This is a genomic window from Cellulomonas humilata, from assembly GCF_030814415.1.
Lineage (GTDB): Bacteria > Actinomycetota > Actinomycetes > Actinomycetales > Cellulomonadaceae > Cellulomonas > Cellulomonas humilata_A.
Window position 1 is genome coordinate 112838 of record NZ_JAUSVB010000005.1, and the last position, 57671, is coordinate 170508.

General features: G+C 71.8%; 50 protein-coding genes and 1 tRNA gene (2 of these 51 running past the window's edge). 25 read left to right on the plus strand and 26 right to left on the minus strand.

Annotated features, from left to right (window positions below):
- Both yicI and J2X26_RS16855 read left to right on the plus strand, forming a co-directional pair.
- Positions 1-641, plus strand: partial view of an alpha-xylosidase gene (gene yicI / locus J2X26_RS16850; RefSeq protein WP_307493860.1) — the end only. It extends 1654 nt beyond the left edge of the window; only the last 641 of its 2295 coding nucleotides appear in the window; its start codon lies beyond the left edge, outside the window; its stop codon occupies positions 639-641.
- A 26-nt stretch (positions 642-667) separates the two neighbouring features.
- A complete protein-coding gene (locus J2X26_RS16855; RefSeq protein ID WP_307493861.1) occupies positions 668-1771 on the plus strand; it encodes a hypothetical protein in 1104 nt (367 codons plus the stop codon).
- Here the strand turns inward: J2X26_RS16855 and J2X26_RS16860 are convergent.
- From J2X26_RS16860 to J2X26_RS16890, 7 genes are all read right to left on the minus strand, one after another.
- The gene (locus J2X26_RS16860) at positions 1768-2619 is read right to left on the minus strand and encodes a hypothetical protein (RefSeq protein WP_307493862.1); all 852 of its coding nucleotides are present in this window, start codon (positions 2617-2619) and stop codon (positions 1768-1770) included. The two genes, J2X26_RS16855 and J2X26_RS16860, sit on opposite strands and share 4 nt — an antisense overlap.
- Positions 2616-3080, minus strand: a complete 465-nt coding sequence (locus tag J2X26_RS16865; protein ID WP_307493863.1) for a hypothetical protein — start codon at positions 3078-3080, stop codon at positions 2616-2618. Before J2X26_RS16865 ends, J2X26_RS16860 begins: the two co-directional genes overlap by 4 nt.
- A 52-nt stretch (positions 3081-3132) precedes the next feature.
- The gene (locus J2X26_RS16870; protein ID WP_307493864.1) at positions 3133-4830 is read right to left on the minus strand and encodes an ABC transporter ATP-binding protein; all 1698 of its coding nucleotides are present in this window, start codon (positions 4828-4830) and stop codon (positions 3133-3135) included.
- On the minus strand, positions 4830-5939 hold the full coding sequence (locus J2X26_RS16875; protein WP_307493865.1) for an ABC transporter permease: 1110 nt from the start codon (positions 5937-5939) through the stop codon (positions 4830-4832). Before J2X26_RS16875 ends, J2X26_RS16870 begins: the two co-directional genes overlap by 1 nt.
- A 1-nt stretch (position 5940) precedes the next feature.
- The gene (locus tag J2X26_RS16880) at positions 5941-7053 is read right to left on the minus strand and encodes an ABC transporter permease (protein WP_307493866.1); all 1113 of its coding nucleotides are present in this window, start codon (positions 7051-7053) and stop codon (positions 5941-5943) included.
- A gap of 96 nt (positions 7054-7149) precedes the next feature.
- Entirely contained in the window at positions 7150-8796 is a 1647-nt protein-coding gene (locus J2X26_RS16885; RefSeq protein WP_307493867.1) for an ABC transporter substrate-binding protein, read from the minus strand.
- Positions 8797-8936: 140 nt separating this feature from the next.
- Positions 8937-10160 (minus strand): cation:proton antiporter domain-containing protein, encoded by a 1224-nt coding sequence (locus tag J2X26_RS16890; RefSeq protein ID WP_307493868.1) that lies wholly within the window; start codon positions 10158-10160, stop codon positions 8937-8939.
- A gap of 75 nt (positions 10161-10235) precedes the next feature.
- Here J2X26_RS16890 and J2X26_RS16895 point away from each other — a divergent pair, with 75 nt between their 5' ends.
- Positions 10236-11156 carry an aldose 1-epimerase family protein gene (locus tag J2X26_RS16895; RefSeq protein WP_307493869.1) on the plus strand — a complete coding sequence of 307 codons (921 nt, stop codon included), beginning with the start codon at positions 10236-10238 and terminating at the stop codon, positions 11154-11156.
- Between the two features lie 45 nt (positions 11157-11201).
- On the opposite strand, the gene J2X26_RS16900 is transcribed toward J2X26_RS16895, so the two are convergent.
- From J2X26_RS16900 to J2X26_RS16950, 11 genes are all read right to left on the minus strand, one after another.
- A complete protein-coding gene (locus J2X26_RS16900) occupies positions 11202-15596 on the minus strand; it encodes an OmpL47-type beta-barrel domain-containing protein (protein ID WP_307493870.1) in 4395 nt (1464 codons plus the stop codon).
- Between the two features lie 153 nt (positions 15597-15749).
- On the minus strand, positions 15750-16697 hold the full coding sequence (locus J2X26_RS16905) for a DUF808 domain-containing protein (RefSeq protein ID WP_307493871.1): 948 nt from the start codon (positions 16695-16697) through the stop codon (positions 15750-15752).
- A gap of 57 nt (positions 16698-16754) precedes the next feature.
- Positions 16755-17318, minus strand: coding sequence for a YqgE/AlgH family protein (locus tag J2X26_RS16910; RefSeq protein WP_307493872.1), 564 nt, complete (start codon positions 17316-17318; stop codon positions 16755-16757).
- The gene (locus J2X26_RS16915) at positions 17315-17884 is read right to left on the minus strand and encodes a GNAT family N-acetyltransferase (RefSeq protein WP_307493873.1); all 570 of its coding nucleotides are present in this window, start codon (positions 17882-17884) and stop codon (positions 17315-17317) included. The genes J2X26_RS16910 and J2X26_RS16915 overlap by 4 nt, the downstream gene beginning before the upstream one ends.
- A gap of 21 nt (positions 17885-17905) precedes the next feature.
- Positions 17906-18136 (minus strand): DUF7455 domain-containing protein, encoded by a 231-nt coding sequence (locus J2X26_RS16920; protein WP_307493874.1) that lies wholly within the window; start codon positions 18134-18136, stop codon positions 17906-17908.
- A gap of 220 nt (positions 18137-18356) precedes the next feature.
- The gene (locus tag J2X26_RS16925) at positions 18357-21068 is read right to left on the minus strand and encodes a S8 family serine peptidase (RefSeq protein WP_307493875.1); all 2712 of its coding nucleotides are present in this window, start codon (positions 21066-21068) and stop codon (positions 18357-18359) included.
- Positions 21069-21222: 154 nt separating this feature from the next.
- Positions 21223-21822 (minus strand): YdeI/OmpD-associated family protein, encoded by a 600-nt coding sequence (locus J2X26_RS16930; RefSeq protein WP_307493876.1) that lies wholly within the window; start codon positions 21820-21822, stop codon positions 21223-21225.
- Between the two features lie 131 nt (positions 21823-21953).
- Positions 21954-22026 (minus strand) — tRNA-Lys (locus J2X26_RS16935).
- A 145-nt stretch (positions 22027-22171) separates the two neighbouring features.
- On the minus strand, positions 22172-23743 hold the full coding sequence (locus J2X26_RS16940) for an FG-GAP repeat domain-containing protein (RefSeq protein WP_307493877.1): 1572 nt from the start codon (positions 23741-23743) through the stop codon (positions 22172-22174).
- Between the two features lie 130 nt (positions 23744-23873).
- Positions 23874-24770: an ABC transporter substrate-binding protein gene (locus J2X26_RS16945; protein ID WP_307493878.1), complete on the minus strand. Its 897-nt coding sequence runs from the start codon at positions 24768-24770 to the stop codon at positions 23874-23876.
- 343 nt (positions 24771-25113) lie between these two features.
- A complete protein-coding gene (locus tag J2X26_RS16950) occupies positions 25114-25779 on the minus strand; it encodes a helix-turn-helix transcriptional regulator (protein ID WP_307493879.1) in 666 nt (221 codons plus the stop codon).
- A gap of 282 nt (positions 25780-26061) precedes the next feature.
- Between J2X26_RS16950 and J2X26_RS16955 the strand changes: the two genes are divergently transcribed.
- The 5 genes from J2X26_RS16955 to J2X26_RS16975 all read left to right on the plus strand — a co-directional run bounded on the left by J2X26_RS16955 (position 26062) and on the right by J2X26_RS16975 (position 31985).
- A complete protein-coding gene (locus J2X26_RS16955) occupies positions 26062-26283 on the plus strand; it encodes a hypothetical protein (protein WP_307493880.1) in 222 nt (73 codons plus the stop codon).
- Positions 26284-26872: 589 nt separating this feature from the next.
- Positions 26873-28405 (plus strand): vWA domain-containing protein, encoded by a 1533-nt coding sequence (locus J2X26_RS16960; protein ID WP_307493881.1) that lies wholly within the window; start codon positions 26873-26875, stop codon positions 28403-28405.
- A gap of 128 nt (positions 28406-28533) precedes the next feature.
- Entirely contained in the window at positions 28534-29688 is a 1155-nt protein-coding gene (locus J2X26_RS16965; protein ID WP_307493882.1) for an epoxide hydrolase family protein, read from the plus strand.
- A 130-nt stretch (positions 29689-29818) separates the two neighbouring features.
- On the plus strand, positions 29819-31585 hold the full coding sequence (locus tag J2X26_RS16970; protein WP_307493883.1) for a bifunctional metallophosphatase/5'-nucleotidase: 1767 nt from the start codon (positions 29819-29821) through the stop codon (positions 31583-31585).
- A 202-nt stretch (positions 31586-31787) separates the two neighbouring features.
- Complete coding sequence (locus J2X26_RS16975) at positions 31788-31985, plus strand: DUF2510 domain-containing protein (RefSeq protein WP_307493884.1); 198 nt, start codon at positions 31788-31790, stop codon at positions 31983-31985.
- Between the two features lie 16 nt (positions 31986-32001).
- Here the strand turns inward: J2X26_RS16975 and J2X26_RS16980 are convergent, their stop codons facing one another.
- From J2X26_RS16980 to J2X26_RS16990, 3 genes are read right to left on the minus strand one after another with little or no spacing between them, the layout of a single operon-like run.
- Positions 32002-32292 carry a hypothetical protein gene (locus tag J2X26_RS16980; RefSeq protein ID WP_307493885.1) on the minus strand — a complete coding sequence of 97 codons (291 nt, stop codon included), beginning with the start codon at positions 32290-32292 and terminating at the stop codon, positions 32002-32004.
- 38 nt (positions 32293-32330) lie between these two features.
- Entirely contained in the window at positions 32331-33422 is a 1092-nt protein-coding gene (locus J2X26_RS16985; RefSeq protein ID WP_439897873.1) for a sensor histidine kinase, read from the minus strand.
- Positions 33423-33432: 10 nt separating this feature from the next.
- Positions 33433-34101: a response regulator transcription factor gene (locus J2X26_RS16990; protein ID WP_307493887.1), complete on the minus strand. Its 669-nt coding sequence runs from the start codon at positions 34099-34101 to the stop codon at positions 33433-33435.
- A gap of 87 nt (positions 34102-34188) precedes the next feature.
- On the opposite strand from J2X26_RS16990, the gene J2X26_RS16995 reads away from it, so the two are divergent.
- The 3 genes from J2X26_RS16995 to J2X26_RS17005 all read left to right on the plus strand — a co-directional run bounded on the left by J2X26_RS16995 (position 34189) and on the right by J2X26_RS17005 (position 36583).
- The gene (locus tag J2X26_RS16995; protein ID WP_307493888.1) at positions 34189-34824 is read left to right on the plus strand and encodes a M15 family metallopeptidase; all 636 of its coding nucleotides are present in this window, start codon (positions 34189-34191) and stop codon (positions 34822-34824) included.
- Positions 34821-35438, plus strand: a complete 618-nt coding sequence (locus J2X26_RS17000; RefSeq protein WP_307493889.1) for a VanZ family protein — start codon at positions 34821-34823, stop codon at positions 35436-35438. Before J2X26_RS16995 ends, J2X26_RS17000 begins: the two co-directional genes overlap by 4 nt.
- Positions 35439-35539: 101 nt before the next feature.
- Positions 35540-36583, plus strand: a complete 1044-nt coding sequence (locus J2X26_RS17005; protein WP_307493890.1) for a NosD domain-containing protein — start codon at positions 35540-35542, stop codon at positions 36581-36583.
- 9 nt (positions 36584-36592) lie between these two features.
- Here J2X26_RS17005 and J2X26_RS17010 read toward each other — a convergent pair whose 3' ends face one another.
- Positions 36593-37678 carry a right-handed parallel beta-helix repeat-containing protein gene (locus J2X26_RS17010; RefSeq protein ID WP_307493891.1) on the minus strand — a complete coding sequence of 362 codons (1086 nt, stop codon included), beginning with the start codon at positions 37676-37678 and terminating at the stop codon, positions 36593-36595.
- A 155-nt stretch (positions 37679-37833) separates the two neighbouring features.
- Here J2X26_RS17010 and J2X26_RS17015 point away from each other — a divergent pair, with 155 nt between their 5' ends.
- Complete coding sequence (locus J2X26_RS17015) at positions 37834-38199, plus strand: HNH endonuclease (RefSeq protein ID WP_307493892.1); 366 nt, start codon at positions 37834-37836, stop codon at positions 38197-38199.
- On the opposite strand, the gene J2X26_RS17020 is transcribed toward J2X26_RS17015, so the two are convergent.
- Together J2X26_RS17020 and J2X26_RS17025 are read right to left on the minus strand one after the other, a co-directional pair.
- A complete protein-coding gene (locus tag J2X26_RS17020; RefSeq protein WP_307493893.1) occupies positions 38183-39004 on the minus strand; it encodes a VOC family protein in 822 nt (273 codons plus the stop codon). The two genes, J2X26_RS17015 and J2X26_RS17020, sit on opposite strands and share 17 nt — an antisense overlap.
- Before the next feature lie 4 nt (positions 39005-39008).
- The gene (locus J2X26_RS17025; RefSeq protein ID WP_307493894.1) at positions 39009-39503 is read right to left on the minus strand and encodes a GNAT family N-acetyltransferase; all 495 of its coding nucleotides are present in this window, start codon (positions 39501-39503) and stop codon (positions 39009-39011) included.
- 65 nt (positions 39504-39568) lie between these two features.
- Between J2X26_RS17025 and J2X26_RS17030 the strand changes: the two genes are divergently transcribed.
- The gene (locus J2X26_RS17030; protein WP_307493895.1) at positions 39569-41281 is read left to right on the plus strand and encodes a SulP family inorganic anion transporter; all 1713 of its coding nucleotides are present in this window, start codon (positions 39569-39571) and stop codon (positions 41279-41281) included.
- Here J2X26_RS17030 and J2X26_RS17035 read toward each other — a convergent pair.
- Positions 41278-41691 (minus strand): hypothetical protein, encoded by a 414-nt coding sequence (locus J2X26_RS17035; RefSeq protein WP_307493896.1) that lies wholly within the window; start codon positions 41689-41691, stop codon positions 41278-41280. The genes J2X26_RS17030 and J2X26_RS17035 overlap by 4 nt on opposite strands.
- Before the next feature lie 227 nt (positions 41692-41918).
- Between J2X26_RS17035 and J2X26_RS17040 the strand changes: the two genes are divergently transcribed.
- Genes J2X26_RS17040 through J2X26_RS17085 form a run of 10 tightly spaced genes read left to right on the plus strand, consistent with a single transcriptional unit; the run spans position 41919 to position 53809 of the window.
- On the plus strand, positions 41919-43136 hold the full coding sequence (locus J2X26_RS17040) for a toxic anion resistance protein (protein ID WP_307493897.1): 1218 nt from the start codon (positions 41919-41921) through the stop codon (positions 43134-43136).
- 38 nt (positions 43137-43174) lie between these two features.
- Positions 43175-43699 (plus strand): hypothetical protein, encoded by a 525-nt coding sequence (locus J2X26_RS17045; protein ID WP_307493898.1) that lies wholly within the window; start codon positions 43175-43177, stop codon positions 43697-43699.
- A complete protein-coding gene (locus J2X26_RS17050; RefSeq protein WP_307493899.1) occupies positions 43696-45126 on the plus strand; it encodes an AAA family ATPase in 1431 nt (476 codons plus the stop codon). Before J2X26_RS17045 ends, J2X26_RS17050 begins: the two co-directional genes overlap by 4 nt.
- Positions 45123-46415, plus strand: a complete 1293-nt coding sequence (locus J2X26_RS17055) for a hypothetical protein (protein ID WP_307493900.1) — start codon at positions 45123-45125, stop codon at positions 46413-46415. Before J2X26_RS17050 ends, J2X26_RS17055 begins: the two co-directional genes overlap by 4 nt.
- Positions 46412-47365 carry a glutamate ABC transporter substrate-binding protein gene (locus tag J2X26_RS17060; RefSeq protein ID WP_307493901.1) on the plus strand — a complete coding sequence of 318 codons (954 nt, stop codon included), beginning with the start codon at positions 46412-46414 and terminating at the stop codon, positions 47363-47365. Before J2X26_RS17055 ends, J2X26_RS17060 begins: the two co-directional genes overlap by 4 nt.
- Positions 47362-48471 (plus strand): hypothetical protein, encoded by a 1110-nt coding sequence (locus J2X26_RS17065; protein ID WP_307493902.1) that lies wholly within the window; start codon positions 47362-47364, stop codon positions 48469-48471. Before J2X26_RS17060 ends, J2X26_RS17065 begins: the two co-directional genes overlap by 4 nt.
- Positions 48468-50762 (plus strand): serine/threonine-protein kinase, encoded by a 2295-nt coding sequence (locus J2X26_RS17070; protein ID WP_307493903.1) that lies wholly within the window; start codon positions 48468-48470, stop codon positions 50760-50762. The genes J2X26_RS17065 and J2X26_RS17070 overlap by 4 nt, the downstream gene beginning before the upstream one ends.
- A complete protein-coding gene (locus J2X26_RS17075) occupies positions 50747-51811 on the plus strand; it encodes a protein phosphatase 2C domain-containing protein (RefSeq protein ID WP_307493904.1) in 1065 nt (354 codons plus the stop codon). Before J2X26_RS17070 ends, J2X26_RS17075 begins: the two co-directional genes overlap by 16 nt.
- Before the next feature lie 13 nt (positions 51812-51824).
- The gene (locus J2X26_RS17080; RefSeq protein ID WP_307493905.1) at positions 51825-53102 is read left to right on the plus strand and encodes a vWA domain-containing protein; all 1278 of its coding nucleotides are present in this window, start codon (positions 51825-51827) and stop codon (positions 53100-53102) included.
- Positions 53099-53809 (plus strand): FHA domain-containing protein, encoded by a 711-nt coding sequence (locus J2X26_RS17085; protein WP_307493906.1) that lies wholly within the window; start codon positions 53099-53101, stop codon positions 53807-53809. Before J2X26_RS17080 ends, J2X26_RS17085 begins: the two co-directional genes overlap by 4 nt.
- Here the strand turns inward: J2X26_RS17085 and J2X26_RS17090 are convergent.
- A complete protein-coding gene (locus J2X26_RS17090) occupies positions 53806-54516 on the minus strand; it encodes a rhomboid-like protein (protein WP_307493907.1) in 711 nt (236 codons plus the stop codon). The genes J2X26_RS17085 and J2X26_RS17090 overlap by 4 nt on opposite strands.
- A gap of 120 nt (positions 54517-54636) precedes the next feature.
- Between J2X26_RS17090 and J2X26_RS17095 the strand changes: the two genes are divergently transcribed.
- Both J2X26_RS17095 and J2X26_RS17100 read left to right on the plus strand, forming a co-directional pair.
- Positions 54637-55845: an MFS transporter gene (locus J2X26_RS17095; protein ID WP_307493908.1), complete on the plus strand. Its 1209-nt coding sequence runs from the start codon at positions 54637-54639 to the stop codon at positions 55843-55845.
- A 9-nt stretch (positions 55846-55854) separates the two neighbouring features.
- A protein-coding gene (locus J2X26_RS17100) for a nitrate reductase subunit alpha (RefSeq protein WP_307493909.1) crosses the window boundary here: on the plus strand, positions 55855-57671 show its start. Its footprint extends 1876 nt past the window's final position; only the first 1817 of its 3693 coding nucleotides appear in the window; it begins with the start codon at positions 55855-55857; the stop codon falls past the right edge of the window.

The window sequence follows — 57671 nt, forward strand, 5'->3', positions numbered from 1 at the left end:
AGGAGGCCGTCGAGGTCACGCGACGGTTCACCACCCTGAAGCACCGGCTCATGCCGTACCTCGCCGCGGCCGGTGTGGAGGCTCACCAGGAGGGGGTGCCGGTCATGCGGCCGATGGTCCTGGAGTTCCCTGACGACCCCGGCGCGGCGACCGTCGACACGCAGTACATGCTCGGGCCCGACCTGCTGGTCGCTCCCGTGTTCACCGCGGGGGGCGACGTGGACGTCTACGTGCCTGCAGGCACCTGGACGTCCCTGCTCAGCGGGGCGCAGGTGACCGGTCCGCGCTGGGTCAGCGAGCGGCACGGCTTCGACTCCGTGCCGCTGTACGTCCGGCCGGGGACGGTGCTGGCGCAGGGGGCCCGCACCGACCGGCCGGACTACGACTGGGCCGACGGCGTCACGCTGCGCCTCTTCGACCTGCCCGATGGCCACCGGTCGGTCACCACCGTGCCCGAGGTCGGCGACCGGGCGGCTGTGACGTTCGTGGTGACGCGGACCGGTCAGCAGGTCCGGGTGGAGGCGCGGGGCGCGAGCGCGCCGTGGTCGGTGGAGGTCGAGCCGTCGGGCGGCCGAGCGGCTCAGGTCGTGACCGTGCCGGCCGGGACCGGCGAGGTCACCCTCGAACTTCAGGACGACTGACCCCGCCCGCCCCTACAGTGCCCGATATGACGGATGCGAGCACGGTCGACTGGGCGGTGTTCGTGCTGGTCGTGGGGCTGCGGCTGGTGGTGCCGCTGTTCATCCCGCGGTTCCCGCTGCCCGCGATCCTCGCCGCGCTGGTGATCGACGGCGTCGACAAGTCGATCTTCGCCGCGTTCACCGGTCTGCCGCTCGACAACTACCAGTCGTACGACAAGGCGCTCGACATCTACTACCTCACGATCGCCTACCTGTCGGTGCTGCGGAACTGGCGCAACCCGTTCGCGGTCGGCGTCGCGGCGTTCCTCTGGTACTACCGGCTGGTCGGGGTGCTGCTGTTCGAGCTGACCGACCTGCGCTGGCTGCTCATGGTGTTCCCGAACACGTTCGAGTACTTCGTCATCGCGATCGAGGTGGTCCGGACGCGGTGGGACGCCGCCCGCCTCAGCCGGGCCGCGTTCCTCTGGACGGCAGGGCTCATCTGGGTGGTGATCAAGCTGCCGCAGGAGTGGTGGATCCACGTCGCGCAGCTGGACTTCACCGACGAGTTCGGCAAGCTGGTCGACAAGCACCCGTGGGTCTGGGGACTCCTCGCCGTCCTCGCCGTCGTGCTGGTCGTCGTCGGCAGACGCGTGGTCCGGCGCCTGCCGCCGGCCGACTGGCCCTTCACCGTGGACGCCGACGTCGTGGCCGCGCGGGTGGGCTGGGTGCCCAAGGGTCCCGTCGGTGTCGCGCCGAAGGGCATCGGTCACCTGGCTGAGAAGGTCGCGCTGGCGGGGCTGGTCACGGCTGTGCTGTTCGAGTCCTACCCGCTGACGGAGGGGCGGCTGTCCGTGGTGGTCCTCGTCGTCACCGGGACGGTGCTCGTCCACGCAGGGCTGGCGCTGTGGCGGGGGCGAGCGACGGCGTCGCTCGGCATCGGTGTCGCGGTCAACACCGTGATCAGCGTCGTCACGATGCTCGTCTTCGCGGCGTTCGCCACCGGGCAGCGGGGGCAGGTCGCGGTCGGCGACGTGCTGCTCTTCGCCTACGTGGTCGCGCTCGTCGTGACCCTCTACGACCGCTACTCGGCCCGCCGCGAGGCGTGCGAGACACCGGTCGGTGCCGACGCGCGGCTGACGCGGAGCTAGACGATCTCGGCAGGGGGAGGCCGGAAGCGGCCCAGCTCAGCCGTCCCGCCGACGGCCAACAACCACAGCAGCGCGACGAGAAGCACCGACGCCAACGGTGCCATCACGGCGGGCAGCAGGACGAGGTCCGGCAGAGCGACCGCCGAGTAGGACGTCGTCGGGGCGGGGCCGTAGGCCACCGCCAGGTGCGACTGCCAGCCGACCCAGGTCAGCGCCGCGGCGGGCAGGACGTAGGCGGCGGCCCAGACGGACGGCGGTCGGCGGTCGGCCAGCACGAGTGCTCCGACGACCAGCACGAGGACCAGCGAGGCGGTACGCACGGCACCGTGCGCCGCCGGCGACGTCCGCACCAGGACCAGCTGCGAGGCACCAAGGGATGAGGCCCAGATCGGGAGGGTGAGGACCATCGTCGCCACGGCGAGGATGCGCACCGGCACCTGGGCGCCGGCGGCGCGGACGGTGGCCAGCAGTCCGGTCCCGGTCAGCGCCCAGAGCAGCAGGAGGAGGACGGCGACGGTGATCCCGGTGGCTCCGAGCCCGGGCCGCGTCGCCGAGCTGCCCGTCGCGGAGTACGCGAACCACACCTCGGTCGACGCGGCCCACCACGACCCCGTGAGCGTCAGCGCGGGGATGCCGTAGAGCAGGCTGAGGCGCGCGGACGACGCGCGGCGCCACGCCACGACCGCCGACACGGCCACGACCAGCCACAGGCTCACGGTTCGACCGGTGTCCGGCTGGAGGATCCCCACGGCGGTCGCGACGCCCACGGCCACGGCCACCAGCCCGGCGGTGATGCCCAGGGCGCGGGCGATGCGGTCGAGGGTGGTGGGCGTGGGGGGTCCGGTCACGGGCGCCCAGCCCTCGGGCGGCGTCGCCGTCCGGCGATCCCGATCGCCGCGAGCGTCCACGTGAGGACCACCAGCGCGGACAGGGCGACCGAGACCGCGAACCAGGGGGACGTGAACGCGTGCGGCGGATCCTGCCCCGCCGAGCCGAACATCGCGACCGTGTAGCTGCCGCCGCCCTCCATCCGCCACCAGACCCAGGTCAGCCCCAGGGCCGGCAGCGCGTAGAGCGCGACGACGCGCCTGCCCCGCCACAGCGTCAGCCCGGCGAGCACCACGACGAGGACCAGGGACGCGACACGGACGACCGCGACCCCGGGTGGAGCCGTCGCCGCGACCATGAAGACACCGTCGGAGGTGGTCACATGGTCGGGCGGCGACCACAGCGGGATCGTCACGAGCGCGGCCAGCACCGCCAGCACGCGCACGAGGCGCGAGCGAACCTGCTGGTCAGCGGGGGGCATCCCGCCACGCTAGGAGCGGACCGGTCCACCCGGGGGTGAACCGGTCCGAGGTTCACCCGTGCGCGCGCAGGTTCCTCCACGTCTCGCGGCGGGCGGCCTGCTCGACCGGGTCCGGCACGGGCAGCGACGCCAGCAGGCGCTGCGTGTACGGGTGCTTCGGCGCACCGAGCACCTCGTCGCCCGTGCCCTCCTCCACCAGCACGCCGCGGTGCAGGACCGCGATGCGGTGGGCCAGCAGGTCCACGACGGCCAGGTCGTGGCTGATGAACAGGCACGCGAAGCCCAGCTCGGCCTGCAGGCGGGCGAACAGGTCCAGCACCCGGGCCTGCACCGAGACGTCCAGGGCGCTGGTCGGCTCGTCTGCGATGAGCAGCTCGGGGCCCAGGATGAGCGCCCGGGCCAGGCTCGCGCGCTGCCGCTGACCGCCCGAGAGCTCGTGCGGGAACCGGTCGCCGAACGCCTTGGGCAGCTGGACGGCCTCCATCAGCTCGTCGACCCGCGGCCGGGCCTCGACAGGGTTCGGCGCCAGTCCGTGCACGACCATCGGCTCGGCGACGCACTGGGCGATCGTGAGAAGCGGGTTGAAGCTGGTGGCCGGGTCCTGGAAGACGAACCCGATGCGCTTGCGGACCGGGCGGAAGACCCTCTCCTTCACGTCGAGCATCTCGACGCCGTGGACCTTCAGCGAGCCGCCGCTGATGGGCGTGAGCCCGGCGATGGCCCGGCCGATCGTGGTCTTGCCACTGCCCGACTCGCCCACCAGGCCGAGCACCTCGCCGGGCCGGATGACCAGGTTCACGCCGTCGACGGCCGTGAACGCGGGCTGCCGCAGCCGGCCGGGGTAGACGATCCGCAGGTCGGACGCCTCGACGACCGGTGTCGCCGACTCGTCGACGACCATGGCCTCGAGCTCGTCGGCCACCCGGACCCGGTCGCGCAGGCGTCGCCCGCCCACCCGCGGCACGGCGTCGAGCAGGCGCTGGGTGTACGGGTGCTGCGGCGACGCGAACAGCGTCCGGACGTCGGCCTGCTCGACGATCTCGCCGTTGTACATGACCGCGACGCGGTCGGCCAGGTCCGCGACGACGCCCATGTTGTGCGTGATCAGGACGATCGCCGAGCCGAACTCCTGGGGGAGGCGGCGCAGCAGCTCGAGGATCTCGGCCTGCACGGTGACGTCGAGGGCCGTGGTCGGCTCGTCCGCGATGATCAGGCCCGGGTCGAGGACGAGCGCCTGGGCGATGACGATGCGCTGCTTCTGACCGCCCGAGAACTGGTGCGGGTAGTGGTCGACGCGGTGCTCCGGGTCGGGGATGCCGACCAGCCGCAGGATCTCGATCGCGCGGGCGCGGGCGTCCTTGTCGGAGATGTTGCTGTGCGCCTTGAGCCCCTCGGCGATCTGCCAGCCGACCGGGAAGACCGGGTTGAGGGCCGTGGACGGCTCCTGGAACACCATCGCCGCGTCCCGGCCCCGCACGTCGCGCAGATCGTTGCCCCGCAGCGTGACGAGGTCGTGCGTCGCGGAGCCGTCCTTGCGTGTGAGCAGGACAGCCCCGCTGGTCAGGGCGGTCTCGGGCAGCAGGCCCAGGATCGAGCGGGCGGTGACGGTCTTGCCGGAGCCGGACTCCCCGACGATCGCGAGCACCTCCCCGGCGGCGACCTGGAGCGTGACGCCCTCGACGGCCCGGACGGTGCCGGCGTCGGTGGCGAACGAGACGTGCAGGTTCGTGATGTCGACGACGTTGGTCATCAGCGCTCGCCCCTTCCGTCGAACAGGTCTGTCGGCCCCTCGAGGTCGTCGATGCTCTCGACGCCCGGGACGCGGTCGGTGGCGACACCGCCGGGAACGGCGGTGACCGGGCTCAGCGGAGCGGCGGCCTTGGCAGCCCGGCGCCTGCGCAGGCGCGGGTCGGCGAGGTCGTTGAGCGACTCCCCGACGAGCGTCAGCCCGAGCACGGTGAGCACGATCGCGACGCCCGGGGGCACCGCGGTCCACCAGATGCCGCTGGTCACGTCGGACAGCGACTTCGACAGGTCGTAGCCCCAGTCCGCCGCGGCCGTCGGCTCGATGCCGAACCCGAGGAAGCCCAGGCCGGCCAGCGTGAGCACGGCCTCGGAACAGTTCAGGGTGAGGATCAGCGGGAGCGTCCGCGTGGAGTTGCGCAGGACGTGGCGGCCCATGATCCGCAGGTGCCCCGAGCCGATCACGCGGGCGGACTCGACGAACGCCTCCGCCTTGACGCGGACGACCTCGGCGCGGACCACGCGGAAGTACTGGGGGATCATCACGACGCTCAGCGAGATCGCCGCGGCCATCACCCCGCCCCACATCGACGACTGACCACCGCTGATCACGATGGCGACGACGATGGCGAGCAGCAGCGACGGGAACGCGAAGAGCGCGTCGGCGATGACGACGAGCACGCGGTCCACCCAGCCGCCGAAGTAGCCCGACACCAGGCCGAGCGCGACGCCCGCGAAGATCGAGAGCACGACCGCGACGACGATCACGAGGAATGCCGGCCGCGCACCCCAGATCGTGCGGGACAGCACGTCGTAGCCGCCGACGGTGGTGCCCAGCAGGTTCTCGGCCGAGGGCGGCTGCTGCGAGCCGAAGTTCACGTCGCCCGAGCTCAGCTGCGCGTACCCGTAGGGCGCGAGCAGCGGCGCGAACGCCGCGGTGATGACGAAGATCAGCATCAGGACGATGCCGACGACCAGCATGGTGCGCTGCAGGCCGACGCTCGTGCGGACGTGGCGCACCACGGGCAGGCGCTTCCAGAACGAGGTGTGCTCCGGCGTGGGCGGGGCGGCGTGCGCGACGGCGAGGCCGACCTCGGGCAGGGACGTGTCGGTCATGTCAGTACCTGATCCTCGGGTCGACGAGCGCGGCGATGACGTCGACGACGAAGTTCGTCAGCGCCACCACCACGGCGAGCAGGACGACGATGCCCTGCACGGCGACGAAGTCGCGGGCCAGCAGGTACTGGACCAGCTGGAAGCCGAGGCCCTTCCACTCGAAGGTCTTCTCGGTCAGGACGGCGCCGGACAGCAGCAGCGCGACCTGCAGGCCGATCACCGTGATGATCGGGACGAGCGCGGGGCGCCAGGCGTGCTGGCGCAGCAGCCGGCGCTCGTTGACGCCGCGCGAGCGGGCCGCCTCGACGTAGCCCGTGGACAGGGTGCCGATGACGTTGGTGCGGACCAGCCGCAGGAAGATGCCACCGGTCAGCAGCCCGAGCGCGAGGGCGGGCAGGATCGCGTGCTCGAGCACGTCGAGGACCACGGACACGTCGCCCGTGCTGATCGCGTCGATGAGGAAGATGCCCGTGCCCGCGCCGTTGCGCTGGAGCTCGATCTGCGCGTCGGTGGACGCGCGGCCGGCGACCGGGAGCCAGCCCAGCCACACGGAGAAGATGAGCTTGAGCAGGATGCCGGCGAAGAACACGGGCGTCGCGTAGGCCAGGATCCCGGAGATGCGCAGGGACGCGTCGACGCCCTTGTCGCGACGGGCGGCGGCGATGCGGCCCAGCGGGATGCCGACCAGGAGCGCGACGAGCATCGCGTAGAACGCGAGCTCCAGAGTCGCGGTCCCGTACGTCAGGACGACCTCGGTGACCGGGCGGTTGTCGGAGATCGTGGTGCCGAAGTCCCCGCGGAACACGTTGCCCAGGTACTCGAAGTACTGCACGAGGATCGGCCGGTCGTAGCCCGCCTCGTGGATCCGCTCCTGCAGCTGGTCGTGCGTCAGCCGCCCGCCCAGCGAGGCGGTGATCGGGTCGCCCGTCGCGCGCATGAGGACGAAGACGGTGGTGACCAGGATGAAGATCGTCGGGAAGATCAGCAGGAACCGCACCAGCAGGTAGCTGCCGAGGTGTCCCCCCGATCGCCTGCTCTTCGCGGCCGGGGTCGCCGGCGTGGTAGGCCCAGGGGGCGCGACGCCGATGGGCGCTCCGGTGGTGGTGGAGGTCATGGGTTCCTGCCTTGTTGATGACGTGCCGTACGGACGTGCCGGACGGCCCCGCCCCCCGAGTGTGGCGGGGGACGGGACCGTCGGCCTGCTGAAGGATCAGCCGTTCGCGAGCGCGCCGTAGCGGAACTTGAACGAGGCGTCGAGGGTGTCCTCGGTGCCGGTCACGTCCTTGCCGACGACGGCCACCTGGGCGCCCTGGAGGTACGGGACCGTGGAGAGGTCCGCCGCCACGGCGTCCTGGATGTCCTCGATGAGCCCGGTGCGGGCGGCGGGGTCAACCGTGGTCGCCTGCTCCAGGATCATGTCGTTGACCGCCGGGTTGTCGTAGTGGTTCGACAGGAAGTTCTCCGTGAGGAAGAACGGCGTCAGGTAGTTGTCGGCGTCCGAGTAGTCCGGGAACCAGCCGAGCTGGTACGCGGGGTAGACGTCGGCGGTGCGGTCCTTCGAGTACTGCACCCACTCCGTGGTCTGCAGGTCGACCGCGAACAGGCCGTCCTTCTCCAGCTGGTCCTTGATCAGCGCGTACTCGTCGGCCGACGACGGGCCGTAGTGGTCGTTCGAGTACTGGAGGCTGAGCGCGACCGGGACGGTGACGCCGGCTGCTTCGAGCGTGGCCTTGGCCTTGTCGGCGTCAGGGCCACCGGAGCCGTCGCCGTACAGGCCCTTGAGGGACTCGGTGGCACCCGTCAGGCCGTCCGGCACGTAGGAGTACAGGGGCGTGTAGGTGCCCTTGTAGACCTGCTCCGACAGCGGCGCCCGGTCGATCAGGTGGGCGACGGCCTGGCGGACCGCGAGGGCCTTCGCCGGGTCGGCGCCGTCGGCCTTGGTGCCGTACGGCTGCGTGTCGAAGTTGAACGTGATGTAGCGGATCTCACCGCCGGGACCGTCGACGACCTTGACGTTGTCGTTCGTCGCCAGGTCCGCGATGTCCGTCGCCGAGAGGCTACGGAACGCCACGTCGATGTTGCCCTCCTGGATGTCCAGCTTGAGGTTCGACGAGTCGGCGTAGTACTTGACGTTGACCTCGGCGGTCTCGGCCGGGGGCAGGACGCCCGCGTAGTCTGCGTAGGCCTCGTACGAGATCAGCTCGTTGAACGCGTAGCTGGTGATCGTGTACTGGCCGGCGAACGCGTTGCCGTCGACGATCTCGTTGTCCGGCGTCAGCGCGTCGGCCGAGAAGACCTCGTCGTCGACGATGGGGCCGGCCGGGCTGGACAGGATCTGCGGGAAGATCTGGTCGTTCTCCGACTTCAGGTGGAAGACCACCGTGGTGTCGTCGACCGCGTCCACGCTGTCCAGGTTGTACAGCAGCGAGGAGGGGCCGTTCTCGTCGGCGATGGCGAGCTGGCGGTCGAACGAGAACTTCACGTCCGCGGACGTCAGGTCGTTGCCGTTGGCCCACTTCAGGTCCGGCTTGAGCGTGACGGTGTACTCGGTCGGCGCCGTGAACTCCGCGGACTCCGCGATGTCCGGCTCGACGTCCGGGCTGCCGTACGGGGTGTTCATGAGGAACGGGAACACCTGGTTCATGACCGCGAACGAGCCGTTGTCGTAGGAGCCGGCCGGGTCGAGCGTGGTGACCTTGTCGGTCGTGCCGATGGTCAGGGCACCGCCGGCGGAGGTGCTGCCGCCGTCGCCACCCTCGTCGTCGCCGCCCGAGCAGGCGGTCAGGACGAGAGCGGTGGCTGCAAGGCCGGCGGTCGCCGCGAGGACGCGGCGACGGTGTGGTGCGAGGGAGGACATGCGCTACCTCTTCTGTCAGGGCCGCGGGCGCGCGTCAGAACGGACCCGTCGGCTGTTTCTCAGTGGGCTATGGGTAGCACACAGATGTGTCGGGCATCACGAGGGTCTTACCGGTAAGTAACATCCACATCTCGGGATGATCACGATCGGTCAGGTATTTCCCGGGGGACACCGTCGTCGTCCATCGGCTCGAGCTCGGCCGCTCGCACACCCAGCAGGCGTGCGACCAGGGGACCTGTGCCCCCGTAGACGATCGCCGTGAACAGGACGACGCCGAAGACGATCGGGACGAGCGCCGGGAAGGGCTTGCCGGCGTCATCGAACTGCAACGCGAAGACGCTCGCCGTGGACGCCGCGACGATGCCGCGTGGGGCCATCCAGGCGACCATCGCGCGCTCCCGCCGGGACAGCACGGTGCGCATCGTGGCGAGCCCGGCGGCGAGCGGCCGGACGCCGAGCACCAGGAACACGAGCAGGACCAGCGTTCCCGACGTGTAACGGACGAGAGCGTCGAGGTCGATCCGGGCCGACAGGACGATGAAGAGCGAGCCGATCAGGAGCATCCCCACGTGGCTGCCGAACTCGTGCAGCGCCTCCAGGCTCACCCACGTCTGGTTGGCCAGCGCGACCCCCAGCGCCGTCGTCGCCCAGAGCCCGGACTCCTCACCGACGGACTCCGCGGCCGCGAACGCCGCGAGCGCGACGGCCACCCCGAGCGCCACGTGCGTGGACGACGGGACGCGCCCGAACCGGACGACCACCAGGTACACCGCGGCGGCGACGAGTCCGGTGAGGATGCCCACGACGGCCGTGGTGCCGAGCCCGACACCGCTGTTGTGCAGCGCGAGATGGACCATGCTCAGCGCGACCGTGGCGCCGATCGGGTCGATGAAGATCCCCTCGAACGCCAGGACCGACTCGAGCGGCTGCTTCGGCCGGATCACCGCGAGCAGCGGCCCGACGACGGTCGGGCCGGACACGATGAGGATCGCGCCGATCACCGCCGCCCGGCTGAACGGCAGGTCGAACACCAGCTGGGCGAGCACGGTGGCGCAGACGCCGGTGACGACGGCGCCGGTGGTGACCAGCCCGAGCACCGGCCGCCGTGCTCCGCCGTGCAGCCGGCGGAAGTCGAGCTTGAGGGACTCCTCGAACAGCAGCAGCCCGACGGCCATCGACACCAGGGGGAACAGGGCGTCGCCGAGGAGCGCGTCGGGGTCCACCAGTCCGAGGACCGGTCCGGCCAGCAGCCCGAGAGCGAGCAGCACGATGATCGACGGGACGCGCACGGCGTGGCCGAGGAGCTGGCCCAGCACACCGAGCAGGACGATCGCGGCGATACCGGCGGTGAACCCGAGCTCCATGACCGCCATTGTGTCGTCGGCTACGTTGGCGGGTGGCCTGGACACGAGGCCTGAACGGCGCGCAGAGGAGACCACATGAGCGGCACCCCACCGTCCGGGCGGCAGTACCGCATCATGGCGGGCGACCACGAGGCGGTCGTCACGCAGGTGGGGGCCGGCTTGCGTCAGTGCACCCTCGACGGTCGGGCCGTGCTCGACGGCTTCGCGGAGTCCGAGCGGTCGCCGGACGGGCGGGGGCAGGTGCTCGCGCCCTTCCCGAACCGGATCGCGGACGGCCGCTACACGTTCGGCGGACGCACGTGCCAGGTCGCGATGGACGAGCCGGAGCGCGGCAACGCCATCCACGGCATGGTCCGCTGGCTGGACTGGACCGAGGTGTCCTTCACCGAGCACGACGTCGTGCTCGCCTGCGTGCTGCGGCCGCAGCCGGGGTACGCGTGGGAGCTGAGCCTGCAGGTCGGGTACCACCTCGACCACGACGGCCTCCGGGTCGCGTCGTCCGCGACGAACACCGGCACGGAGCCCGCCCCGTTCGGCATGGGGTTCCACCCGTACCTGGGTCTGGGCGCCGCGGTCGACGGCCTGGAGATGCTGGTGCCCGCCGGCACCCACTCCCCGGTGCCCGACGACCGCGACGAACGACCGGTGCCGGTCGACGTGACGGGCACCCCGCTCGACTTCCGCTCCGGGCGGGCCGTGGGCTCCACGGTGCTGGACACCGTGTTCGGCGACCTCGCGCGGGGCGCCGACGGGCGCGCAGTCGTCCACCTGCTCGACCCGGCGAGCGCCCAGGGCGTGCGGCTGTGGGTCGACGAGTCCTTCGGGTACCTGATGGTCTACTCGGGCGACGGCGTGCTCCCGGTCGAGCGGCGACGGCAGGCCGTGGCCGTCGAGCCGATGACGTGCCCACCCCACGCGTTCCGGTCCGGCGCGGACCTGGTCACGCTCGCGCCGGGGGAGTCCTGGACCGGCACCTGGGGGCTCGCTGCAGGTTGACGTGCGACGGAGGCGGCCGGTGAGGGGTCCGGCCGCCCCCGCCCGTCACGGCAGGACGACCAGCACCTTGCGGTCGGACGACGCCTGGACCGTCGGTGACCCCGCGTACGTCGTCTCGACCACGTAGATCCCGACGGGCAGGCGCGACAGCCGGAGCCGGGCGACCGACGCCTTCTTCGGGCCGGGCGTCAGGGTGCCGGTGACCTGCGCGACGATCGGGCCGTCGCCGTGCACCCGGGCCGTGCGGACCGTCGTGGTCACCTCACCGGTCGGTGCGTCGCCCTTCTGGGCCCTGACCGTCGCGACGACCGTGGCCTGCGTGGTTCGCCGGACGACGTGCGGCTCGAACGTCACCGACGTCGTCGAGCGGACGGCGTTCGCGGCCGGGACGGTCGTGCTCGTCGTCGGGCCCACGTTCCCGACCTTGTCGACCGCCCGGTGCTCGACCGTCGTGGCCGCAGCACCGACCTGCACCGGTGCGGTGTAGGTGGTCCAGATCCCGACGCCGACCCGGTACTCGATCCGGTCGACCCCCGAACCCTGGTCGGTCGCGGTGAGCGTGAGCCGCCGCTGGGTGTCCACGCTCGCCGACGTCGCCGGGGCGATCGCGTCGAGCCGGAAGGTGACCGAGCGGTCCTCGGACACGTTGCCCGCGGCGTCCGTCGCGCGGACTGCGACGGTGTGCTCGCCGTGGCCGTCGACCTGCACCGACACGGTCGTCGGGTCCGGGGACGCCGTCCACGCGCCGCCGTCGACGGACGTCTCGAGCGTGGCGACCGCGCGGTCGTCGGACGCGGTGGCCACGACGGTGGCCGGAGCCGCGCGCCAGTCGCCCACCGGGTCGGGGGTGACCAGGAGCGAGTCGACCGTCGGTGCCACCGTGTCCTCGGGCACGGTGTGCAGGGTCAGGAACGTGACCGAGTACGGCGGGAGGTCGTACGTGAACGACGACGACAGCCCGCCGAGCTCCCGGGTCACGGGCTCGACCGTGCTCGGTGCGGCCTTGGTGTTCGTCGCCCCGGGCGGCGCGACGATCTCCGTGACCGAGCCCGTCGGGGCGATCTCCACGTCGGCGACCTCCACCTGGGTGCGCTGCGTGACGGCCGAGACGTTGACGACCTTGGCGACGATGTCGCCGCTGTCCTCGTCGCGGGTGACCACCTGGAAGACGTCGGCGGCGGGCGCCGGGTCGTCGTAGGACATCTGCAGCACCCCGTCGAGGTACAGCTCGATGTGCCGGTCCTGGACCACGACCTTGACCCGGTAGGTCTGGCCGGTCGCGATGCTGTGGCCCTCGACCGCCTTCACCTCACCGGCACCGCCGCCGTCCGCCTTCTGCAGCGCCTGGCGGGTGTTGTTCCAGCCGCCCAGGTTCCACCAGAAGTAGTCGCTGGGACCGCCCGCGGAGAAGCCGACCAGGAAGCCCTCGGCGCCGGCCGTCTTGCGGGCGTCGAGCTCGAGCGTGTAGTCGCTCCAGCCCTGCTCGTAGGTGCCCGTCGGGATGCTGCGGGCGTCGGTCGTGACGGTGCTGGACTGCACGTACTCGCCGTTCACCACCGACCAGTCGCCCGTCTGCGGCGACCACGCGGACGCGTCGGCGAAGTCGTCCTCGAACAGGACCTCACCGCCGTCGTTCGCCGTGACCCGGACGTTGTCGTAGGCCGCGGAGGTGGCCCACGTGGACAGGAACACACCGCCGTCCAGGGGCTTCGGCTCGACCGACGGGGTGGTCAGCGTGCTGGGCACCACCTGGTCGCCGACGTTGGTGGAGAACAGGTGCTGGACCCAGTAGTTGGCGCTGGACCAGGACTCGTCGTTGTCGAACCAGATCGCGTCCGGCGACCACTGCACGTACGACTCGTTGGCCAGCAGAGGCGCGTAGGACGCGAGCTCGACCAGGTCGCCGTTGCGCTCCAGGCCCGTCATGTACGCGGCCTCGGTCAGACCGTTCCACCACGTGTTGCCGCGCGAGGCGTACTCGCCGAGGAACACGTGCGGACCTGCACGGTCGTAGGAGTCGTAGCGCTCGGTGTTGGTGAGGAACCAGCTCGGGTCGTTGTAGTAGTGCTCGTCGACCAGGTCCACGTCCTGCTCACGGTTGAACTCCCAGAGGGCGTCGAAGCGTGCGCCGGTGTCGTCCGGGCCGGAGTTGGAGATGATCTTGATGTCCGGGTAGGCCGCCACGATCGCGTCCCGGAACTCCGGGAAGTTGGCCTCGAACGTGGTGGTGTTCTCCTCGTTGCCGAGCCCGATGTACGGCAGCTCGAACGGCTCCGGGTGACCCAGCGCGGCGCGCTCGGCACCCCACGTCGTCGACACGTCGCCGGTGGTGAACTCGATGAGGTCGAGCGTGTCCTGCACCCACCGGTCGATCATGGCGGGGTCGGTCATCTCCGGGATGCTGCTCCCGCAGCCGTTGGCGCCGACCGAGAGCACGGGCAGCGGGACGGACCCGAGGTCCTCGGCCAGCTCCAGGTACTCCAGGTAGCCGATGCCGTACGACTGGTTGTAGCCCCAGAAGTTCCAGTTGGTGGCGCGCTCCTCCACCGGGCCGATGGTCTCCTTCCACTGGTACGTGCGGCGCCGGTCGGTGTAGCCCGACTCCTCGTACGTGCGGAACGTGCCCACGTTGGTCACGCAGCCGCCGGGGAAGCGCAGGAAGGACGGGTCGAGCGCCGCGATCTTCTCGGCGAGGTCCTTGCGCAGCGGGGACTTCCCGTTGACCGGGCCGACCCAGGTGTCCTGCGGGAACAGCGACACCTGGTCGAGGTGCAGCGTGGAGGTCGCACCGGCGAGCACGACGAACCGACCTGCGTCGGTGGTCGCGCTCGCGGTCAGCGTGACCTCGTACTTCTTCCAGACGTCCGAGCCGTCGACGTCGACGGTGCCGGAGGCGACAGTCTCCGTGCCGTTCTCGACGGCCAGGGTCAGCTCCTGCGGCGTGGTGGTGCGCACCCAGATGCTCGCGTCGTAGGACGCACCGTCCTGGACCGCGACACCGGAGTTGTAGCTGGCGTTGCGCAGCCCGTCGCCCGCCGCGGCGGCTACGAGGACGGCCCGGTTGCGGTTGGTGGGGTTGAGCCGGCCGGCGTCGTCGACGACCGTGACGGTGGTGCCCGCGCCGCTGCGGTCGAGGACGTCCCACGAGGTCAGGCCCGTGAAGCTGCCGTTGTCGGCGGTGGTGAACTCGAACGAGCGGTTGCGCACCAGCTCGGCATACAGGCCGCCGTCCGCGGCGTAGTTGATGTCCTCGTAGAAGATCCCGTACAGGCGGTCGGAGATCTCGGCGTCGGTCCCGTCGCCGTCGATCTCGATGGTCGTGCCCTCGCCCAGCGTGAACGGCTCGAGCACGAACCCGGCCGCATCCCCGGGGTCGCCCAGGACGAGTGCTCCGTCGACGATGCCTATGGCCTGCGAGCCGTCGGCCAGCGTGAGGTGCAGCGTGCCGCCGCCGGCCTCCGTGAGCCGGAGCACGGTGGGCTCGTCACCCAGGGCGAGCCGGCCGTCGGGCAGCACGGTGAGTGAGCGGTCACCGGTGGTGAGCGTCAGACCGCCGGCGACCTCGGTCGCCTCCAGCACGAACGCGTCGCCCGGCCGCTGCTGGACGACGACGATCGCGTCGTCCGCATCGGTGGTCAGGTGCGGGGCGGTCCCCGGTGCCCGCAGCGTGAACGGCCCCTCGGGCACGACGTCCTCACCGGGCGACGCCACCAGCGCGACGTCGTCGAACACCGCCGGGAACGTCGTGCCGTCCTGCGCACCGAGCGCGTACAGGCCCACGTGCTCGATGGGGAACGTGACCTCGACGGAGCTCACGTCGACCCAGGCCGACGTCGGCTCGTCCCAGCGTGCGGTGGTGACGGTGCTCCCTGTGCGCGACAGCCGCAGGGTCTCGGCCGTCGACCCGGGCCGGTCCTCGAAGTGGTCGGCTGCGAAGATGGCCGCGGTCTCGATGTCGTTCTCGATGGCGACCCCCGACGGCGTGATCCCGCCGACGAACGTCAGGCCGGAGCGCACGTAGTTGTCGAGGTCCTGGTACGCGATGAGACCCGCGCCCTGGAAGGTCTTCGTGACCGGTGCCTGCACGTTGACGGAGATCGAGAAGTCGCCGTCGGGAATGTCGAGCGTCATGACGTTGCGCGCCGAGTTGTTGCCCTGCCACGTGTCGCCCGGCAGCGCGGTCAGCGTCAGCGCGCCGGGGGTGGTGGTCAGGGACCGGGCGGTGGGCTCGTCGTTGACGGCGGTCCAGCGGGGGTCGAGCGTCGCTGCGTCGAAGCCGTCGGTCCAGGCGCCGTCGGGCACGGGCGGTGCGGCGCTCGCGGGTGCGACGACGGTCGCGCCCAGGGGCACGACGAGGGCCACCGCGAGCGCGGCGCGGAGCCCCAGACGACGGCGGTGCGGACGGGTCCTGCTGGTCTGTCGCGACAGTGCGACGGGCATGGCTGCCTCCCTGCGCGCACGTCGTCGTGCGCCTCGTCCAGGACTCCGTCGCGCCCGATGTGAGCGCTAACATCCCGGTGTCCGACGACCATAGGGGGAGGGGGCGATGTCCGGCAAGAGCGCTTTACAACGTTTACCGAAAGAGTTCGACCCTCAGTGTGCGGGTTCGGCCTTCTTGCGCTTCGGGATGAGGTGCAGGATGCCGACGACCACGGCACCCACCACGAGCCCGACCAGGGCCGAGCCGAGGGTGTCCACCAGCCAGGCCAGCAAGCCACCGACGCCGGGAACGACGGCCACGGCCTCCTCCAGGTGGTGCAGGAGCTCGTACGGCGCGTGCCAGCCCAGCTCGTCGACCCCGGCGAGGAGGATGTGCCCGCCGACCCAGAGCATCGCGACGATGCCGACCGTCGACAGGACCGAGAGCACCTTCGGCATCGCGCGGACCAGCCCGCGGCCGATCGCGGCGACCGCTCCGTTGCGGCGCTCCGCGAGGTGCAGACCGATGTCGTCCATCTTCACGATGAGCCCGACGACGCCGTAGACGAGGACGGTGATCGCCAGCGCGACGACGGCCAGGATGATCGTGCGGGACAGGAACGGCTCGTCGGCGACCTCGTTGAGCGCGATCACCATGATCTCGGCCGACAGGATGAAGTCGGTGCGGATCGCTCCGCGCACCATCGACTTCTCGGTGTCCTCGCCCTGGACGGCCACCGGGGTGGTCGTGTGCTCCTTGGCGTGCCCGGAGACCAGCTCCCAGATCTTCTCCGCACCCTCGTATGCCAGGTACGTCCCGCCGACCATGAGGATCGGGGTGAGCAGCCACGGCAGGAACTGGCTGAGCAGCAGGGCCGCCGGGAGGATGAACAGCAGCTTGTTGCGCAGCGACCCGAACGCGATCTTGCGGACGATCGGCAGCTCGCGCTGCGGCTGGAACCCGTGCACGTAGCGCGGGGTCACGGCCGTGTCGTCGATGACGACGCCCGCCGCCTTCGCGCTCGCCCGGCCCGCCGCAGCGCCCACGTCGTCGACCGACGCCGCCGCGAGCTTCGCCAGCGCGGCGATGTCGTCCAGAAGCGCGGCCAGACCGCCAGCCATCAGTTCTCCCTCGTAGGTCCTGCCGGGTGCTCGGGCGATCCTGACACAGCAAGCGTCTCAGTTCAGGCTGGCGTCCTCCGCGAACGTCGACACGATCGCGAGGTCGCCGCCCTGGCGCCGCAGCACCTTCCGCCACAGCTTCTCCGGCTCCGCCGTCAGCACGTCGTCCGGGACCGCGTCGACGACGTACCAGGCACGCTCGGCCAGCTCGTCCTCCAGCTGCCCCGCGCCCCACCCCGCGTGCCCGGCGAACACCCGGACGCCACCCACGTGGGGTGCCACCGACGTCGGCTCCGCGTCCAGGTCCACCAGGCCGAACCGGCCCGTCACACGGTCGACCTCCGGCGACAGGCCCGTGCCGTGGGGGAGTGCCGCGACGCCCATCGCACCGTCCAGGCCGACGGGTCCTCCGTGGAACAGGCGCGGCGGGTCGCTCACGTGCTCCTGCCAGTCGGGCAGGACGACGCCGACGTCCACCGTCGACGGACGGTTGAGCACGACCCCGATCGCGCCCTCCTCGCCGTGGTCGAGCAGCAGGATGACCGTCCGGTGGAACGTGGGCTCGCGCAGGCGGGGGGTCGCGACGAGGAGCCGGCCGCGCAGCGCTGCGTCGTCGGTCATCCACGCACCTCCCGCCGCATGACCACGCGCGGCCGACCACCACTGTGCCCGGTCGTCTCGGCCGCCTGCGTGAACCCCGCCGCCTCGAACAGGCGGCTCGTCCCCACGTACCCGGAGATGACGTCCACCCGGTCACCGCCCGCGACGGTGACGGGGTACCCCTCGACCACCTCGGCGCCCCGCTCGGCGGCGTGCGCGACCGCCCCCTCGAGGAGCTCGTGCATCAGTCCCCGGCGCCGGAACGCGGGCCGGACCACGAAGCACACGATGCTCCAGGCGTCCCGCTCGTCGACGAACGGGATGGTCCGCGACCCCATCAGCCGGCGGTAGCTGTTCCGGGGAGCGACCGAGCACCAGCCCGCCACCTCACCGTCCACGTACGCCAGCACCCCGGGTCCCGGGTCGGTGGCGCACTCGTCGCGCATGTACTGCGCACGCTCGTCGTTGGGCACGCGGCTGTCCCGGTACGCCATGCACCAGCACCCGGCCCCGCCCGGCTTCTTCACGCCGACGACCTCGAAGAAGTCGTCGTACCGCCCGACGGCGGGGAGCACCTCGATGGCCATCCCCCCAGGCTACGGAACGACTCAGACGCGCTCAGGTGCCTGCTCGTCGATGCGGTGCCGCTCGTCCTGGATCGTCGCGCCGGCCGCGACCAGCTTGAGCTCGTGGGCGCGGAAGTGGTGGCCGCAGAAGAGCAGCTCGAGCCCGTCGGCCGTGGGGAGGGTCGCCTTGACGAACGCCTGCGCGCCGCAGCGGTCGCAGCGGTCCTGCCGGGTGAGCTCGGGGGCGAGGGTGTCGACGGTGAGAGCGGTCATGGCGGATACCTCGTCTCGCTGGAGTGGGCGGCGCTCGCCGGGGCGGGCTCCGCGTGTGCTGCTCATCCGAACCATCGGTCCCCGACAGTCCATCCCGTTGGGTGTTCGCTCTGCGGTGAACTGCCTCACCTGGAGGGGCCGGGATCGGAGACCGGAGATACCCCGCGCAGGAGAAGGGCCCGTGACCTGCGGCGACGCAGGTCACGGGCCCTTCCTCGGCTCACGCGGTGATGAACAGCCCCGACGCGCCGCCGACCACCTGGCCGGACTCGTCGCGCTGGGCGACCGACACCTCCAGCTGCCGGCCGGCCTCGACGCCGGCGGGCAGCCGCGCCTCGAGCACGAGCGGCAGGAGCTGTCCGGCCGCCTTCTCGATCCGGACGACCGCGATGTCGTCGGTGATCAGGGCGAACCGCTTCCCACCGCGCACCACGACGTCGCCGCCCTTCACCGAGACGTCCCGGACCCGGCGCTTGTCGACGCAGTCGAAGCGCGATCCCTTCTCCAGGGTGAGCACGCCCTCGCAGCACCCGAACCGGGTCCGCACCCGCGTGCGGTCCAGGAACACCAGGCCGCTGCTGCACCCGTCGTGACCCCCGCCGCCGCCCCCGCCACCCGGCACGTGGGCGTCGACGTCGACCTCGGGGAAGTACACGTTGGCACCGTCGAGATCGAGCACGAGCGTCGCGGCCCTGGGCAGAGCCGTCCGGTTGATCACGAGCTCGAGGAACCGGTCGGTGTTGAGCGCGTTCCCGGCCAGGAACGGGAACGCCGCCCCGGTGTCCGCCAGCACGTTGATCAGCGACAGGTTCCGCTGCGCGAGGTTGCCGATCCGCGTGACGACGGGGTTGGAGACGAAGGCCGCCGTCGCGAACGCGTAGTCGTTGTCGGCGTTCACGGAGGTGACCACGCACGGGTGCCAGGCCTCCGAGTGCAGGACCTCCACCTGCGCGGCGGAGATCGAGAACTTGGCGATCTCCTCGCCACCGGCCGGGATGGTCGCGAAGGTGGCGGACATCGGGGTCGGGGCCAGGTGGGTGCCGTCCACGGCCGTCCAGTCCGTCGGGTAGGCGAACTGGGTGCCGACGTACGGGGTGAGCCGGGCGTCGACCGTGACGTTGCGGGCCTCGCGCGGACCGACGTTGCGCACCCGGACGTACAGGTAGTTCGTCTGGCCGATCTCCAGGTTCTGCGACTGCAGCGGGTCGCTGGGGACGAAGACGTCGTCGTCGAAGATCCGCACGACCACGTCCGCGAAGTTCCAGAAGTTGCCGCCGCTCGGCGCGGACGGCTCCGTCCCGGTGTCCCCGGGCCAGTCGCGGATCATGAGGTCGGCGAGGTCCAGCGCCTTGCGGACGCTGATCCGGCCGTAGCCCATGTTCTGGTTCCACGTGCCGCTGTCGTAGCCGGCGGTCTCGACGTACGCCGTCGTGCCCGTCTTGTCGGCCGTGCGCTCGATGATCCGGCGCACCTCCGCGTTGGTGAGGCCCGGGTACTCGCTGAGCAGAAGCGCGGCGAGCCCCGCGACGTGCGGGGTCGCCGCCGACGTCCCGTCGAACACCGTCACGTAGTCGCCCGCGGCGTCGCCGAAGCTGGGATAGACCACCCCGGCCCACGTCCCGCCGGAGCCGTCGACGTTGTAGCCGTCGGCGCCCTGCCGGTCCGTGGTGGGCACGAGCACGCCGGGCGCGACCACCGAGATCTCCGGGCCGAAGTTCGACCCCCAGGTCTCGCCGTCCGGGCTGGCCGGTGACTTGCGGTCGTCCACCTGGTCCGAGGCCCCGACCCCGATCACCAGAGGGTGCGTGGCCGGGTAGGTGATCGAGTTGCTGTCGTAGTTGTGCGTCGCCGCCGCCATGACGAGCCCTGCGGCGTCCGCCGCGACGATGGACGGGTCGACGATCAGCGGGTCGACGTAGTACCCCCCGAAGCTCATGCTGATGACGTCGGCGCCGTTGGTGGTCGCCCAGCTGATCCCGGCGGCGATCTCCGCGTCGCTCCACGTCACGAACGCGGCGGGGAGGATCTGCGCGGATCCCGCCACGCCGGCCACTCCCGCCGAGTTGTTGAACGTCGCGGCGACGATCCCGGCGCACGCCGTCCCGTGCGACCCCGTGGGGGAGCCGTCACCGGACATGCTCCCGAGGTTGATCCCCGTGCCCGCGAACACCAGGTCGGGATGGGTGAGGTCGCAGCCTTCGTCGAGCACACAGACGACGACCGACGCGGACCCCGTCGAGATGTCCCACCCCGCCGGAGCCTCGATCTGCACCATGTCCCACTGCTGCGCCCAGAGCGTGTCGTTCGGGATGACCGCCGCCGGGACGACCATCGGCATCGTCTCCAGGCGCACGTCGGCCACCTGCTCCCGCTGGCCCTCCAGCAGCAGGTCCCGCAGCTGGTAGGCGTTGACCTGCGCGGGGTCGTCGATGACGAAGTAGCGCAGCCCGTTCAGGTACTTCGAGCGCTCCCGGTCCTCCGTGACCTTCAGGCCACGGGCCGCCGACGTGAGCGCGCGGACCACCGGACCCTCGACCCCGCGCCGGAACCGCACCAGCACGACGTGCGGCAGCGGCGCCACCAGCGCGCTCCGCCCGATCGACCGCGACTGCCCGCCGCCGAGCCGGTACACCGGACCGATCCACGCGAGCACGTCGCCCAGGACCTCGCGCAGCAGCCCGATCCGCCCCTCGTCGAGCGGCTCGCGGTCGGCCGACCGGATCCAGAAACGATCGGCGGTGTGGTTGATCCGCTCGAGCTGGCGGGCATCCTGCTCGTCGCCTGCGTCCTCGAGGACGACGCGTGCCTGCTTGAGCCGCGCCGCCAGGTCGTCCTGCTTGATCGGCTCCTTGGTTGCTATCAGGAGCCGGGTGTCGTCCAGCTCCATGGGCACGCCGGTGCCGTGCACCAGCCGCCGCGGAAAGATACTCATGGTTCCCCCTTGTGCCTGTCGCAGGCGGGGTCCTCGCCGTCGAGGACGCCCCCTCCGCCCAAAACAGGACAAAGGGGACAATCCGCCATTCACTCTTTCGAGTCAACGCTCCACGGTCCATTTCACCCCGGGACTGCAGCGCGAGGGCGGAGGGCTAGGTGGCGGATCGCTTGTTCTGTGGCGGGTGCGGGGTCGTGCCCTGAGCGAGGGCGTCGGTGAGCTGCTCGATGCGGCGGGCGCGGGTCTCCGGGCGCACCGCGGTCTGGATGCGTGCCAGGAAGGCGAACCGGTTGCGGCCGTCCAGCGCGGCGAAGACGTCCGTGAGGTTGCGCACGGCCAGGGCCGCGGCGAGGTCGTCAGGCACCACCGCCGTGGCCGGGCTGTCGTAGGCGGCGGCCCAGCGGCCGTCCGCCTTCGCCCTCTCCACCTCGGCCAGGCCGGCCGGGCGCATCCGCGCTTCCGCGGTGAGTCGCTCGATGCGCTCGCGGTTGATCTTCGACCAGACGCTCGTCGCGCGCCGCGGAGTGAACCGCTGCACGTACCACTCGTCGTCGAGCCGCCGGGCGATGCCGTCGATCCAGCCGAAGCAGAGCGCCACGTCGACGGCGTGGGTCCAGTCGATCGACGTGACGCCGGTGCCCTTCTTGGCCATCCGCACCCAGACGTGCGACGCGCTCGCGGCGTTCTCGACGAGCCACGCCTCGAACGCCGCCTCGTCCTCGAAGAACACCGACTCGGTGTGGTCCATCGACATGGCGGCAGCCTAGGACTCGGTGCGTGACGGCTCCGGACGCTCGACGACGACATCCTGGACCTCGTGGGCCCGCCCGGGTCGATGGGCCGGGCCGCCTGCACGTGGACAACGTCCAGCACGAGGCGGGTCGGTGGGCCCCGTGGGGATCGAACCCACAACCCGCGGATTAAAAGTCCGCTGCTCTGCCAATTGAGCTAGAGGCCCGGGGGATGCGGTGTGGTCCGGGAACCCTGGGGCAACTCCCGTGTAGCTCGATGCGCACTCTCCGTGACTGGATCCCATCATGAAATCCACCCCGGAGGCGACGCCGGCACGTCGTGCGCGTCGTCCCGGGCGGTTCGCTCGCCGCTCACCAGTCGGAGCACGCCTGGTTGCCGGCGCGGTCAGTCGCGCACACCTGCCCCGCTCGGGCGTCGTCCGGGACGTCGGCTCGGAACAGGTTCTCCCCGTACCAGGTCATGGGCAGCTCGTCGCCGGTCCACCGAGCCGTGATCGAACGCCAGTCGTGAGGCCGGTTGGGAGTGCGACTGTCGTGCACGCGGGCGACGACGACCCCGTCGACGATCTGCGGTCGCACCACCGGCGGAGCGGTGTCCGGCTCCAGGACGTCCGTGGCACGGTAGACGTGCTCGGCCCAGTGACCGGGCACCTCGCCCTGGGCCTCGACGAGGTCGGGGCGGTCGTCTCCGTCGAGGTCGGCGAGTGCCAGTCCCAACGTGCCCTGTGATGGTGCGGCGTCGACGACGTCCGGGGCGAGCGTCAGCAGACCCGTGCCGTCGTTGATCTGGACTCGCTCCGGGCCGTCCAGGGACCCGATCAGGAAGTCGGCGTCGCCGTCGGACTCGACGTCCAGGCCGACGACGACGGCGTCGTCGTAGCCCGGGTTGGCCTCGGTCGGCCACCAGTCGGCGGTCGCGTCGACGAACCGTCCGCCGTCGTTGCGGAACACGTGCTCGGCGGGCCCGGCGTCGCTCTTCGCGCCGTCGTTGATCGTGACCAGGTCGAGGTAGCCGTCGGCGTCGAGGTCGATCGGCGCGAACTCGTAGTTGTTGCTGAAGGCGGGCATCCGCCCTGAGGTGACGTCGTCGAACCTGCCCGCGCCGTCGTTGACGTAGAGCAGGCTGCTCGGGCAGAGCTTGCACGACACCGCGAGGTCCAGGTCCCAGTCGTTGTCCACGTCGACGGCCTCCAGGTCCCAGCTGAACCGCACGAGCGTCTGGGGCATCCGATCCGCCGTCGCGTCGGTGAAGTGGGCCGCGCCGTCGTTCAGCCACAGCACCACCCGGCCGCCCGGCCCTCTCGGAGACCCGTCTCCCCAGTCCGCGATGACGATGTCCAGGTCGCTGTCGGCGTCGACATCGCCCAGCTCGAGGTCACCCGCGCTCAGCCCGGCGGCCGGCAGGTGCGTGGCCGTGGAGTCGACCCAGCCCCCGGACCCGTCAGCGAGGAGGAGACGGCTCTGCGTGTCGTAGGTCGTCCCCATGACGATGTCGGGACCGCCGTCCGCATCCAGGTCGGCGACCTTGATCACACGGGTCAAGGCCGGTGTCTCGCCCAAGACGTCCTGGGTGGCGTCCTCGAAGGTGCCGTCGCCACGATTGAGGAACACGCGGCTCACGGCCGGCTCTCCCGGCGTGGTGTAGTCGCCCCCGTTCGCGAACAACAGGTCGACGTCCCCGTCCAGGTCGAGGTCCGCGAGCTCGACCCCGTTCGTGTAGTCCGCCGTGGGACCGATGGCCTCGTCGGTCGCGTCGAGCCATGCTCCCGTGAGCGTCGCGGACGTGCTCACAGCGACGCCCTCGTCGTCGGACGCAGTCGTGGCCGCGCTCGGCGCTGCATCACCGCCCGCCGGACAAGCGGACAGCGAGAGGACGACGGCGATCGCCCCGGCCGCTCGCACGCTGCGGGTCCAGGAACCCATGGGATCTCCCCTCCGCGCCTGACTGAGCCTCCCAGACGGAGCTGCGGCCTACGAGTGGGTCGTCAGGGTGGTGCGGACCACGCGGCCAGGTGACTGTCCCTGTCACCGGCGATGTGCGCCGGCTCTGACGTCAGGGGGCCGAGGGGTTGAGCTCGGCCGTGGTGACCTGACTGGCGCTCACCAACCAGCTGGTGAGGATCCTGCCGTACGCGCCGCTGTCGATGAGCTCCTGCACGGCCTTCTGGATCGCGGTCGTCAGCGCGTGGTCGTCCTTCGAGACGACGATGCCTTGCGGGGCGGTGGCGAACGCCTCGCCGAGCACCTCGAGCTGGCGCGACATGAGGACGGCGTAGGTGATGATCGGAGAGTCCGCGTACGTCACGTCGGCCTTGCCATCGACCAGAGCGTCGTTCGCCTCAGTCTGCGTGTCGAACGAGAGCCGCCTGATCGACTCCTTGCCGGCGCTCTCGCACTCCTCCGTGAGTGTGCCGAGCTCCTCCTCCTGGATCGTGCCGGCCTGGACGGCAACGGTCACGCCGCACAGGTCGTCGCGGGAGATCCCCTCAGGGTTTCCCTTCCTGACGGCGAAGGCCTCGCCGGCCTCGAGGTACTGGACCATGTTCACCTGCGACATACGCTCGGCATTGATGGTGAACGACGAGATGCCGACGTCATACGTGGACCCGACCTCCGGGATGATGCTGGAGAAGTCGGCCGTCCGGACGTCTGCCTCCAGCCCGAGCACGACGGCGATGGCCTTCGCGAGGTCGACGTCGTAGCCGACGGGCGTGACGCCATCGACGTCCATGTACTCGGCCGGAGCGTACGTGGTGTCCGACCCGACGACGAGCGTGCCTCTGTCGGCGATCTCGCGGGGCACCAGGTCCGCGATGCTGTCGACCTTCACGATGGCGCTCGCGCCGAGCGGGCTGCCCTCGTCCGGCAGCACGGCGGTGTTCGAGCTTCCGCCATCACCGCCGCACGCGGTGAGGAGCAGGGCGGACACGGCCGCGAGGGCTGCGGTCACAAGGACGAGGCGAGGACTACGCACGGGGGACCTCTCGCGGCGCCAGGGTGGGGCGCCGTCTGGTTCTCGGCTGGAGCCGCGTGCGCAGCACCGATCAGGTGCCGCGCACGCGGGAGAGCAATCGCGCGATCGTACGGTGCGGAGCCGTTATCACATAATCAGACAATTCGGCAAGCGGATCGTCGTTCTCGCGCCGGTGGGCGCAGTGGTCGACCCCTGCGCAACACCTCACCTGCGCGGAGCGCCCTGGTGAACCCCCGAGAAAGAACAGCACCGAGGACTGCTCCCTCCCGACCTGAGCGCGTCCGGTCGGCGCCTGTCCTCAGCGACAGGTCCGACGCCGTCACCGCGCCCGTGGACGAAGTGCGGTCGGCGCGTGGGGCAGCGCGATGGACGCGGCGGTGGCGGCGCTGTGCACCCCCATCCGCTCGCGCACGTGCTCCAGGTGCTTGCGCACCGTCGAGACCGCGACGAACAGGCGCGCGGCGATCTCGGCGTGGCTGAGCCCTGAACCGACCAGGGCGAGCACCTCCCACTCGCGGTTCGTCAGCTCGGGGACACCGGCCCGCCGGCGTTCGGCGTCGAGCCAGATCTCCTGCACGTGCGGTCGCAGCAAAGTGACAACCTGACGATCCCGCTCGTCGAAGCCGGGCCACTCGCGCTTCGCGAAGAGGATCCTGCGAACGACGCCCGCCGGAGCAGGCAAGGACAGCACCATGTGCGTCTGGACGTCGAGGCCGAACTTGAGCCGCCGGGTGGCGTTCGCTGCCATGGTGGGGATGAAGTCGGTCGTCATCACCACGCTGGTCAGGTCACCAGTGCGCTGGGGGTAGCTGCACAGCGGATCGGCCCACCACTCGCTGAACCAAGCGTCGGGCACGTCGAAGCCTGTCTCGTCCGAGTACCAGCGCTCGCCCGCGTCGAAGACCACCTGCTCGCGATCCACGTGGAGATGCTCGGGCGCGTAGCACGTGTAGGTGAGGAGAGTGTCGCGGCCCAGCAGGTTCACCAGCCCGTCGAGCAGTGCCCACGGAAGCTCGGGCCCGGGGTCGTCGTGGTACGCGTCCGAGATGATCCGGACGAGAGCGTCGCCGTCTCCCGCGTGCAGCTGGCCGATGGGATCCATCGTTGCCCCCTCCGCTCAGGTTCCCTCTCCCTCCGTCGACGGTAGACCCAGGCCCCTGCGGCAGTAATACGCCCGGATGCGAATGTCCGCGACGAGCCGGCGTGGGAAGGGTGGTCGTCGGCGGGACCGGAGAACCGATCCCGAGGACACCAGGAGGCGACGACGATGAGGACATTGGAGCGGGCGACGGCAGGAGCAGTGGTGGTGCTCGCGTGCATCACGTTCGGCGGATCGGGTGCGTACAGCGCCGACCAGTCGAGTCAGGCGGCGACGGCGGGCCTGGCGTCCGGGCAACCCGCCACCTGCGCGGAGGCCGGCACCGGCGCGGTCGTCCCGATCGCGCCCCGGCCCGCGCAGCACGTGCCGGGCGCGATGCACGCCGTGTGACGGTCTTTCCGCAGGAAGTGGCGGTCATGGAAGCCGCCGGAGGGACCCTCCGGGCGCGACGGCGACTCGCACCACGCACCAGAGAGGTCGTGCCAGGGCGCGGTGATGGGGCGGGGTGGCACCGTCGAAGCGTCCAGCAGTAGCCGGTCGCCGCGGCGTCGGCACCGCGAAAGAGCGTCTCCGTGCAGCGGGAGCGTCTGCCTTGATTTGTCGGAATCCCAGACGAGGGCGATTGCAGAATTGCGATTCCCGCAGTTCTTGGAGCGGGATTCTGGCAGCCGTTGTTGCTTTTTGATCGCCTCCGAGGGTCTGTCACTATCGCCCGCAGCTGAGGCCCCGGAGTGCCCTTCTCCCCTGGTCATAGCAGCCTCGTCCGTGCTGGGCGGCGTTCCCGGATTGCAATTTGGCATCGTTACCGGAACGGGATCCTCGTTACTGGAACGGGACAGTTGCGTAACCGTCCCGTGCTGGCCGTGGCCCTTGCCGACCGCGACGCTTCAGTCCTCGAACAATGGAGGCAACGATGCGCGCTCGGTCATTCAACCTGTTTGCAGCGAACCGGCCTGCTCGCGCAAAGACGCGAACCCGCGTGGTTGCTGTCGTGGCCGCGGTCGCTGTCGTCGGCACGCTCGGTGCCTGCAGCTCGGGAGGCTCGAGCGACGCCTCCTACGACCAGGGCATCGCCTACGACGACTCCTTCGCGACCGAAGAGTGGCGCGACGTCCCGCTGGACGAGCAGGAGGAGTACGACGACTCCCCGGAGCAGCCGTTCCAGGACGTGTCGACCAGCCCGTTGTCGACGTTCGCCTCCGATGTCGACACCGCGTCGTACAGCAACCTGCGCCGCCAGCTGAACCAGGGCGTCGCGCCGGAAGGGGTCCGGATCGAGGAGCTGGTCAACTACTTCGACTACGACTACGCCACCCCGGAGCCGGGTGCGGTGGACCCGTTCACCGTCACGACGCAGATCGCGGAGTCGCCGTGGGCGCCCGAGCACCAGCTGGCGATGATCGGCGTGCAGGCCACGGCCGCGAAGGCCACGAGCCGTGGCAACAACATCGTGTTCCTCCTGGATGTGTCCGGCTCGATGGACGAGCCGAACAAGCTGCCGCTGCTCGCCGACTCGTTCGAGCTGTTGGTCGAGCAGCTCGACGAGGACGACACCGTCTCGATCGTCACCTACGCCGGCAGCGAGCAGGTGCTCGCCGACTCGGTGCCGGGCGACCAGCGCGGCACGCTGGTGCGCATCCTGCGCGAGCTGCAGGCCGGGGGGTCGACCGGTGGCGCGCAGGGCCTCCAGACCGCGTACGAGCTGGCGGCGAGGAACTTCGTCGAGGGTGGGAACAACCGCGTCATCCTGGCGACCGACGGCGACTTCAACGTCGGGCCGTCCACCCCCGAGCAGCTCACCGACCTGATCGAGGAGCACGCCAAGTCGGGGGTCTACATCTCGGTGCTCGGCTTCGGGATGGGCAACCTCAAGGACAACACGATGGAAGCCATCGCCGACCACGGGAACGGGAACTACGCGTACATCGACACCCTCGACGAGGCCCGCAAGGTCCTGGTGGACGAGTTCGACTCGACGATGTTCGTCGTCGCCCAGGACCTCAAGGTCCAGGTCGAGTTCAACCCCGCGACCGTCGCCGAGTACCGGCTGCTGGGCTACGACAACCGTCGCCTGGAGGACGAGGAGTTCGACGACGACACCAAGGACGCCGGCGACGTCGGAGCCGGGCACGCCGTGACGGCGTTCTACGAGCTGGTCCCGGCTCGGGGCGTCTCGCAGGACGACGACCTGGACTACCAGGACGTCGAGTCCGGGTACTCCAGCGACTTCCTGACCGTGCACGTGCGCTACAAGAACCCGGGCGACACCACGAGCGCCGAGGTCGTCTTCCCCGCCAGGGCCAGCGCCTACACCGCCAACCCCTCGAGCGACTTCAGGTTCGCGTCCGCCGTCGTCGAGTTCGCCCTCGCGGTGACCGGCTCACCGCACGCCGAGGACGCCAACCCCGCCCGGGCACGCGAACGCGCCGAGGCCGCCCTCGGCGACGACCGCTACGGGCTGCGATCGGAGTTCGTCACCCTGATCGACACCTATCAGCGGATCACCGACTGAACCCACGCTCCACCCGACGTGACGCCCGCGGGTGTGGGCGGCGACGGGGAGACTGCCGGAGACAGGGCGGCCGGTGCCGCGCGCGACGCGTGCGGTACCGGCCGGGAGCGGCCGGTGGGAGGTCGAGCGTGAGGTCGTTCGCCGTCGAGATCGACGACGAGGTCCTGGACGACCTCCGGGACCGTCTGCGCCGCACTCGTTGGTCGGTGGAGGTACCCGGCACCGGATGGTCGCGGGGCGTGCCCGTCGGGGTGGTGCGCGAGGTCGTCGACCACTGGCTCACGGCCTACGACTGGACGCGTGTGGAGCGACGGCTCGCGGCCGTCCCTCAGCTCGTCACCACGATCGACGGCCAACGGATCCACCTGGTGCACGCTCGCTCCGCAGAGCCGGACGCGCTCCCGCTGCTGCTCACGCACGGCTGGCCGGGCTCGGTGCTCGACCACCTCGACCTCGTCGGTCCGCTCACGGATCCCGCCCGGAGCGGGGGCGACCCGGCGGACGCCTTCCACGTCGTCGCACCGTCATTGCCCGGGTCCGGCTTCTCGACGCCGCTGTCCGGGACGGGCTGGGACCACGTCCGGATCGCGCAGGCGTGGCTGACCGTCATGGGTCGGCTCGGGTACGAGCAGTTCGGCGCGGCGGGTGGGGACGCGGGGTCGGTCGTGTCGCCCTGGGTCGGGCGGCTGGATCCTGCGCGCGTGATCGGCGTCCACGTGCACGGGAACCTCGACGTGCCCGAGCACCTGCCGGGAGAGCGGCCCGACGAGCGTGCCCGGGTCGATGCCGGCAGGGAGCGGGCGACGACCGACGGTGGGTACGCCGCACTGCAGTCCACCCGCCCGCACACGCTCGGCCACGCGCTCGCGGACTCGCCCGTCGGGCAGCTCGCGTGGGTGCTCGACAAGCTGCACGACTGGACGGACCCGGCCCGCCCGCCGTTCGGGGACGTCGATCTCGACGACGCGCTGGACCTCGTCGTCCTGTACTGGGTCACCGGGACGGCCGCGACGTCCGCCGACCTGTACTTCGAGAACCGCGTCGCGGCGCCTGCTCCGGCGGGCCCGAGCGGCGTCCCGACCGGCGTCGCACTCTTCCCGACCGACCCGATGACCCGGACGGCCGCCGCGCACGACCATCACCTCGTCCGATGGACCGAGCACACCCGCGGTGGTCACTTCGCGGCGCTCGAGGCCCCTGACGTCCTCGTGGACGAGCTCCGCGCGTTCTTCCGTCCCCTGCGCCGACCTCGCGCATCAGCCGATCGCCCTTCCTCTCACTGACGCGAACGGGGGCCGTTCTCTGCTGGCCGATCCCGCCGGCCGGCCCTGCCCGCGGGCCCTGAGCGGGCGCGATGGACAATCGCCCAGTACGGGCATTTACCCCACCGTGACGCGGCAGTACTGTCCGAAAATGACACATCGACCACGACTCATCGCCGCCGGAGCAGCAACCCTGCTCGCCGTCGCGCTGGGCGCCGCACCCGCACAGGCGTCCCAGCCCAAGCCCCCGCTGATCATGGACAAGTCCGAGGTCGAGGTCCAGGTCCTGGCCCTCAACGACTTCCACGGGAACCTCCTGCCTCCGACGGGCAGCGGAGGACGTGTCGGCACCGTCAACGCCGGCGGAGCCACCTACCTCGCGACCCACGTGAAGAACCTCGAGGCGACCAACAGGAACTCGATCGTGGTCTCCGCGGGCGACCTCATCGGCGCGAGCCCTCTCCTGTCGGCCCTGTTCCACGACGAGCCCACGATCGAGGCGATGAACGCGATCGGCCTCGACCTGAACGCGGTCGGCAACCATGAGTTCGACGAAGGGTCGACGGAGCTCCTGCGGATGGCGAACGGTGGGTGTCACCCGACGGACGGGTGCCAGGACGGCACGCCCTTCGCGGGCGCGGACTTCGACTTCCTGGCGGCGAACGTCGTGCAGGAGTCGACCGGAGAGACGCTCTTCGCGCCGTACTCCATCCGGAACTTCACCGGCGCCAAGGTCGCCTTCATCGGCATGACCCTCGAGGGCACGCCGAACATCGTCAGCGCGGCCGGGATCCAGGGCCTCGACTTCCGGGACGAGGCCGACACCGTGAACGCGCTCGTGCCGCAGCTGCAGGCGCAGGGCGTCGAGGCGATCGTCGTGCTGGTGCACGAGGGCGGGTCACCGACGGCCCTCGACATCAACGGGTGCGCCGGGGTGTCCGGACCCATCGTCGACATCGTCACGCGGTTCGACCCCGCCGTCGACCTCGTCGTGAGCGGCCACACCCACCAGCCGTACAACTGCGTGATCGACGGCATCCCGACGACGAGCGCCTACAGCTTCGGGCGCCTGGTCACCGACATCGACATGCGCGTCAGCCGGTCGACCAAGGACGTCACGAGCCTCACGATCAACAACCGGATCGTCACCCGGGACGTGCCGGAGGACCCGACGATCAAGGCGCTCATCGACCGGTACAACACCCTCGCGGCGCCGATCGCGAACCGGCCGATCGGTCACATCACGGGCGACCTGACCAACACGAACCAGCCAGACGGTGAGCAGCTGATGGGCGACGTGATCGCAGATGCCCAGCTGGCTGCCACCGACGGGCCAGCACCCGAGGGGCAGGCCGTCGTCGCGTTCATGAACCCGGGCGGTGTGCGCGCGGGGCTGAGCTACGCGTCCGGCCCGGCGGGCGAGGGCGACGGGGTGGTGACGTTCGGCGAGGCGTTCACCGTGCAGCCGTTCGGAAACATCCTGCAGACCCTCACCCTGACCGGGGCGCAGATCGACCTGCTCCTCGAGCAGCAGTTCTGCGGTCTCAACTCGCCGTTCGCGAGCCCCACACCGGGGTTCTTCAAGGTGCTGCTGCCGTCTGCGGGCTTCAGCTACACCTGGGACTTCGCCGTCGCCAACTCGCCGGCGAACGCGACGTGCGCGACGGACCCGGCACTCGGGGCCGTCAACCCGGCGTCCGTGAGCATCAACGGCGTCCCCATCGACCTCGGCGCCAGCTACCGCGTGACGGTGAACAACTTCCTGGCCGACGGTGGTGACGGGTTCGGTGTGCTGCGCAGCGGCACCGACCGCGTGGGCGGTCTGGAGGACCTGCAGGCGTTCGAGGCCTACCTCCAGGCGGCGGAGCCGACGGGCATCAGCCCGCCGCCGCTGACGCGGATCACCCGCGTCAACTGATGTGACAGGGCGGCGCCCGACCTGCGGGTCGGGCGCCGCACTGCGTGTGCGGGTCCTGATGTGACACCCCGGTCCGACCGCCGCATCGCGCGGGAGCTGTTCACCTCCGACAAGACCGTTGCCCTGATCCACGGCCGCTGCCCTCGAGCCGGTCCGCCTGGACCCCGGGGACGCCAGGGCGTCCGAGGAGTACCGTCGAGTGGTGCCCACACCACCGGCAGACTGGTACCCCGATCCGCAGCAGCCCGCGCGCTTGCGGTACTGGGACGGCGCCCAGTGGACGGGCTACCTGGTCGATCCGGACAAGCCCGGGGTGGTCCGGTACGAGAACCCGCCGTGGGCGCCCAGTGCCCGGGGGATCAACGTGCCGCTGTCGATCGCGGTGACGTCGGCGTTCTGAGCGCGACGCCTCGTCGTCAGTCGTCGAGCGTCCCGTGCAGGAAGACCCGCCAGACGGTCGGCAGCATCTGCTTCCTCGGCACGCCGCGCAGGATGCGGGTGATCTGCTTGCCGGCGACGAGGGTGCCGAGCGCGCCGACGACCGTCTGGACGACGGCCAGGGCGATGGCGACGCTCGTCACGTCGAGCCCGAAGGCCTCGCCGATCACCGGCGCCGCCAGCCACACGGGGATCCACCAGAGCAGGATCAGGAAGACACCCACGCGCAGGCGCGTCGGTGAGATCGGTGCCTTCGGCTCGGCGTCCATCGGGGTCGACTCTGGCACGACGGGGGAGCCGCTGACCGTCACCGGTCGGCCCGGGGTGGTGCGGCGGGGAGGCGGACCACGACCCGGAGCCCTCCGGTCGCCCGGGGGGTGAGCACGAGGTGCCCGTCGTGCGCTCGCACGATGCTCTCGACGATCGCCAGGCCGAGGCCGACCCCTGCGGCGTCGCCGTGCGCGCGGGCGGTGCCACGCTGGAACGGCTCGGTGAGCGTCGCGACCCGCCGTGGGTCGAGCGCCTCGCCGGTGTTCTCGACGGTGACCACGGCCGACCCTCGCAGAGCAGCGGTCCGCACCCACACGGACCCTCCCTCGGGCAGGTTGTGGACGATCGCGTTGTGCACGAGGTTCGTCGTCATCTGGAGCAGGAGCGCGCGTGACCCGACGGCCGGGGTGATGTCGCCGGAGGTCTCGAGGCTCACACCGCGCTTCTCGGCGAACGGGAGCAGGGTCTCGGCGGCGTCCTCGGCCAGGAGCGACAGGTCGACGCGCTCGCGGGCGAAGGAGCGTCGGTCGGCGCGGCTGAGCAGGAGCAGCGCCTCGGTGAGGTCGATCGCGCGGGCGTTGACGGCATGGAGACGCTCGACCAGCTCGGTGGGGTCGTGCGACGGGTCCTGGCGGGCGACGTCGAGGAGCGCCTGGGTGGTCGCCAGCGGGGTCCGCAGCTCGTGGGAGGCGTTGGCCGCGAACCGCTGCTGCTCGGCGACGTGCGCCTCGAGCCGGGCGAGCATCGCGTCGAACGCGTCGGCCAGCTCACGGAACTCGTCGCTGCGTCCGGGCAGCTCGATCCGGTGCGAGAGCGAGCCGCTCCCGGCCATCCGGCTGGCCTCCGTGATGCGCTTGAGGGGGGCGAGCATCCGGCCGGCGAGGATCCACCCGCCGGCCAGCCCGAACACCAGCAGGAACGCCAGCGCCAGAGCCGCCTTGGGGGCGAAGGCCCGCCAGAGGTCGGACCGTCCGGGGACGAAGAGCCCTGGGCCGCCGGGCGCGGCGACCGTGACCGCCTCGTCCGGGACGTACCGCAGGAGGAACACCAGCACCACGGCGATGAGCAGGAAGCCCGCGACCATGAGGAACCCGGCGTAGCTGAGGGTCAGCTTGAGGCGGACGCTCAGCCCTGGCTCCCTACCCACGCTCGTCCTCGATGCGGTACCCGGCTCCGGGCACGGTGGCGATGAGCCAGGGCTCGCCGAGCCGCTTGCGCAGCGCCGAGACGGTGATGCGTACGGCGTTGGTGAACGGGTCGGCGTTCTCGTCCCAGGCCCGCTCGAGGAGCTCTTCGGCACTGACGACCCCGCCGTCGGCGGCGACGAGGACCTCCAGGACGGCGAACTGCTTGCGGGTCAGCGGGACGTACCGTCCGTCGCGGTAGACCTCGCGGCGGAACGGGTCCAGCCGCAGGTCGGCGATCTCGTGGACGGGCGGCCGGTGGTGGGCGCGGCGCCGGTCCAGCGCCCGGAGCCGGAGCACCAGCTCGCGCATCTCGAAGGGCTTGGTGAGGTAGTCGTCGGCGCCCAGCCCGAACCCGGAGGCCAGGTCGTCGAGCCGGTCGGCGGCGGTGAGCATGAGGATCGGCGTGCCGCTCCCCGAGGCGACGATGCGCTGGGCGACGACGTCCCCGGACGGCCCGGGGATGTCGCGGTCGAGCACGGCGAGGTCGTAGGAGTGGACGGCGAACAGCTCCAGCGCGGTGTCCCCGTCCCCGGCGATGTCGGCGGCGATCGCCTCGAGGCGCAGACCGTCGCGGATGGCCTCGGCCAGGTAGGGCTCGTCCTCGACGATCAGCACGCGCACTCCTCCGACTCTACGAGCCGCCACGTATCGTCGAGATATCGAGAACCGCATACGCACCGGCAACACGCGGTCGCGTTGGCTGAGGCGATGTTCTCCAGCACCCAGGCGCGATCGTCGGCGCGCCGTTCTCGAGCTGCCGTCATCTCGGTCGCGGTCGGCGCCGCGGTCATGGTGACCGCGGTCGTCGGGTTCCTCGGCGACCAGCAGTCGGCGGCGTCCGTCGTCTCCGCGACGCCCGAGGCGCCCGCACCGCCCCCTCAGGAGGCTGGTCCCGGGGCCGACGGGAGCGTCCCGGACGGGGTGACGGTCTTCGACGGCGACATCCCGGCGGTCGCGAACCTCCACGCCGACCTGCTCGCCGCCCTCCGCCAGGCCGCGACCGCGGCCGCCGACGACGGGATCACGTTCGTCGTCACCAGCGGCTGGCGGTCCGCCGCTTACCAGGACCAGCTGCTGAGCGACGCCGTCGCCGAGTACGGCTCGGCCGCGGAGGCGGCCCGATGGGTGGCGACGGCGGACACGTCCCCGCACGTGCAGGGAGCCGCGATCGACGTGGGACCGTGGGCCGCCATGACGTGGCTGTCGGAGCACGGCACCGCGTACGGGCTGTGCCAGGTCTACGCCAACGAGCCCTGGCACTACGAGCTGCGCCCCGACGCCGTCGACGCCGGCTGCCCCGCCCAGTACGCCGACCCGACCGACGACCCGAGGATGCAGCCGTGACGAGCACCACCCAGGAGGCCGTGGCAGCCGACGCGCGGGCTCTGCCGCAGGCGCGCCTGGTCGCGCTGTTCGTGGTCTACCTCCTGCTGCTCACCTGGGCCGTGCTGTGGAAGCTCGAGCTCCCGTGGGCCGGCGAGGCGGGGTGGCGCATCGTCAAGCTCGTCCCCTTCGTCGCCACGAGCGGTGCCGGTGCCAGCACGCCGTTCGACGTACTCGCCAACCTCGCGCTCTTCGTCCCCCTCGGCCTCTACCTCGGCCTCCTCGTGCCCTCGTGGCGGTCGTGGAAGGTGGCGTGCGCGGCGGCCGCGGCGAGCCTGGGCCTCGAGGTCGCCCAGTACGTCCTGGCGGTCGGCAGCTCCGACCTGACCGACGTCGTCGTCAACACCGCCGGAGCCCTTCTCGGGCTCGCTCTGGTCGGCCGGGCAGACTGCGCGGTCCTGACGCGCGTGTGCGCGATCGGGACCGTGCTCGCCGTCCTCGCGAGCGCACTCGTCGTCGCCTCGCCGTTGCGCTACGGACCGCCGGAGGACGTCCGGTGCACGCCCTCCGTTCCCTGCGGGCCGCCCGGAGCCCCCCGAGACGGGTTGCCGCGGGATGCGGTGCTCACCTTCTAGGACACCTTGCTGAATCGTCGCAAACAGGGCAACCATGGACGAATCAGACCGGCGCAGGCGCCCCTGGGCGCGGTGCGCCTGCGCGTCCACCGGGGGTCGCCATGAGGCTCGTCGCACGTTCTGTCCTGACCGCTCTGCTCGCCGCCGCCGTACTGTCGGTCGGGATCGCCCCCGCCCACGCGTCCCCGCCGCCCGGGCCGGCGGTGCGGTGCGGGGACGTCGTGACGGGGGACCGCCACCTCGCCCGGAACCTCACGTGTCCCGGGGTCGCTTTCACGGTCGTCCCGCCGGCGACACTCGACCTGCGCGGTCACACCCTGCGCGGCGGGGACGTCGCGTTCGCGGTCCAGGCCACGGGCATGGACACCTTCCCGTTCGTCGTGCGCAACGGGCGGATCACCGGGTTCGGGACGGTCGTCGAGAACGCACCCGACGCGTTCGCGTGGAACGTGACGCTGGCCGGCCTGCGGATCGACCGGAACGCCACGGTCGCGCGCGGCAACGACTGGGGCGGTCCGGTGGTCGTCGACGGCTCGACCGTGGCCGACAACACGACCGTGTTCGACATGGAGCGGTTCGCGGACCTGAACGTCATGCGCTCACGGCTGGTCCGCAACGACGTGGTCATCTCGTCGATCTCCGACGGGGGCCGGGCGGCGTTCACCGACAGCACGCTCGTCGACAACCGCCGGCTGTCCGGGTTCGTGGGCGTCGCCAACCTGACCCTGCTCCGGAACACCATCAAGGGGTCCGAGGAGGTCGTCTCCCCGTGGTGGTGGGTCTTCGCCTCCGTCGAGGACAACACGTTCGTCGACAACGGCGTCGCGGTGAGCCTGGGCTCGCACCCCGGCAACGTCCGCCGCAACACGTTCCGTGGCAACGGCGTCGGCATCGCGGCCGCCGCTCCGGGTGGCGGCATCTGGGACGGACCGGCGGAGATCGTCGGCAACACCCTCACCCGCAACGGCGACGGCATCGTCACCGAGGACGGTGCCGTCGTCTCCGTCGGGGACAACCGGGCACTGCGCAACTCCGGGTGGGGCATCTTCGTGCCCGGCGCGACGGACCTCGGCGGGAACGTCGCGAAGGGCAACGGCCTCGAACCGCAGTGCACCGGTGTCGTCTGCGGCCCCACCCGGAGCTGAGCTCGTCACTCAGGAGCAGGAGACCCCGACGCACTGCGGGGCGTTCCCGTTGCCGCTGGCCGTGTTGCCGCCCAGATCGGTGACGCCGGGGGCGTAGATGCCCCAGCCGGTGTTCCGGTTCGCGGTGTTGCCGCCCAGCGACGTGTTCGCGTCGGCCGCGTCGAAGACGATCGCGTCACCGTTGCTCCGCAGGACGTTGCCCTGCACGACGAGGCTGGTGGTGGCCGTGGACTGCCCGTGCACCCCCGAGCCGTTCCGACGGAACACGTTCGAGCTGATCGTGCCGTCGACGTCCCCGAGCTCGACCGCCTGGGTGTTCGCCGCGAACGTGTTGCCCGTCAGCGACAGCTGCGGCACGAAGGCCACCGCGTCGACCGCGACGCCGTTGCCGCGGAACGTGCTCGCGTCGGCCGTGGCCGCACCCATGAAGTAGAGCTGGATGCCGGTGGTGTTGTCGGCGAGCGTCGAGCCGTGGACGTGGACCTCGCCCTCGGTCGCGGCGATCGCGGTCCCGTTGGCGACGAACCGGGAGCCCGACACGTCGGCGACCGAGGTGTCCACGCGCAGCCCCATCGTCGAGTCGGCGAACGTCGAGGCGCTCACCCACACGTCGGCGAACCACGAGGCGTTGACGCCGGTGCCGACGCGCTCGAAGTGGCTGCGCGTCACGGTCGTGGCCTTGCCGCCGGAGAACGGCAGCTCACCGGACGCGTCGACGCCCGTCCCGCTGTCCGTTACGGTGACCCGGTCGACCGCCACCGTGCCCGAGCGCGGCTCGTCCACGGGGCCGCCAGTGTCGACGCCGGCACCCCATCCCGTGAGCGTGCCGTTGCGGATCACCACGTCACCGTCCTGCGGCACGAGGATGCCGACCCCGGTGCCCGGACCGGTCACCGTGTGGCCCTTGAGGTTCAGCGTGACGCCGGCGCCGAGCGTCAGCGCGGGCGCGGGGCCGGTACAGGTCAGGTCGGTGGTGAGCGAGGAGCTGACGGTGACGGTCGAGCCGCAGACCAGTGGTGCTGCGGTCGCGGGGGTGGCGACGAGGACAGCCGTGCCGACGAGGGCGGCGGTGGCCAGGACAGAGGTCGTTCGCATGGTGTGCTCCGTGGGTCGGGGCGTCCCCTGATGGGCGCACCCTCGAGGAGGACACGCACGTTATGCCGGATACACCCGATAGATCCGTATCGGTGTCACCCCTCCTGCCGCGCGGTGCGGACGCTGGTCGCCGACCAGTGGCTAGCGTGGCGCGCATGCCGGCCAAGGGAACGCGCCAGGCGCGGTACGCGGCGCGTCGCAAGCGCCGCATGGCCGCCGTCGAGCACGACCTCAGCCCCGAGCAGTGGGCCGCGCTCACGTCGGCCTGGGGCGGGTGCGCATACTGCGGGGCGACGGACCGGCCGCTGCAGCGCGACTGCGTCCTGCCGATCTCCCGCGGCGGCCGCTACACGCTCGACAACATCGCCCCGGCCTGCGGGTCGTGCAACGCGAGCAAGTGCAACGACGAGGTCACCGGCTGGCTGCGGCGCAAGCGGCTCGACGAGCGCGCGTTCCTGGAGAAGCATGTGCGGGTCCAGGCGGAGCTGGCGGAGCGGTTCGCCCTCACTCCGGGGGAGTGAACTGGCTGGCGGTGAACACCGCGCCCTGCGGGTCCCGGATGGTCGCCGTGCGCGCCCACTCCGACTCCTCGGTGGCCAGCACCTCACCGCCGTGCTCGGCGGCGAGCGCCGCGGTGGCGTCCCGGTCGGCGACCGCGAACGTCACGTGCCAGTGCGGCGGCCGACCGTCCTCGGCGGGAGCCACCCAGCCGATCGCGTCCGCGAACCCGGGCGGGACCGACACGCTGGCCTGGCGCTCGCGGATGTCCGGGTCGGTGGTCGCCGCGAGGTGGTCGCCGTACCCGGGGACGCGGATCATCGTGGCGAACCAGACGTCGGTGATCTCCCAGCCGAAGACCGTCTCGTAGAAGTGGGTCGCGGGGTCGTCGGCGTGCAGGTCGCTGAAGTTCCACGCGCCGGGGGCGTTGACGATCTGGGCGCCCAGCCGTCGGTTGGCCTTCCACAGCCGCAGCACCGCGCCCGACGGGTCGACGATCTCGGCCCATGTCCCGCCCTCGCCGGCCACGGTCGGCCCGGTGGTGACGGACCCGCCGGCCGACGAGACGGCGTCGAGGACGGGCTCGAGGTCGTCGACGGCGACGTAGGTCTGCCAGCCGCGCCCGCCTGAGGTCCCGCTGCCGATGCCGGCCACGTCGAGCCCGTCCACCTGGGCGATGACGTACCGGACCGGTGCACCGGGCGGCGCCGCCTCGTGGAACGTCCACCCCAGGACCGCTCCGTAGAACGCCAGCGCCCGGTCGACGTCGGCCTGCTCCAGGTCCACCCACGACGTCACGCCCGGGGGATAGGTCCGCTGCTGCGTCATGCTCCTAACGTAGGGAGAGCTCCAGCAGCGTGCACGAGAAGTCGGCGAAGTCCCGCTGCCCGACCGCCCGGAACCCGTACCGCTCGTAGTAGGCGCGGATGGCGGGGTTGGTGGTCCGGCAGTCGAGCCGGAACAGGTCCACCCCGGCGTCGCGCCCGCGGGCTGCCGCCCAGTCGAGGAGCGTCGTCCCGAGCCCGTGGCCCGCGGCGCGGCGGTCGACCATGAGTCCGTGCACGTAGACGGCGGGGGTGTGGTCGTCGCCCCAGAAGTCGGGATCGGTCCACAGCAGTCGGACCGTGCCGACGAGGCCGAGCACCTCGCCGCGCACCACGTGCCACTCCCCGGCGTCGACCTGGGTGGCGATGCGCTCGCGGGGCAGCGACCCCTGCGGCCACTGCACGGTGCCGTGCGCGGCCATCCAGTCCTCCAGCGACCGGCGCAGCGCGTGGATGTCGTCGACGTCGGCCGGGGTCGCCGGCCGCGGGAGGTCGAAGGTCACCGGGAGACCGTACTCGCGAGGTCGTCTGCCTGACGGCGGACAGCCGCTCTGGCTAAGGTCCGAAGATGGGTGCGAAGCGTCGTCGTCGCTGGTCGGACTGGGTGCCGATCGTCGGCGTGCTGCGCGGCTACGACCGCCGGTGGTTGCGGGCCGACGTGGCCGCGGGCGTCGCGGTCGCGGCGCTGATCGTCCCGAAGAACCTCGGGTACGCGGGGATCGCCGGCATCCCGCTGCAGAACGGGCTCTACGCCGCTGCGGCCGGGGCCCTCCTCTACGCGATCTTCGGCACCAGCAAGCAGATCTCGACCGGCCCCAGCTCCGGTCTGGCGGCCGTCGCCGCGAGCGCGGTGCTCGCCGTCGGCCTCACGAGCGCTCAGGCAGCGCCGTTCGTCGCCGGGATCACGCTCGTGTCCGGGCTCGTGTTCCTCGTCCTCGCGGTGCTCCGGATGGGCTGGATCGCGCAGTTCCTCTCGCGGGCCGTGGTGACGGGCTTCCTGTTCGGCGCGGCGATCGACGTCGTCGTGGGCGAGCTCCCCAAGATCACCGGGACGACTGCCGAGGGGTCGACGCCACCGCAGGAGCTCTGGTCCTGGCTCGGGACGCTCGGCGACGTGAACCGCGCGACGGTGATCGTGGGGGTGGTCGCGCTGGTGACGGTGTTCGGCCTGCGCCGCGTCGCGCCGCGGGTGCCCGGTGCGCTCGTCCTGGTCGTCGGTGGGCTGCTCGCCACCTGGCTGTTCGACCTGGGGGAGCGGGGCGTCGCCCTCGTCGGCGACGTGCCCCGCGGGCTGCCGTCCGTCGAGGTGCCCGACCTCGCGCTGCTGCTGGACAACGTCGCGACCGTCGCGCTCGCGTCCGTGGCGCTGGTGATGATCGGGTTCTCGCAGACCGCGGGGGACGCGCGGACGTTCGCCGCGCGGCATCGGTACCGCGTCGACATCGACCAGGAGTCGTTCGCGCAGGGGGCCGCCAACGTGGGCGCGGGCCTGCTCCAGGGCATGCCCGTCTCGACGAGCCTGTCCGCGAGCTCCCTGAACGACCGCACCGGGGCGCGCTCGCCGGTGGCGTCGCTGACGTCCGGCGTCATGGTGCTGCTTACGCTGGTGCTGCTGGCGCCGCTGTTCTCCGGGCTGCCGACCGCGGTGCTGGCGGCGATCATCATCGAGGCCGTTGTCATGGGGATGATGGACGTGGGGGCGCTGCGCCGGCTCGCCCGGGTGCAGCGCTTTGACTTCTGGATCGCGATCGTCGCGCTGGTCAGCACGGTGCTCGTCGGCGTGCTGGCGGGGGTGCTCGTCGGGATCGGGCTGTCGCTGCTGTGGCTGATCTCCGTGACCACCCGGCCGTCCCTGCCCCTGATGGTCCGGGAGCGCGGTACGCAGGTGTTCCGCGAGCTCGGTGAGCACGCCGACGACGAGGCGGAGCCCGACATCGCGGTGATCCGCATCGACGGCGGGCTGTTCTTCGCGACGGCCGACGCGCTCGAGGACCGCGTGCGGGAGGTCTCGGAGTCGAACCCCGGGCTGTCGGCGATCGTGATCGACTGCGGCGCCATCACCATCGTCGACGCCCAGGGGGCCGCGACCCTGCACGAGATCCTCGCGCTCGCGGAGGACCACGGCGTGACGGTGCGGCTGGCCCGGGTCAAGCCGTCGGTGCGCGCGACGCTCGCCCGTGACGGCGTCGTCGACCGGCTGGGCGCGGACCGGCTGCACGGCAGCGTGCACCGGGCCGTCGAGGCCCACCGCGCGCAGGCGCCGGACAACGCGTCCGGCTAGTCGCCGGCGATGACCTTCGCCTTGGCCTCGGCGTACTCGACGTCGTCGAGGTGCCCGTCGCGGTGCAGCTGGCTCAGCCGCTCCAGGCGGCTCGTCACGTCGTCCACGGGAGGCTCCGGGACCACGAACAACGCCGCGGCCTGCTCGTGGCGGGTGCGCTGGAACGTCTCGGTGCCGTCCTTGGCGGCCGTCACGGCGCCCTTCCCCGCCTCGACCGCACCCTTGGCCAGTGCCACGGTGGTCTCCCCGACGACGACGACCGCGGTGGCGCTGGTCGACGTCAGCGAGCTCTTCCGGGTGTCGCTCACCGGCAGCTTGCCGATGCCCGCCGCCATCGCCCTCTGCAGATCCTTCGCCATCCCGAGGCGCCGGAGGCGCTCGTCGATGGATGCCTTGTCGTCCGTGGACACAGGTACCTCCGTGCTCGTCGTCGATCGACCATCCTCCACCCAACGGGCCCGCCGTGCGTTCGCCACGAGGCGAAAACGGCTTCCCGTCTGAGCGGACCGGCCTCACCGTCGGACCCCCGTGCTAGTGTCCGCGTGAGGACGACTTGACCATTTCATGACCTTCGTTGATGACCATTGAGGACGCGGGCGATCCGCCCTCTGCGCCGAGCTGGACGTGAAGGACGACGATGACCGACGCAGCCCCCCTGCAGCCCCCCGCACCGCAGTCGGTGTTCGCCCTGGAGGCGCCCGCACCGGTCGCGCCGGTGGCGACGACGGCGGCCCCCGCGATGGCCCCGCAGATCCCCGAGGCCGCCCTGCCGGGCCTGAACGCCAAGGTCAACGCGTACGTCGACGGACTCATGGCCGCCCAGATCGGGTCGCCGGAGATGGCCGGCAAGGCCGACGACATCCGCCTCATGGGCGACGCCGACATCCGCGCCGCTGCGGACACGTCGAACCGGCTGCTCCAGATGCCCGTCAAGGAGCTGCGCGAGGGCGGCGTGTCCGGCACCTCGCAGGTGAGCAAGTCGCTGCTGGACCTGCGCAAGACCGTCGAGAGCCTGGACCCCAGCGAGGCCACGATCGGCAAGAAGCTGCTCGGGCTCATCCCGTTCGGCGACTCGCTCACCGACTACTTCCGCCGGTACGAGAGCTCGCAGAAGCAGATCGACGCGATCGTCCGCGCGCTCTACAACGGGCAGGACGAGCTCCGCAAGGACAACGCGGCGCTGAACCTGGAGAAGCAGCACCTCTGGGACACGATGGCCCGCCTGCACCAGTACATCTACGTCGCGGAGTCGCTGGACACGCGGCTGTCGACGACGATCGCGGAGCTCGACGCCACGGATCCCGCGCGGGCGAAGGCGCTGCGCGAGGACGTCCTGTTCTACGTGCGCCAGAAGCACCAGGACCTGCTCACGCAGCTGGCGGTCTCCATCCAGGGCTACCTGGCGATCGACATCATCATCAAGAACAACGTCGAGCTCATCAAGGGCGTCGACCGGGCCACGACCACGACCGTCGCCGCCCTGCGGACCGCCGTCATCGTCGCGCAGGCGCTGAACAACCAGCGGCTGGTGCTCGACCAGATCACGGCCCTCAACACCACGACGACGGGCCTCATCGCGTCGACCGCCAAGATGCTCAAGGAGCAGTCGGCGGGGATCCAGGAGCAGGCGGCGCAGGCCACCGTCGGGCTGCCGCAGCTGCAGCAGGCGTTCTCGGACATCTACGCGACGATGGACTCGATCGACACGTTCAAGGTCAAGGCTCTCGACTCCATGGCGACGACCATCGGCGTGCTCGAGACCGAGACCACCAAGGCGCGCTCCTACCTCGACCGGGTCAAGCGTGCGGACACCACCGACGTGGCCAGCGGTTCGCTCGACCTCGGCACGAGCTGAGCGGCCTGGGTGGGCACAGGCTCGGGTAGGCGTCACAGATGAGCTGGTTCGCACGCCTGCGGGGGCGGCGTCAGGAGCCCGACGTCCCTGTGGCGCCCCCGGCACCGACGACGGCCGAGATCCTGGCGTCCGCGCACCAGGTCGAGCAGCAGATCGCGGGCAAGGTCCCCGCCGCGGTGACCGCGCGCGTGCTGCGGATCACCCGGACGGTCGACGACATGGCACCGCGGCTGGACCGGCTCGGCGCCGGCAGCCGGCAGGCGCACACCGTCGTCGCGACCGCGACCTCCTACCTGCCCGAGGCCGTGGGCGGGTACCTGCGCCTGCCGCGTGACTTCGCCGACCGCCGTGTGGTGTCGAAGGGCAAGACGTCGCTCATGGTGCTGTGCGACCAGCTCGACCTGCTCGGGGTCACGCTGGACAAGATCTCCGACGCCGTCTCCCGCGAGGACGCCAACGCCCTGGTGGCGCACGGTGCGTTCCTCGCCGAGAAGTTCGGCGGCTCGTCCCTCGCGCTGGCCCCCGAGGCCGGCCTCGACACCCCGCAGGTGGAGCTCCCGTGACCCTGACCGACGCGCTCGACGCCCTCGTGACCGCCGGCGCGGCCGCGGGGCTCGAGAGTGCCGCCGTCCGCGACGAGGGCGCACGCCTCGCGGCCGCCGTCGCCGAGTCGATCCCCGGGGCGGCGACCGGCTGGCTCGCGGCCGTCGGTGCACCGGACGCGACGTTCGGGGCGTTCTTCGCGGCGGCGTCCAGCGCGCGGCGGTGGCGCTCGTCGCCCACCGACCTGCTCACCGGGCTCGTCGGCACCCCGCACGCCGAGCCGTACGCGGCGGCGCTCGCCGAGGTGGTGTCCGCGGCGTGCGACCTCGGGCCGGCGGGGATCGACGTCATCGCGCGGGCCTCGTCGACCGCCGCGGTCCAGCGTGCCGCGGCGCACGGCCCGGTCCCGACGACGTCCACCGAACCGCCGTCCGCGTTCGACCTGCCACGCGTCGACCCGTCGATGTTCGACCTGTCCGCGTTGGCCCTGCCGCCGCTGCCCGACGCGGGGGAGCCGGGTCTGGTCCCGGTCCACGGCGGGATGCCCGCGGGAACCACGTTCGTCCCCGCACCTCCCGACGAGAAGCCCGCCAAGACCCTCGAGGAGCTGCTCGCCGAGCTCGACGCCCTCGTCGGCCTGAATCGCGTGAAGGCGGAGATCCGGCAGCAGACACAGCTCCTGCGCGTCGAGCGCCTGCGCACCGAGGCGGGGCTGACCGCGCCGACGCTGACCCGGCACCTGGTCTTCCTGGGCAACCCCGGGACCGGCAAGACGACGGTCGCGCGCCTGGTCGCCGGGATCTACCGGGCGCTCGGGCTGCTGTCGAAGGGTCATCTGGTCGAGGTCGACCGCTCGGAGCTCGTCGCGGGTTACCTCGGGCAGACGGCCGTGAAGACGTCCGAGGTCGTCGCGACGGCCCTGGGAGGTGTCCTGTTCGTCGACGAGGCCTACGGCCTGGCCGAGGATCAGTACGGCGCCGAGGCCGTGAACACGCTGGTCAAGGACATGGAGGACCACCGCGACGACCTCGTGGTGATCGTCGCTGGCTACCCCGGGCCGATGGCGACCTTCCTCGCCACCAACCCCGGGCTGGAGAGCAGGTTCTCCACGACGGTCGAGTTCGACGACTACACGGACGGCGAGCTGCGCGAGATCTTCGCCCGCGCCGCCACCAAGGCCGACTTCGAGCCGACCCCCGAGTGCCTGACGCGGTTCGAGGAGCTGGCGTCGCTGCAGATCCGCGACGAGGGCTTCGGGAACGGTCGCTACGCCCGCAACGTGCTGGACCAGGCGATCACCAGGCACGCCTGGCGGTTGCGGGACGTTGAGCAACCGACGGTGGACCAGCTGCGGCTGATCCTCCCGGAGGACCTGGTCCCGGCGGCCGACGAGACCGAGAAGTCCGACGAGCCAGACGTGCCCGAACACATCGAGGAGTCCGCGTGACGCAGACCATCGCCCCGTATGCGGCGCCTCCGGCCACGGTGCCGACCACGGCGCCCGCTCCCGTGCACCGCAGCGGGCTGCGCGGCGCGCTGAGCCGCACCCCGGGACGCCTGCGCGTCGCGGGCGTCGTCGCGGTGATCGCCGCCGCCGCTGTGGGCGTGGTCGGCCTGAACGCCGGCCTGGCGCAGTCGCAGGCGCTCTCCGACGCGGACGCCGACACCACGCAGCTGGTCGGCATCCAGGACGTCCGCAACGACCTCGTGATCGCGGACGCCACGGCGACGAACGCGTTCCTGGTGGGCGGCCTGGAGCCGCCCGAGCAGCGCGCCCGGTACGACGAGGCCGTCGCGTCCGCCGCGAACGGGCTCGCGCAGCTGGCGGGGTCCAACGCTGCCGACGCCGAGCTGCTGGGCCAGGCGACCGCGGGGCTGACCACCTACACGGGACTGGTCGAGCAGGCCCGCGCCAACAACCGGCAGGGCTTCCCGGTGGGCGCCGCGTACCTCGACCAGGCCTCCGCGGTCCTGCGAAGCGACGTGCTCCCGCAGCTCGACGAGCTGGTGCAGGCGAACAGCGACCGCGTGGACGCGTCGTTCGACTCCGTCGGCTCGGTGCCGTGGCTGCTGACGCTCGGCATCCTCGCGCTCGCGGCGCTGGTCGTGGTGCAGGTCTGGCTGGCCAAGCGCACCCACCGGCGGCTGAACGCCGGCCTGTTCTGGGCGACGGTCCTCGCGCTCGCCGCGTCGATCGCGGGAGCCTTCGTGCTGGGCACGACGGCGCAGCGGGCGGCGGACGTCCGCAACGGCCCGTACGACGAGACCGTGTCGGTCTCCAACGCGTACTCGCTGGCCAACGACGCCAAGTCCCAGGAGTCTTTCACGCTGATCAAGCGCGGCTCCGGTGCTGCGTACGAGGAGCAGTTCGTCGCCCTGACCACCGAGGCCTCGGCGCTCCTGGCTCGGAACACCGTCGACCCGGCCCTCGCGCCGCTGTTCGACGACTGGCTCGCGGCGCACGCCGAGATCCGGGCGCTGGACGACGAGGGCAAGTGGGACGAGGCGGTCGCCCTCGCGATCAGCGACGAGCCGGGCGCGCCCAACGACGTGTTCGCGACGTTCTCGGCGGCCGCGGAGAGCAGCCTCGACGCCAGCGCGCAGCTGACGAACGAGGGCCTGTCCGGGGCGGGCGGGGCGGTGGTGCGCATCGGCTGGCTGATGCTGATCGCCGGCCTGCTGGCGGCGGTCCTGTCCTGGCGCGGCATCTCGAAGCGAGTGGAGGAGTACCGGTGACCACGACGACCACCCGCAGCCTCGGCGCGGCTCTTGCCGCGGTCGCCCTGATCGCCGGCTGCGCGGGCGCTCCCGCCGCCGCGCCGGCGGCCCAGCAGCAGGGGGCGGCCTCGATCGCCCTCCCCGCCGCGACGGTGTGCGACGACGCCAACGAGTCGACGATGTCCTACACGCCGGGCCCGGGCGGTGCCTCCGTCCAGGCCATCCGCGACCGCGGCGCCCTGCACGTCGGCGTCTCGGCCGACACCCTGCTGATGGGCTCGCGCAACCCGCTCTCCGGGCAGATCGAGGGCTTCGACATCGACATGCTGAAGGCCGTGTCCGCCGCGATCTTCGGCGACGCGAGGCCCCTGCAGTTCCGCGTGATCACCTCGGCCCAACGGCTCGAGGTGCTGGAGAACCACGAGGTCGACCTGGTGGCCCGCACGTTCACCATGAACTGCGAGCGCTGGGAGACCATCGCGTTCTCCGCCGAGTACCTGACCGCGGGCCAGAAGGTGCTGGTCACGCGAGACTCCGAGGCGACGAGCATCGAGGACCTCGAAGCCCTCGGTGACCAGCGCGTCTGCGCGCCGGAGGGCACCACGACCCTGGAGCGGCTGCAGGAGACGTACCCCGGCGTGGAGGCGGTCAGCGCCCCGACGCACACGGGCTGCCTCGTGCTCTTCCAGCAGGGGAAGGTCGAGGCCATCACGGGCGACGACACGATCCTGGCCGGCTTCGTCGCGCAGGACCCGTACGCGAAGGTCGTCGGTGAGCCGTTCAGCGCGGAGCCGTACGGCATCGGTGCCGCCGCGGACCAGGTCGACCTGGTGCAGTTCGTCAACGGCGTGCTCGACCAGGCCAAGGCGGACGGCTCCTGGGCGGCCTCCTACAACGCGTGGCTCGGCGACCTCGGCCCGGCCCCTGTCCCGCCGGTCTCGGTGTACGGGCGGGTCGACAGCCCGTGAGCGGACCTGACGCGCCCGAGGCGCCCGGCAGGCTCGGGGAGCCCATCCCCGCGCCCCAGCTGCTGCGGTACCTCAGCGGGCTCGAGGCGTGGCTGGCGCACCGCCGCGCGGAGCTGGACCGGCTGGACCAGGCTGCGCAGGCGTCGCCCGCGTCCGAGAGCTACACGGACGACGTGCTGCTCGCGCTGACCATGTGGCAGGCGATCCGGACCCGCACCGACGAGCTGGTCGCCGTGTGGGACTCGGGCCGGGCGGACGCGGTGGACCGGGAGAAGATGTCGCAGCTGGTCTGGGGCCGGCTGGACTCGGGTCTCGGTGCGGCGCTGGTCTCCCTGGTCGAGGCCGTGACCCTGTGCGACGCGATGATCGCCCAGGTCCGGGCGCGCCTGTCGTTCGACCCGGACACCGCCGACCAGGCGTCCCGGTTGCGCGGTCTGCGCGCCGGCCTGGTCCGGGCGGAGGACCTCGCGGGCGTCGACGGGACCGCGCGCGAGCTCGTCGCGACCCTGCGGACGCGGGAGCAGAAGCTGGTCGCGCAGGCGGCCCGCGGGGCCGACATCTCCGGCCCGCTGGCCGAGCTCGAGGCGCGCGCGGCGCTCGCGGAGCGCGACCTCATCGTGCAGGTCTCGCAGCGGCGCACGCTGGAGAAGGGCCGAGCCGACGCGCGGGCCACGATGGCGGCCCTGGAGCTGCGGGAGCCGACGCTGCACCAGCTGGCGGACCGCTGCCGCCGCGAGGTCGCGCACCCGCCCAGGCTCGCCGTGCCGGACGTGTCCCGACTGGGTGAGGTGCCGGACACACGCACCGAGCTCGACGCGTTCGTGGATCGGCTCGCGGCCGTCGGCCGCGCGTTCGACGCCGTCGCCGACGCCTACAGCGCCCCCCTGCGCGAGCGGGCGGAGCTGCGCTACCGGCTCGAGGGTGCACGTGCCGCGGCCGACGCGAACGGCCGCAGCTCCTCCCCGACGGTCCGCTCCGGGTACGACGAGGCCCGTGCCGTCGTCGCGGCGACACCCTGTGACATCACCCTGACCCGCTTCCTCGTGGAGCAGTACGAGTACCTCACCCGAGACCTGCCCACGGTGGGTCAGGAGGGACGACGATGATCGCCTGCACCGAACCGGGTTGCACCGGCACCTACGAGGACGGCTACTGCAACGTCTGCGGCTCGCCGCAGGCCGCAGGAGCGGGCCCCGCGGCTCCCCCCTCGGCGACCTCGCTGCTCGGCACCGGGGTCGCCCAGGCGAGCCCGGACCGTTCCGCGGCGGCCGCCGACCCCGACGCCGAGCGGTCCACCCGCACCGGCCGCACCAGCTCGAGCAGGCTGGCGACGGCCGCGCTCGGGTCGGCCCGCACGGCGGCGATCGGCGGCTCACGGCCCACCCGACGCGTCGGCACCTCCTCGACCCGGCTGCGCGGTGCGCGGCTGGGCGCCGGCCTCACCACCGTGCCCGCCGCGCCGGTCCAGGACCCGCTGCAGGCGGTCATGGCCGTCGCCGAGGTGCCCGAGCGCAAGCGCTTCTGCCCGGCGTGCGGCGCCGAGGTCGGCCGGTCGCGCGACGGGGTGCCCGGCCGGACCGCCGGGTTCTGCCCGAAGTGCGGCAACCGGTTCGACTTCACACCGTCTCTGAACCCGGGCGACGTGGTGGGCGGCCAGTACGAGGTCGTCGGGTGCCTCGCGCACGGCGGCCTCGGCTGGATCTACCTGGCGCGCGACCGCAACGTCTCGGGCCGCTGGGTGGTGCTCAAGGGCCTGCTCAACTCCGGGGACCCGGACGCGTACGCGGCGGCGATCTCCGAGCGGCAGTTCCTCGCCGAGGTCGAGCACCCGCTGATCGTCGAGATCTACAACTTCGCCATGCACGAGGGTGCCGGCTACACCGTCATGGAGTTCGTCGGCGGACGGTCGCTCAAGCAGATCCTGCAGGACCGCCGGGACGCTGCCGGCGGCGTGAACACGCCGCTGCCGGTGGACCAGGCGCTCGCGTTCATCCTGGAGATCCTGCCCGCGTTCGCCTACCTGCACGACGTGGGCCTGCTGTTCTGCGACTTCAAGCCGGACAACGTGATCCAGCAGGGCGACGCGGTCAAGCTCATCGACCTCGGGGGCGTGCGCCGGATCGACGACCTGGCCTCGGCGATCTTCGGCACGGTCGGCTATCAGGCGCCCGAGGTCGCCGAGGTCGGGCCGTCCGTGGCGTCGGACATCTACACGATCGGCCGCACCCTGGCCACGCTGGTGCTCGACTTCCGCGGCAACACGAGCACGTACGTGGCGTCGTTGCCCGCGGTCGCGGACACCCCGGTGTTCCAGACGTACGACTCGTTCTACCGGCTGCTGGCCAAGGCGTGCGCGCTCGACCCGTCGGACCGGTTCGCCACGGTCGACGAGCTCCGCGCGCAGGTCCTCGGGGTGCTGCGCGAGGTCGTCGCCACCGACCGCGGGCCCGGCAGCCCGGCGCTGCACTCGGCCGCGTCGGTCCTGTTCGAGGCGCCGACGTCCGACGAGGCCGGCCATCCGCTGGCCTGGGACCAGCTGCCCGCGCTCAAGGTCGACGCGAGCGACCCGGCCGCGAGCTGGCTGGCGGGCGTGAACGTGAGCAACCCCCAGCAGCGCATCGCCGCCCTGGCCGAGGCGCCGCAGGAGACCGTCGAGGTCCGGCTGCGGCGGACGACCGCGGCGATCGAGGCGGGCGAGCAGCAGCTCCTCGACCTGACGATCGCCCAGATCCTCGAGGACGATCCGTGGGAGTGGCGGGCAGCCTGGCTGGGCGGGCTCGCGCAGCTGAGCACCAACGACCCGGTCGCGGCGCGTGCCTCGTTCAACGCCGTCTACGGGCAGGTACCGGGGGAGCTGGCGCCGAAGCTCGCGCTGGCCACCGCGTGCGAGCTGAGCGGCGAGCCGGACATCGCGGAGTCGCTCTACATCATCTGCGCGCGCTCCGACGCCAACTACACGGCCCCGGCAGCGTTCGGGCTGGCCCGCATCCGCCGCGCGCGGGGCGACCTGCGCGGGGCGCTCGCCGCACTCGACCTGGTCACCGCCACGCGCAGCTCCTACGTGGACGCCCGGATGATGCGCGCACAGCTCCTGGCCACGTCGAGCGGCGACCTCACGTCACTCTCCGACGCACTGGCAAGCGTGCAGGCCGTGTCCATCGAGCCGCGGGTCCGGGCTGCGCTGCGGGTCGACGTGCTGGGCTCGGCGCTCGCGGTCGTGCTGGACAAGGGCCCGTCGACGACGGTCCAGGTGGGTGGCGTCCCCGCGCAGGAGCCGGAGCTGCGCGACGCGCTCGAGGCCGCGCTGCGCGAGTCGGCGGTGCTGAACGAGAGCCATGACGAGCGGATCGCCCTGGTCGACCAGGCCAACGAGGTCCGTCGGTGGACCACGTGGTGACCTGCGCGGCGTGCGGCACGATCGCCGAGGACGGCTCGAAGTTCTGCGAGCATTGCGGCACCCCCCTGGGCGCTGTCGACCCGGCACCCGTGGTCGCGGAGGCCGTCCCGGAGCAGCCCGCGACGGCTCCCGTCTGCCGCGCCTGCGGCGGCACCATCGCCGACGACGGCTACTGCGAGAGCTGCGGCGAGCCGGCCGTCAGCGAGCGTGACCACTGGAGCGAGCTCCCGTCCGCGCTGGTCGGCGGAGTCTGCGACCGCGGCCGGCGCAAGTCCCGCAACGAGGACGCGATGGCGCTCGCGCTCGGCGGTCCGACGGCTGTCCTCGTGGTCTGCGACGGGGTGTCGAACGTGCCGGACTCCGACGTCGCGAGCCTCACCTCGGCGCGCGCCGCGCGGGACGTCCTGGTCACGGGGGCCGCGGGCAGCACCGTCGGTACGTGGTCGGCGCTCCTGGTCACCGCCGCGGCCGCAGCCGACCAGGCCATCGCCGATGCGGTCGGAGACACCTCCGACCGTGCCGAGCCGCCGTCGTGCACGTTCGTCGCGGCCGTCGTCGACGGCCCGACCGTCGTCGCGGGCTGGCTCGGGGACTCGCGGGTGTACTGGCTGCCGGACGAGGGGGCTGCCCACCAGGTCAGCGTCGACGACTCCGCGGCGAACGAGATGATCGCGCGCGGCGTGCCGCGGGCCAAGGCGGAGGCGTCCCGCGAGGGCCACGCCATCACCCGGTGGCTCGGTCCCGACGCCGAGACCGTGGTACCCAGCACCGGCACCACGCGGGCGCAGGGACCCGGCTGGGTGCTCGCCTGCTCGGACGGCCTGTGGAACTACTGCTCCGAGGCCACCGACGTCGCCGACCTGCTCCACCGCACCATCGCCCAGGTGGGAACCTCGCCCGACGTCATCGCCGCCGAGCTGGTCCGCTGGGCGAACGAGCAGGGCGGGCACGACAACATCACCGCGGCGCTGGCCCGCATCGCGACACCCGTCGATACTGTCCACACCGACGAGGCCGTCCCGGCCGACCCGGCACCGACCGCAGCCTGATCGAGGAGCCACAGTGGCCGACTTCCGCACCGAGGTGTTCCAGAACGAGTTCCTCTCCGACGGTGCCACGGACGTGCACGCGATCGTCACGGTGACGAGCTCCGGCGCGGGGACCGCCGCGACGAGCAGCGGGGGTATCGCGGAGCTCGTCATCATCGACACCTCGGGGTCGATGAGCGGCCCGAACATGGACGCCGCCAAGTACGCGGCGCAGGTGGCCGTCGACCAGATCGCCGACGGCACCTGGTTCGCGGTCATCGGCGGCAGCCACGTGGCCAACCGTGCCTTCCCGTACCCGAACGCGCCGGTCGCGATCGTGCAGATGGAGCCGGGCGCCCGCGAGGAGGCCAAGCGCGCCATCTCGTACATGCGGCCCTCCGGCGGCACGGCGATGAGCACCTGGCTGCGGCTGGCGGACGCGATCTTCGCCGAGGTGCCGCAGGTGGCCCAGAAGCACGCGATCCTGCTCACCGACGGGCGCAACGAGTCGGAGCCGCGCGGGGAGCTGTCGTCGGCGATCAGCGCCGTCACCGGGCACTTCCAGTGCGACGCGCGCGGCGTCGGCTCCAGCTGGGAGGTGGCCGAGCTGCGCGAGATCGCGACCGCGCTGCTGGGCACTGTGGACCTGATCCGCAACCCGGCGGACATCGCGGCGGACTTCAAGGCGCTGGTCAACGAGTCCATGTCCAAGGGCGTCGCCGACGCCGAGCTGCGCGTCTGGGCGCCGCAGGGTGCGCAGGTGCTCTTCGTGCGCCGGGTCGCACCGACCGTCGAGGACCTCACGGCGCGCCGCACCGAGGTGAACGCCCTGACCGGCGCGTACCCGACCGGGGCGTGGGGTGACGAGTCCCGCGACTACCACGTGGCCGTCCGGGTGGCGTCCAAGCCGGTGGGCTCGGAGCAGCTGGCGGCGCGCGTGCAGATCGCGGTCGGGGGCGACGTGCTGGCCTCCGGGCTGGTCAAGGCGCGCTGGTCCGACGACAGCTCGCTGACTGCCCGCATCAACCCCGAGGTCGCGCACTACACGGGCCAGGCCGAGCTGGCGTCGGTCATCCAGGAGGGGCTGGCCGCCAAGGCGTCCGGCGACGAGGCCACGGCGACCGTGAAGCTGGGCCGGGCGGTGCAGCTGGCCGCCGAGACCGGCAACGAGGAGGCCACCTCCCGCCTGCGGCGCGTGGTCGAGATCGACGACGAGGAACAGGGCACGGTCCGGCTCAAGCGAAACACCGACAAGCTCGACGAGATGGCGCTCGACACGGCCTCGACCAAGACCACCCGGGTTCGCCGGTGAGCACCGTCACCTGCCCCAACGGTCACCCCTCGACCTCGACCGACTACTGCGACGTCTGCGGCTCACCCATCGAGGCGGCCGTCGTCGTGGAGGCGCCCGCGCCCGCTGCCCCGTCGGGAACGGCGACGACGTGCCCGCACTGCGGGGCGCCCGCCTCCTCGCTCGCGCTGTTCTGCGAGGTCTGCGGCTACGACTTCACGACGGGGACCGCGCCGGCCCCGATCGCAGCACCGGCCCCGGTGAGCACCCCGACGCCGGCTGTCGAGGCCCCGGCGGCCTTGCCCACCCCCGCCCCTGAAGGCGAGGACTCGTGGGTCGCCGAGATCTGGATCGACCCCGACTGGTACGCGGTGCAGAAGGCCGAGGACCCCATGCCGTCGGCGGGGCTGCCGGGGCTGGTCCCGCTGCGGGAGCGCAGCGTGCTCGTCGGCCGCCCGTCGGCGTCCCGCAACATCCACCCCGCGGTCGACTGCGGGTCGGACTCGGGCGTCTCCCGCCGGCACTGCCAGCTCAACACCGACGGTCAGCGCTGGTGGGTGGAGGACCTGCAGTCCGCCAACGGCACGTACGTCAGCCGCGCGGGCGACCCGCTGCCCACCACCCCGATCCCCGCCGGCCAGCGCCGCGAGATCGAGGACGGCGACCGGCTGTACGTGGGGGCGTGGACGCGCATCGTGATCCGGACGGCGCTCCCCGGGGAGGTCTAGACCGATCCGGTCTCGATGCCGCTCTCGCCGTGCGCGCGTGCGCGGTGGTCGGCGGCGACCGCGCGGGCGGCGACGAGCGCCAGCAGCAGCCCGATGGTCAGCGCGCTCGCGTGGCCGGCGTCGGTGAACGTCCGCATGATCGCACCCGGCAGCAGCCAGTAGACCGCCGTCGCGCCCAGGTACCACCACCGCCAGCGCGGCGGCACCGCGAGCACGAGGAACCCCATCGCCGCGGCCATCACATAGCTCACGCCGACGTCGGTGGCCGCCGCGACGCTCTCGTCGACGAACCCGTGGAAGATCCCCGTGGCCAGGCCGGCGGCGACCACGAGCCCCGCGCCGACGTGACCGGCGAGCCCCACCACCACGGACGCGAGCCGGCCGACGAACCGCTGGAGGTACGCCAGCACCACCAGGAGCTGCACCACCAGCGCGAGGCCCCAGATGCTCTCGACGACGAACGCGCTGCCGAGCATCGACACGAGCGGCTCGGCCCGGAGGTTGTCGAGGTTGGCGCTGACGCGGGCCAGGATCTCGGCGGTGCGCTCCTCGGGCTGGAGCATCACGACGAGGGTCACCACGGTGACGGTCGCGCAGTACGCGATGGCGAGGTCGGCGTGCGCGACGGTCCGGCCGACGTCCCGGAGGACCGCGCGGACGGTCTCGCCCGTGCCTCGTCTGCTCGGCGCGGGCCGCCCGTCGGTCATGCCGGTCACGCTAGCGCCGTGCCGCGTCGCCACGGTGATCGCCACCGCCGGTGCGCCGGTGCTAACTTCCGAAGAGCGCCAGGTCCGCGCATCGCCGCCGGACCGGCCTCGGGGGGTCTCGTGGCTGAGCAGACCGACGGACGCACCGCGGTGCGGGTGCTTGTGGTCTCCACGATCGGCTTCCTGGTCAACTTCTGGGCGTGGGCGCTGATCAGCCCGCTCGGCGGCTCCTACGGGAAGGCGCTCGGCCTGACCGGGGTCCAGCAGTCGGTCCTGGTCGCGGTGCCGGTGATCGTCGGGTCGCTGGGCCGGATCCCCGTGGGCGCCCTGACGGACCGGATCGGCGCGCGGACGATGTTCCCCGCGGTCACGCTGCTGACCATCGTGCCCGTGCTGTTCATCGGGTTCGTGGCGGACACCTACCCGGCGATGCTGGTGGGCGGCTTCTTCCTCGGGCTCGGCGGCACGGCGTTCGCCATCGGGGTGCCGGCGGTCAACGCGTGGTTCGCGCCCGAGCGGCGCGGGACGGCGCTCGGCATCTTCGGGCTCGGCATGGGCGGCACGGCGATCTCCGCGTTCACGACGGTACGGATCACGGACACGTACGGGCCCGAGGCCCCGTTCGTGCTCGTCGCGTGCGTGCTGGCCGTGTACGCGGTGGTCGCTGCGCTGCTGCTGCGGGACAAGCCGGGCCGTCCGACCCCGCAGGGCTCGTTCCTGGCGCGGACGTGGGCGACGGCCCGCATCCCCGCGACCGGCCAGCTCTCGCTGCTGTACGCGATGGGCTTCGGCGGGTTCGTCGCGTTCAGCGTCTACCTGCCCACGTACCTGGTGAACGCGTACGATCTCAGCGCGAGCGACGCCGCGGCCCGCACCGCCGGGTTCGTCGTGCTGGCCGTGGCGATGCGACCAGTCGGGGGGACGCTCTCCGACAAGGTCGGCCCGGTCCCGGTGCTCATGGTGGCGTTCGTCGCCGCGGCGGTCCTGGCCCTGCTCGCCGCGCTCGAGCTTCCGCTGGTGCCCGGCGCGACGATCGCGTTCCTCGGCCTGGCTGCAGCGCTCGGTGCGTCCTCGGGCGCAGTGTTCGCGCTGGTCGCGCAGGTCGCCCCCGCGGACAAGGTCGGGGCCGTCACGGGCATCGTCGGAGCCGCCGGTGGCCTGGGCGGCTTCTTCCCGCCGCTGGTCATGGGGGCCGTCTACGACCAGGTCGGCGACTACAGCCTCGGGTACGTGCTGCTCGCCGCGAGCGCGCTGGGCGTCGCCTTGTTCACCTGGGGACCGGTCCGTCGGGCCGCCCTCGCACGTGCCGCCGAGGTCTCTACCGCCTGAGGAGCCACCATGACGATCGAGCAGGGACGCCGGCCGGGCCTGGACGAGGGGGTCGTCGAGGCGCTGCTGCGGACGCGGCGCTTCCTGCAGAAGAACGAGGTGTCGGCGGACCTGCGCACCCTGCACCAGATCGGCGGCCGCGACGCGGACACGTTCTACCGGGACCGGTGGAGCCACGACAAGGTGGTGCGGTCCACCCACGGCGTGAACTGCACGGGATCCTGCTCGTGGAAGGTGTTCGTCAAGGACGGCATCATCACGTGGGAGGCCCAGCAGACGGACTACCCGTCGACCGGCCCGGACCGCCCGGAGTACGAGCCGCGGGGCTGCCCGCGCGGAGCCGCCTTCTCCTGGTACACGTACTCCCCGACGCGGGTCCGGTACCCGTACGTGCGCGGTCTGCTGCTGGAGATGTACCGCGAGGCCAAGGCGCGACTCGGCGACCCCGTGCTGGCGTGGGCGGACGTCGTCGGCGATCCCGTCCGGTCCGCCCGGTACAAGGCGGCGCGCGGCAAGGGCGGGCTGGTGCGGGCGTCGTGGGCCGAGGCCGTCGAGATGGTCGCGGCGGCGCACGTGCACACGATCAAGGAGCACGGCCCGGACCGGATCGCGGGGTTCTCTCCGATCCCCGCGATGTCGATGGTGTCGCACGGGGTCGGCGCCCGGTTCTACGCCCTGCTGGGCGCCCCGATGCTCTCGTTCTACGACTGGTACGCGGACCTGCCGGTCGCCTCGCCGCAGGTGTTCGGCGACCAGACGGACGTGCCGGAGTCGGGCGACTGGTGGGACGCCGGGTACCTGATCATGTGGGGCTCGAACGTGCCCGTGACCCGCACCCCGGACGCGCACTGGATGGTCGAGGCGCGGTACCGGGGGCAGAAGGTCGTCGCGGTGTCCCCGGACTACGCCGACAACGTGAAGTTCGCGGACGAGTGGCTGGCCCCGGCGCCCGGCACCGACGGTGCGCTCGCGATGGCGATGGGCCACGTGATCCTGCGCGAGTTCTTCGTCGAGCGCAGCACGCCGTACTTCGACCGGTACGTGAAGCAGTACACGGACCTCCCGTTCCTCGTCGCTCTGGAGCCGGACGGTGACGGGTTCGTGCCCGGCAAGTTCCTGACTGCAGCGGACCTGGGGGAGACGTCGGAGAACGCGCAGTTCAAGACGGTCCTGCTCGACGAGACGACCGGGGAGCCGGAGGTGCCCAACGGCTCGCTCGGCTTCCGGTTCGGCGCGCAGGGCGAGGGGCGCTGGAACCTCCACCTCGCGTCGGTGTCGCCGCAGCTGAGCGCCGCGGGCGCCGGGTCCGGGACGGCGGCCGTCACGCTGCCGCGATTCGACGCGGTCGACGGGTCCGCCGGGAGCATCGTGCGCGGGGTCCCGACGCGGCAGGTGGCCGGGCGCACCGTCACCACGGTGTTCGACCTGCTGCTCGCGCAGTACGGCGTCGGCCGCCCGGGGCTGCCCGGCACCTGGCCCAGCGGGTACGACGACGCGTCGTCCCCGTGCACCCCCGCCTGGCAGGAGGAGATCACCGGGGTGCCTGCCGCCAAGGCGGAGAAGATCGGCCGCGAGTTCGCCGCCAACGCAGAGGAGTCGAAGGGCCGGTCCATGATCCTCATGGGCGCCGGCACCAACCACTGGTTCCACGCCGACACCATCTACCGCGCGTTCCTCACGCTCACCACGCTGTGCGGGACGCAGGGCGTCAACGGCGGCGGCTGGGCGCACTACGTCGGCCAGGAGAAGGTCCGCCCGATCACCGGGTACGGCCTGTACGCCAACGCCCTGGACTGGTCCCGACCGCCGCGCAACATGATCCAGAC

What these genes read in the sequence shown, in the direction of transcription:
- J2X26_RS16855 (WP_307493861.1), top strand. Translation starts at nt 668, where the DNA reads ATGACGGATGCGAGCACGGTCGACTGGGCGGTGTTCGTGCTGGTCGTG.
- J2X26_RS16865 (WP_307493863.1), bottom strand. Translation starts at nt 3,080, where the DNA reads ATGCCCCCCGCTGACCAGCAGGTTCGCTCGCGCCTCGTGCGCGTGCTG.
- J2X26_RS16870 (WP_307493864.1), bottom strand. Translation starts at nt 4,830, where the DNA reads ATGACCAACGTCGTCGACATCACGAACCTGCACGTCTCGTTCGCCACC.
- J2X26_RS16875 (WP_307493865.1), bottom strand. Translation starts at nt 5,939, where the DNA reads ATGACCGACACGTCCCTGCCCGAGGTCGGCCTCGCCGTCGCGCACGCC.
- J2X26_RS16880 (WP_307493866.1), bottom strand. Translation starts at nt 7,053, where the DNA reads ATGACCTCCACCACCACCGGAGCGCCCATCGGCGTCGCGCCCCCTGGG.
- J2X26_RS16885 (WP_307493867.1), bottom strand. Translation starts at nt 8,796, where the DNA reads ATGTCCTCCCTCGCACCACACCGTCGCCGCGTCCTCGCGGCGACCGCC.
- J2X26_RS16890 (WP_307493868.1), bottom strand. Translation starts at nt 10,160, where the DNA reads ATGGAGCTCGGGTTCACCGCCGGTATCGCCGCGATCGTCCTGCTCGGT.
- J2X26_RS16895 (WP_307493869.1), top strand. Translation starts at nt 10,236, where the DNA reads ATGAGCGGCACCCCACCGTCCGGGCGGCAGTACCGCATCATGGCGGGC.
- J2X26_RS16900 (WP_307493870.1), bottom strand. Translation starts at nt 15,596, where the DNA reads ATGCCCGTCGCACTGTCGCGACAGACCAGCAGGACCCGTCCGCACCGC.
- J2X26_RS16905 (WP_307493871.1), bottom strand. Translation starts at nt 16,697, where the DNA reads ATGGCTGGCGGTCTGGCCGCGCTTCTGGACGACATCGCCGCGCTGGCG.
- J2X26_RS16910 (WP_307493872.1), bottom strand. Translation starts at nt 17,318, where the DNA reads ATGACCGACGACGCAGCGCTGCGCGGCCGGCTCCTCGTCGCGACCCCC.
- J2X26_RS16915 (WP_307493873.1), bottom strand. Translation starts at nt 17,884, where the DNA reads ATGGCCATCGAGGTGCTCCCCGCCGTCGGGCGGTACGACGACTTCTTC.
- J2X26_RS16920 (WP_307493874.1), bottom strand. Translation starts at nt 18,136, where the DNA reads ATGACCGCTCTCACCGTCGACACCCTCGCCCCCGAGCTCACCCGGCAG.
- J2X26_RS16925 (WP_307493875.1), bottom strand. Translation starts at nt 21,068, where the DNA reads ATGAGTATCTTTCCGCGGCGGCTGGTGCACGGCACCGGCGTGCCCATG.
- J2X26_RS16930 (WP_307493876.1), bottom strand. Translation starts at nt 21,822, where the DNA reads ATGTCGATGGACCACACCGAGTCGGTGTTCTTCGAGGACGAGGCGGCG.
- J2X26_RS16940 (WP_307493877.1), bottom strand. Translation starts at nt 23,743, where the DNA reads ATGGGTTCCTGGACCCGCAGCGTGCGAGCGGCCGGGGCGATCGCCGTC.
- J2X26_RS16955 (WP_307493880.1), top strand. Translation starts at nt 26,062, where the DNA reads ATGAGGACATTGGAGCGGGCGACGGCAGGAGCAGTGGTGGTGCTCGCG.
- J2X26_RS16970 (WP_307493883.1), top strand. Translation starts at nt 29,819, where the DNA reads ATGACACATCGACCACGACTCATCGCCGCCGGAGCAGCAACCCTGCTC.
- J2X26_RS16980 (WP_307493885.1), bottom strand. Translation starts at nt 32,292, where the DNA reads ATGGACGCCGAGCCGAAGGCACCGATCTCACCGACGCGCCTGCGCGTG.
- J2X26_RS16995 (WP_307493888.1), top strand. Translation starts at nt 34,189, where the DNA reads ATGTTCTCCAGCACCCAGGCGCGATCGTCGGCGCGCCGTTCTCGAGCT.
- J2X26_RS17005 (WP_307493890.1), top strand. Translation starts at nt 35,540, where the DNA reads ATGAGGCTCGTCGCACGTTCTGTCCTGACCGCTCTGCTCGCCGCCGCC.
- J2X26_RS17010 (WP_307493891.1), bottom strand. Translation starts at nt 37,678, where the DNA reads ATGCGAACGACCTCTGTCCTGGCCACCGCCGCCCTCGTCGGCACGGCT.
- J2X26_RS17015 (WP_307493892.1), top strand. Translation starts at nt 37,834, where the DNA reads ATGCCGGCCAAGGGAACGCGCCAGGCGCGGTACGCGGCGCGTCGCAAG.
- J2X26_RS17020 (WP_307493893.1), bottom strand. Translation starts at nt 39,004, where the DNA reads ATGACGCAGCAGCGGACCTATCCCCCGGGCGTGACGTCGTGGGTGGAC.
- J2X26_RS17030 (WP_307493895.1), top strand. Translation starts at nt 39,569, where the DNA reads ATGGGTGCGAAGCGTCGTCGTCGCTGGTCGGACTGGGTGCCGATCGTC.
- J2X26_RS17040 (WP_307493897.1), top strand. Translation starts at nt 41,919, where the DNA reads ATGACCGACGCAGCCCCCCTGCAGCCCCCCGCACCGCAGTCGGTGTTC.
- J2X26_RS17045 (WP_307493898.1), top strand. Translation starts at nt 43,175, where the DNA reads ATGAGCTGGTTCGCACGCCTGCGGGGGCGGCGTCAGGAGCCCGACGTC.
- J2X26_RS17070 (WP_307493903.1), top strand. Translation starts at nt 48,468, where the DNA reads ATGATCGCCTGCACCGAACCGGGTTGCACCGGCACCTACGAGGACGGC.
- J2X26_RS17090 (WP_307493907.1), bottom strand. Translation starts at nt 54,516, where the DNA reads ATGACCGACGGGCGGCCCGCGCCGAGCAGACGAGGCACGGGCGAGACC.